Source organism: Candidatus Hodgkinia cicadicola, from assembly GCF_002774925.1.
The window spans coordinates 1-54,074 of record NZ_CM008780.1; the positions used below are offsets into that span (position 1 = coordinate 1).

Genomic DNA, 54,074 nt, shown 5'->3' on the forward strand with positions numbered 1-54,074 from the left:
AAAAAAAACATTGTGAAGTGATTGATTTCTAGTTGATAGGTTTTTTGTTATAGTTTAATAGTTTTTATGTTTAGATGATGAATCTGTGGTAGTAAGAATATATTATTAGTATCATGATGTAGTAGGTTTTAGATTTATGTTTATGATATTAATATTTGTTAATAACTAATAAAAGTATTTGTTTTTAAAGATAGAATTTAATCGATGAAAGTTGACTATGTGGGTATGTTGTATGACTTGGATTAATAAAATAGTTAGTTATTCATAATAACTCTTAATGATTAGTTGGCTATGTTATAAATCGATTACAATGTTCAAAGCATTGAGATTATTTCTTTATTTTAGTTCTATATTTTCATAGGTTAATTTAATTCTGTTTAACAATTACTAGTAACATGTTGGTTATAATTAAAGAGAATCGATTAAGACATCTCTTACATCTGAAAAATATCAATAATTAATATCTATGTTGTCTAATTGGATGTTGATTAATTATTTTGATACTATGTATAATGTTAATGGTTTTCTATTGATGGCTGATAACAAGATAACAACAAGTAATCAGTCTTAATTAAACATTTAATTTATATTACTTATTAATTACAATTTATTTAGTACATGGAAGAATTAAATTATATCGTGATGCTGGATTTTATTATTGACGATATAAATATATGTGTTTTATTAAGTTAAATATAACCGATAGGTTGTTGTATTATGCATTTGTTGCAATTAATAATTGATGGTCTATAATTATTCTTACATCTGATATATTTATACTATTGATTTAACTTGTTTGAAATTAAAACAACTTGATTAAGTAACAAAAATATAACAATATGTAATTAGATTTATAATATTTACATGGGTGTTTGGTTTTTAATGTTTAATTTTATCATTGGTAATAGCCGTTGTTCATTTCTATTAGTTAGTGTTTGATTTAGTACCGATGATGTCATGTGTTTTGGTTTATTATTAGTATTAGTTGGTGATTTAAGTGTAATTGGTTAATATATATAAGAATGATTATATAATTTCTTGTTTAATTAAATCTGGATTTGTTTTGTTGTTGTAATGATAGAATTTAAATGGAATTATTCTCTATATTATATCCTGTTTAATATAGGTTGTTTAGTTAATGCATGAAATAATATGCGTTTGAATTATGGTTTGTGTTGATATTAATAATGAGATTTTGTGATGTTTATGTTCGGTAAGTTGTATTATGGTTGATGGATTTTTTGATATATAAATGTAGATATTCATAAATGTAGATATTATTTAACTAATTCGTTATAAGTTATTTGTTTTAACATAGGTGGTTATAATAGTTGTTTTATGATTCGGTTAAACATCATGATGATGTATACAATCCAATGTATACTTACTTGATTTATAATTTGTAACTTGATTATTTACGATATATTTTAATAGTTCTATCTTGGCAATTGAATGTTGGTAACAACGTAAAAGATAGGATATATATATTTTATTCGATGTTATAGGTTGTTTTGTTTAGTATCTGTCTATAATAATACCAACGTTATGAGATTAAATGATTTTATCATGTTGTTCTTATTATGTATAGGATTACCTTTGTTGATGGTTTTATTGTTTAAAATGATTAATGACTAACATCGAGGATGTTGTGTTGTCGTTGTTTGATTTGGTTTAATTAATTTTATTTTTTATAAATTGGTAGTTTGAAGCGATTAATCATTTTATAATGATGCGAGTGTTTGACTATTAGTTCCGTTCATCATTGAACTAGTTATATCATTGAAGCTATAAATGTTTATATTAAATCGTTCGATAGTAGTTGTTATAATTCAATATTTGTGTTTAAATATAAAACAACAAGCATAATGTTGTCGTATAGAGTAATTTTTCTTGATTATAATTTCCTTGATCGTAATAAGATAGGGTAAATATAAATATTTTATTGGAGTTTTTATCAATGTTAATATCTGTTATTTGCTTTGTTTCAATATGTTTGAATTACAGTTATGTTTGATGTTGCTTGGTCGTTGTTTAACTAGGATGTTGAGGTTTGATGATAATTTATCAATGGTATGTTTTATTAACGTTTGTTTATATTGTCTGATAATAGTGGTACATGATGTGTTTGATTAGATCCAAAATGGAGATGTTATAACTAGAAATTGAAATATCTTTATTAATCGATGGTATTGGGATTGGGTATGAATAAAGAGGAAGGAGATGAAGGTTGTTTTCTATTGATGATTGGGATGTTGCGTTTGATAACAAAATGTTATTAATTTATTGATGTTGATTTATGGTTATGTTGTCATTATGAGTATATATATGTGTTGTGATTTATGATAAAATTGTGATAAGGATTCAATTAAATGAGAATAGATTTGTTTATGTTTAATGGAAATATTTGTATCAGGTCGTTTGGATGTTGATGTTGATAATTCCATTTAGATTGGTTTATAAATGATAGGGTATTAACGATATTGTATAATTTATATAAATATGGTAGTAATTATGTTACTTAAATGTTATGACATTAAAGATATCTTCGATATGAAGATCAAAGAAATAGATGATATTATTTGATTGTAAGATTAGTAAACTATTGGTAGTAATTATAGGCAAGTTAATAACATGTTGATTTATTTTTCGTATTTGAATTGAAAATGTGGGGATTAAAAGTACAACTGAAAAAAAAGGTTTCGATCCCTTATATATCATTTATAGACTTATGAAGTAGTTGACGGTTAGAGAAATTACCTTATAGACTCCTTAGAATGTTTGAAACGTTTGATGTTAATGTTATATCATATTTATTATTGGTTTGATTTTTTTAATTTTCATCGGTATTTATATTCTAAAGATTCATTGTTTTATATGGTTTTTTTATATTATTAGGTTATCAATATTGATGAGGTTGTTAATATAAAAATTATTCGTTTTTTTGATACTTCTTGACCTTTACTTGGGTTTAAGAAGAAACGGAGATCGACATGATCTTCTAAGCTTAGTTTTAAGCTAAAATTAAGTCATCTGAGTATCATATTAACAATAATATGGCTTATGATGAGAGAGAGTTTGATCCTGGCTCAGAACGAATGCTGGCGGCAGGCCTAACACATGCAAGTCGTGCGGATAACCTCATGCAGGTTGTTAGCGGCGAACGGGTGAGTAACACGTGAGAATCTACCTTGTTCAACGGGATAGCTTAAGGAAACTTAAAGTAATAACGTATGATTCCTGCAACAGGTAAAGAAATTTTATTTCGGAACAAGATGAGCTTGCGGTAGATTAGCTAGTTGGTGGGGTAAAAGCCTACCAAGGCCAAGATCTATAGCTGGTCTGGGAGGATGGACAGCCACATTGGGACTGAGACAAGGCCCAAACTTCTACGGAAGTCAGCAGTGAGGAATATTGGACAATGGGCGAAAGCCTGATCCAGCCATGCCGCATGAGTGATGAAGATCCTATAAAAAGGGATACAAAAAACATGTAATCTCGGATTGTAAAACTCTGTTTATTTAGCGATAATAATGATAGTAACTAAATAAAAGCTCCGGCCAACTTCGTGCCAGCAGCCGCGGTAATACGAGGGGAGCGAGTGTTGTTCAGTATTATTGGGCGTAAAGGGCATGTAGGCGGTTTTGTAAGTCGACAGTAAAATCTTGGAACTTAATTCCATAGCAGGTTGTTGATACTACATTACTATGAACTTAATAGGGGTGAACACAATTCCAAGTGTAGAGGTGAAATTCGTTGATATTTGGAGGAGTACCAGAGGCGAAGGCGGTTCACTGGGTTAAGTTGACGCTGAGGTGCGAAAGCGTGGGGAGCAAACAGGATTAGATACCCTGGTAGTCCACGCCCTAAACGATGAGTGCTAACAGTTTGGTATAAATAATACATTCTGAAGGGTATATCCTTGAATATATCATAGGGTTGTATATTCATATTTGATTGTATAGCTAACGCGTTAAGCACTCCGCCTGGGGACTACGACCGCAAGGTTAAAACTCAAAGGAATTGACGGAGACCCGCACAAGCGGTGGAGCATGTGGTTTAATTCGAATCTACACGAAGAACCTTACCAGCCCTTGACATTTTAGGTTAAACATATTAGAAATAATATGCTGCTTACAACAAAGTAAGAATACCTTGAACAGGTGTTGCATGGCTGTTGTCAGCTCGTGTCGTGAGATGTATGGTTAAGTCCTAAAACGAGCATAACCCTTATCTATAGTTGCCAAAAAAAAATAGGCTCTCTATGGAGACTGCTAACGAAAAAGTTAGAGGAAGGTGAGGATTACAACAAGTCATCATGGCCCTTATGGGCTGGGCCACACACGTGCTACAATGGCAACTACAAAGAGTCGCAATATCGTGAGATGGAGCTAATCTCAAAAAAGTTGTCTTAGTTCGGATTGTACTCTGCAACTCGAGTACATGAAGTAGGAATCGCTAGTAATCGTGGATCAGCATGCCACGGTGAATACGTTCTCGGGTCTTGTACACACTGCCCGTCACACCATGGGAGTCGATTTTATCCGAAGATTCTAGATTTAGAATCCAATGTAAAATTGGTGACCGAGGTGAAGTCGTAACAAGGTAGCTGTAGGGGAACCTGTGGCTGAAACATAACAAAGTGTAGTCTTTAGTTAAGATTACAACACTTCATAACAATGAAGTAATAAGACTATTTAATTTAGCACTAATTTAGTGCTATAGATTAATTATTAAATATATTGGTAACCCTATTCTTTACATATTTTCTTGTAGGGTGGTGATTGTTGATAAAAGAACAAAGCCTGTTGATGGTTACATCCATCTCTTAATCACCGTACTTCCAATCCATACAGATGAATCTCAATGTAACTAACAAATTAGTTTATACTTTTTTTCTTTTCGATCTAGTTTTAAATACTATTATTAATGAATATATTCTGATCTTTTTTAAAAAATCATCATCCAACACTCTGTTTTTTTCCTCAAAGTTAATAGAAAGAATATAATGTCTGAAAGCATCCGGTGGATGCCTTGGTATGCATAATAAATGACGGTAACATGGAGAAAATGAAATGTTATTATATCTCTTATCGAGATTGATCTTGGTTATTAATCAATGATGTCATAGACGCAGGGAACTGAAACATCTTAGTACCTGTAGGAAAATATATCCAGGATATTTTGTTAGTAGCGGCGAGTGAAACCAAATATTGGCTATTATTCGTAAATGCCGATAATAATTGTTTGGAAAAACAAGCAAGTAAAGGTGATAGCCCTTGTTTTGTTGGCATTAGAATTTTGATTAAAGTAGAACGAGACACAACGGATCTCGTTTGAAGATAGGAGGACCACCTTCTAAGCCAAAACATATATGCACAACCGATAGTGAATTAGTACCGTGAGGGAAAGGTGAAATAGATGTCCGAACAGGACAGTGAAACAGATCCTGAAACCGGATGCCAATAAGCAGTCGGAGGGTCCAAAGACCTGACGACGTACCTTTTGTATAATGGGTCAACGAGTTGCTGTTGCAAGCGAAGCTTTATAATCAAACAAAGCGAAACGAAAGTGAGTCCACAAAGGGCAATAAAAAAAGTTTGCAGCTTCAAACCCGAAACCGAGTGATCTAACCATGGACAGATTGAAGGTTGATGTTAATCGACTGAAGGATCGAACTCGTACGTGTTGCAAAACGTTGGGATGATCTGTGGTTAGGGGTGAAAGGCCAATCAAACTCGGAGATAGCTGGTTCTCTGCGAAACCTATGTAGGTAGGTTGTTAGTTGTACCCCAACAGGGGTAGAGCTCTGGATGAATGGTTAGAATGTAATAATTCTAATAAATTCAACCAAACTTCGAATACTGTTGTTGGATTTTAGCTAATAATCACACTGCGAGCGATAACGTCCGTAGTGGAAAGGGAAACAACCCAGATCCTCGATCAAGGTCCTTAAATCTGAACTAAGTGAGAAAGGTAATAAATGTTCGAAGACGATCAGGATGTAGGCTTAGAAGCAGTCATCATCTAAGGAAAGCGTAACAGCTCACTGATTAATGAATGTTTGTGCCGAAAATGTAACGGGACTAAGTTCAGTACCGAAGTCAGGAGTATTGCCAATTCGAGCAATACAGTAGCAGAGCATTCCGTAAGCCATGGAAGGCAACCCGTGAGGGTTGTTGGAGGTATCGGAAGCGAGAATGTTGACATGAGTAACGATAATTGAAAGTGAGAATCTTTCACACCGAAAGACTAAGGATTCCCATTCCAGGATGTTCCGAATGGGGTTAGCCGGTACCTTAGGCCAAGCGTAAGCGCATAACCGATGGCAATCACGTTAATATTCGTGAGCCTTCCGCAAGTGACTTAACTTAAACCTGTCAAATCTTATTGGATTGGTTTGGCTTATGTTTAATTGTTAACAAGAAACAGCTTGTGGATATAGACCGTACCAAAAACCAACACAGGTGGTTGGGTAGAGTATACTAAGGTGTATGAGATAATTGTGCTGAAGGAACTCGGCAAATTGTATGTGTAACTTCGGGAGAAACATAACCTGACTTTGGGTAACCAAGGTTGGGTATAATAGAAATGGAGGAAGCGACTGTTTATCAAAAACACAGGACTCTGCAAAATCGTAAGATGAAGTATAGAGTCTGACGTCTGCCCGGTACTGGCAAGTGAAGTCTTGATGTGAATAGCATTTAAGATGAAATCCCATGTAAACGGCGGCCGTAACTATAACGGTCCAAAGGTAGCGAAATTCCTTGTCGGGTAAGTTCCGACCAGCATGAATGACGTAACGACTTCCTCGCTGTCTCCAGCACAAGCTCAGTGAAATTGAAATCCCCGTGAAGATGCGGGGTACTCGCGGCAAGACGGAAAGACCCCGTGCACCTTTACTGCAACCTTGTATCGATATACTTTGGTCAATTGTGCAGTGTAGATGGTAAGCGATAACCGTTGAGCGTTAGCTCAGCGTGAGCTGTCAAATGAAACACCATCCTGTTGCCAAATAATATCTTCATCACTGAAAGTCAATCTTAATGTGAAACAATGCAAGGCGGGTAGTTTGACTGGGGCGGTCGCCTCCCAAAGAGTAACGGAGGCGTACATAAGGTAGGCTCATGACGGTTGGAAATCGTCAGTAGAGTACAATGGCATATGCCTGCTTAGACTGCGAGACAGACATGTCAAGCAGAGACGAAAGTCGGTCATAGTGATCCAACGAAGCTATGTGGAAGGGACGTTGCCAACGGATAAAAGGTACGCCGGGGATAACAGGCTAATAACCCCCAAGAGTTCTTATCGACGGGGTTGCTTGGCACCTCGATGTCGACTCATCGCATCCTGGGGCTGAACAAGGTCCCAAGGGTATGGCTGTTCGCCATTTAAAGCGGTACGTGAGTTGGGTTCAGAACGTCGCAAGACAGTTCGGTCCCTATCTGCCGTGAGTGTAAGAATGTTGATGGAACCTGTCTCTAGTACGAGAGGATCGAGATGGACATACCTCTGGTCTACCTGTTGTCGTTATCAAACGGCATGGCAGGATAGCTAAGTATGGAACAGATAACAGCTGAATGCATCTAAGCCGGAAGCTGACCCAAAAAAACATTCTATTAAGAGAAGTGACAGACTATCACATTGATAGGCCAGATGTGTAAGTATGGTAACATATTTCAGCTAACTGGTACTAATATCTCGAAAATTATAAACAAAGAAACTATTAACAATATAAGAATCAGTTATACCTATCAGTAGTTAAGTTTAAGAACAACAACGCATTACCATGTTAAACATGAATAGTTAAAATCTTAAACACCTTGTTGTCCATCAACAAAAACCACTGGATATTAGAGGTTCAGCTGGTAGGTAACATTATTGAATATGGTAGAAGAGAAATAATTCTCTATTAGATTTCATGATTAAAAAATTATCATGATTCTTACCATATTTCATCACTATATCCAATATCAACATTTATCTCTTTATCACTTTATATTAAAAATAACAAGTATCAAAGATCCATCATCGATCATCACACAATAACATAAATGCAGTTCGTCAAACATAATTATCTTGTTGTTAATTCAACGTTCAATTCATTGTCCTTAAACTAAAACTTATTGGTTTTTACATTAATGACTACTTAATTATAACCTAAAATACCATTAACTTGTTGGTTTATTAATTTTTCTTCATAAACATGTGTCAACGGATGTTGGCGATTGGATATTACTAATAGATGTCACTAACGGATGTTGTTATCGAATGATGTAATTGTAACTATTCTTAGTTATAAATATTATATTTTCTAACTTTACATACACACATATACACAATATCCTAACTTTTAAGTTCTAACAACATAGTATATCTTTCATCTGTATTTAATCCCTGTCTTTATATCTTGTCATAACCATATTAATTGTTCCATATTTACAACTCATCCCTATATTTAACATTAGAATATTATGAATCTCTGTTATTACAACATTTAATCTATAATTCGTAACTTCATTAATTTTTTAATCTCTGTTTTAAACAAAATCGAATGTTTCTTAGAATCTTGTTAACTTATATCTTCAAACAAATATGTTAATAGAGAAATTAATCTACTATAAACCTTATTGATAACTTCTTCGTTTTAACCAATTAAATCAAACTCCTAATCCAAAAAACCAACAGACTTATATTTCTTTATATACTACCTCAGTTCCAGTTAAATTTACAACGTAGTGATGTTACAAATTAATGTCTTTGTTATATATATCTAAAAATAAAATTAAAACACAAGATTAATATTAATTATTTCAAGCACTATAGCAACAAAATTTCCATGACTTTATATCTATCATAATTTTCAGAATTACTATATATGTTTATAATCGATTACACAAATATGGAATTACAATTGATCGCTGATCGATATTAGATCAAAGATATTAGAATTTATAAAATACTAAAGAAATTTACTCAAATTTAAACTACTAATTATAAGACTATAACATTTCTATGGTCATAGTTGATAATTACTTGTTGTTAATATATATTCATAAAAAAAATAATAACATCATATAAAGATTGATAGATTATTTTCATTAAAATAACATCAATATTAATCTCTTGAAGATATATTAAAAGCTATTTCATAATTATGGTTTTTTAATTTAAAAAATATTTTATATAAACCATTTAATATCTTACTTAAACATTGTATATCTATTCTTAATAAGAAATTTGATATCAAATCGAGTATAAACATTATCAAACATGGTAGTACTAATTGTTGATAGATTTTGATATATGATTTAAAAAACAAAATCCAGTAGTATTAATTTAAACAATCACAGATGTATATTGCTTCAAATATTATTTATTTCATACATTCTTGGAACTTAATCCGATTAAAGATCTAAGTAAGAAGTAATTCAATCAAAATCTGATCATCAGAAATCGATACAAAAAAACTTTATACAACCCGATATCTAAACATTAGTATCTAAATATTAACTCCTAAAGAAATAATCTAATAACCCAATCATAAAGTTATAAACAAAAGCCAAAGACACCGATGTTATAACATAATGATTTTAATAATTCATTCTTAATATAAAACAAAACTCATGGAATCGATTTAACTAAAGCCATATTGTTAAATATAAAACAAAAAAACTTCATTAGATAACTTTAAAAGTGAATCATTGGATTAAGTAATAAAGAAAACAACAACCTAACAGGTTAATAACAATTAATTTGTTTTAATAAAACCTAAACACAACAAGTTTATGTGTAATATTCATGACATTAACTATAAATGTTATTAACAATAATTTCAATCAAACGAACTACGGAAATACCACCGTGTCAATCTAATCACAATATTATTCAGTGATAAACATGATGTAATCATTAACATGATAATAAATCCATAAGATAAATTAATCAGAACAAAAAAACCGAACATCTACATCGACATCTAACTAAAATTAGCGTCGAAATCAACGCAGATATAACACATTTCTCGACTAACGATACATTGATTGTTAATTATATCAATATATCTTAATTTAATCTAATATCAAAGATTAAAATAAACCATATATAAACTGTCAAATAATAGCCATGCTAATCATAACAAAATAACATTAACTACTCGAATTATCATATTTTCTTTGGATTTTATAAAACAAACAAAAGAACCAGATTCATTACTTGTTTTTTTAAAAACATAAACCTAACGAACTAATCATTTATATCAATTTTATGTTTTATATTTCCAAATTAAGATATCCACACGTTTGTATAAGCATCTCATGATATCTTAATCATGTGAACATAATGATAACTTGATGTAGATCAAATAAATAAAAACATATTGATATGTTCAAATAGACGAGAACCGATTATTTCAAACATAAATAACATAAACTATCAACCAAATAGTATCTGTAACTATTAGTTTTAATAAGATTTACTCTTAATCAAGATATAATAACAATATATTGAATTAGTAATTCATTGAAGATATATCCTTTATTATATGTGTTCTCTAAAATAGAATTAGACTAGTTATTAAGAAATAATTCCGCTAGTAAAAAAAATAATGTTATTTGATAGAATTGATTATTAAAACAATCAATAAGCCGCATGCTTCATATTAAAACATAGAAAAATATAAATAACCTCAAATATCAATCAAATACATGTTTTTAAACCAACGAAGTCACAGTTATTATAATATAAAAGAACATCAATCGAACTAATCAAAACAAACGAGGTGAACATAAACATTTGACATCAAACAAACGGTTCGAACAACATGTCAATTAACATCGAGATGATCATGAAGGACTTAATCTAATAGAAGTACATGATGATGTTGATATTGATAGAAAAGAATTGATAAAAAATAATGGTGTTTAATTATTTATAAAACATAAGTTACTTATTGTTTGTGTTTACTATTTTATAAATCTGTGATTAATATATTTAAAAAAATAAAAAAAAGGATAGATATCAACCGATATTAAATAAGTAAACATTCAATTTAATTTTAGAATTATAGATATAATCGAACCAATTCATCTTAAATAAGAATACTGAAATAATAATCTATAGAGATAAAACAAAAATTAAAACAAAAATCAACCTGAATTAATATATCTTGTATCATTGAAAGATGATAACCTCTGTGTTGCTGATGTTCCAGATCAAAACCATCAACATTGAAATTATTAAAGATTTATAGAAATAGATTTGAATGTTAACATAAAAATCTAAGTCATTTGATCTATTAAAATTATCATCGGACGTTGAAGTTTCCATCTTGATATTCATTCATTTCGATATTCAGATAATTGAAATCAATATAAAATATTACAAGAATCTGTAAGATCTTTCGATCAAGATTAAATAGATTGTATTAATGATTTCTATTTACATAAACGAAGAAAACAGATCAAATTTAAAGCTCAAGACAGAAAAGTTATTTCGAGATATTAATTAACAACATGAAATTATGAACACAAACGTTGGAATATCTTATTTAAGATCTATTTATTGACAGATTATGTTGTTATCAGTATAGTTTAAAATTAATAATTAAAATGAACATTATGTTAATCACTTAATTAAATTAATCATTATTATAGCCAAAATATGACATCTATCAACAACGCAATATCGATGATAGATGGTGTGGTTGTTTTTTTTTGACATATATTGATTATGTTAAGAATTAAAACTTTGTTGATATAAATTATAACGAAATACAACGTTGTTAGGTGTTTAATCATTAATAGATAATTAAAATACTAGTTATTATCTTTAAGGTAACCAAATTATCAAATATTTGGTTCAATGTTTTGATAGTGTTAACCTAAAACACGGATTCAGTGATATAAACATTGGAGGTAGTATTGATGTAAAAAAGATAGTGAGTATATAACTACACTTAATGTTATATTAAGATAAATAAATGTGCCAACATGGTGTATCTCTGATTCACAGATCGTTTGATGTAACAAATCAAAAAAACAGTAACTGTGGTTTAAAGGCCTAAGAAAAAAGTATGTGGGTATGGAATGTGTGGTAATTAATTCAGGTAGTAGTAGTAATAAGTAATATTTATATTAGATGTTATTATTCATGATGATAAAACCAAAAAAAATTGTTATATCTATAACATGTTATGTTTCTTGCCAATGATAGTAATTGGTGTAATCATTTAAGATCTTAACACTTGATATCGATTAAATGTTATAACATGTAATTCAGATAAAACAAATCATGTTGGTACGTTGTAAGAATTAAGGTTAAAGTTAGATTGAGATATAGGAATAAAAGAAAATATGACAATAACAACATAGTAGTTGTCATGTATTAGAATTCAATATGTTGTATGTTTAAAGTGATAGTGTTAACATTAATGTAATAAAAGAAATAAATTGGTTTTTTAAAAAAACACAGATAGTTGGTATGATCAAGAAGTAGGCATGTTGGTTAGAAAGAAATAGGAGAAAGATGAAAGGATAATGTAAACATAATTGTTATTAATAAATGATTCAATTGATGTGTAAGCACTTAATTACATCGATATTAACCAGTACATAATTTTTATTGAAGAAATGAATAAATTATTACCAAACAAGTAGTTGGATAATAGATTAATAGTTCGATTACAGATATTTCAATCATAGATAAAATAACATGATAATAACTTCATTGGATTAAATGTTAGATTGATCAGTGATAAAATTTAATGAATTAAGATTAGTGGTTTACAAACAAAAAAAATATTAATCGATAACAAATTATTTAAATTAATGTTTTGATTGTAGGTGTGATGCTAACTATAGGTTTTAAACATTAAGAAACATATTAAATTTCAGTAAGTAAATGTTAATAGAAAGTGAAAACTATATGTAGTAACATGTAAATTATTAAATGATAACAATGTGGTAAGGATTACTATAAGATATGAGAGTAAGAAGTTAAAGTGTGAAGAAAAGAAAAATATCTCTGATTGTGAGAGAATTATCGATGAGGTCGTTGTTGTTGAGTTTTGAGAACAGAACTTGATTCTGATAAATTAATTTACATTGTTTATTTTTTAAAAAGTATGGAGATTTGATGTGGTGTTACTGTTATTGATGAAATCTAATTAGATATGAAGATAATTATGAGATTATCAATGAATTGAAGATGAGGATTGATAGTTAATCGCTATTATTTAATCTGTTAATGTTTGAGTTTGGTAATCAGAAGGATATTCATTTATACTCGAGGAGAGTATTAACCAAGTGTTAGTAGGTTGTTAATAGTAAGTTTTGTTAAAATTATAACAACATAGATGTTAATGGAACCTTGATTTAGTCTTTTTTTAAAAAAAAATGATCCCACATGGATATTGTATTTATGTGTTTATTCATAATAACTTCTAATAAGAAGTAATTTAAATGAAGTATATTTGCAGGTAGTATGACATGGTTAGTAATGTTTAGGAGAAAGAAGATAAATAATAGGAATGAAAGGGTAATATATCTTTTCGATTTATGTTTGGTGTTATAAACGAGATTTATGATCTATACAACACAGGAAGAGATTAGTATATATAATTCTACATTTGGTAGGAATTAGTATGGAATGAGGGTATAATAGTAGCGATAAGGTGATATTCAATTAACAGAAAAAAAAGATAATCTTTGGTGATATTAAGTATGTAATTATTAAAAGAAGAAGAACATATGTTATATGTTGTTAATCGAATGTTGGTTTATAGGTAGGAGGTTATTAGTTACGGAATGTGCGGTGTAGGAGAAATAGTCATTGATTCAGACATGGAGGAAGAAATAACAACGTCGAATTAGGAATAAAGTAATACTAAGCAACAAGTTATATCTTTATTTTAAATAAACAAATGATAATATATCTTAATGAGTATGTAGTCTAATATTATCGAGATATATGACTTATTTTAATAAGAAAGAAGGGGATAAATGGTAAGGGAATGTTGAAATTCATCGGTTCAATTGATGTTGTTAACATATAAACGAATGACTTCGGATGAAATACTTGAATTCCTCTTGGTTTAACAAAGCAAGGATAACAGGTAACACGTTGCGAGTTATCAGAATATTTGATATTCTTAATACTAATAAAGAAGTAGGTATATTGAAGTCATAGAAAAAAAATGGTTTAGGTTAATGGGTGTTGTTATGAATAATTATTGTAAAAATCTTTGTTTAATAATTGAATATAGAGTATTATATGTAATAGATGAAAAGATAAAAGAAATTATCTTGTTGGTTAAAGATAAAAATATGCATAAACATATACATGAAAATAATTGATACCCAGTAATAGACATATGGATAAGACAGATAATTTCAAATAGAAGAAAGGTATTGATATAATTGATCGGGGTAAATAGTAAGTCATTGAACGGTAAAATGTTGATGTAGTTAAGAACTTACGTAATATTAAAAGAGGAGAATATAGATGAAGGATTAGACATTATATGTTATTGGACGAGTTGATGGTAGAAAAAATAAAGAACACATTATTTGGTTCTGTTAATTAAAAAAAATTATATTGAAGAATAATGGTCCTAAAGAATAGGAAGGATTTGTTAATATCGGAAAAGGTAGTGCAAGATTAATGAATTAGGAGTTAAGAATGTTGAGATCAAATCGGAACATTTATGTTAAATCTAGTGACTTAAACTATTGAATACATTTTGTAGTAGATTAAAATAAATCAAATCAGTCAGATTTATGTTGTCAAACATATGGTATCCATTGAAGTGTAAACTTAATATCATCCAACATCAGTTAAACCTTTAAAGATGGTAACTGGTGTTTAGGTTATTTATGTTCTAGAAATTAATACATTATCTTTAATAGAAACTTGATATTAAACTCTTAGTATCATGATAAGATATTTTGATTATGATCAGTTAGATTTCATTTATGTTTTTATTAAAAATAAGAACATACATTTGATCTTAATATCATGATTAATCTATATAATATAAGTATTTAGTTAACAAACTAGTTAAAAAATATAAGAACTTGTTCCATTGATAATGATTTTAATTTAATATCAGAACATTATCCTCTATTGAACGTTGTTTATATTAGTGAATAATTAAACCGAAACGTTAATAACGGACCATTATCCAAATGTTTAACCGAGACTTTATGTTATTACCAAATGAAATAAGTTTTTGTAAAGTTTAACATGAGTATCATTCAATGACACTACAACGTTAATGTTAGATGAAATTTTATTGGTTTGTATTGGGATGTTGCTTGAATCCGAATCTTATTATAAACAAAATGTAATAAATAAATATAAATCTAATAAAAGTTTACGATATGTCTATGTTTAATAGAAAGAAATTATATACAACATCTATCATAAGCTATAATTAGGTCATAAACAGATAACTGCTACATCGTTTGATGTTAGAAATTTAGACATAAAATATCAACTATAAACATCGTAGTGGTAAACACAGAAAGTTAAATGGAGGTGTTAACGTAGTATGATTGACTATTTGTTAGTTTTTAAATAATCAAACATATTAACAGCTTTACATTTCAATCCCATGGATGTTGGAAACAACATGTTAAAGGTAGAACCATGACAGGATTGAGAGATCGTGAAAGAATTATAATAAAAGTTAAAAAAGTAGAAATAAGGGGATGATTTGGTTTTATTGTTTAGTTAGTTGTGATGGTATGATTACCAATAACATAATATGTAGAATTATAGTTCATGATATTAGCCCCCTGGAAGGGGGGGATTAATAATATATTATTAAATAGATAATATGTATATTCATAGTTATTTTGTTAGATTTGATATTATTATTACGCATTGTTAGAAGGGATTATTGGATACATTCATATTAACGTGATGTCGTATATAAAGCAATGTTGTATTTAGGATATAATAACAAAGAAGAAATTAAAACAAAAAAAAGATAAGCTTAATAAGGCTTCAATGAAAAATACAAATCCTTAATCACTATAAACGATATAAGAACCGTTAATACTTAAAGTAAAATTAAAATAACAACCGACGCAGAAATATCGATCTTTAGAAGTGTCTTTGTTAACGAAACCAAATATAGTTCAATTGTTTTTTAATTGGTAAATGAATTAGTTAATGTTGAAGTTTTGTATATTAGAACTGTTGATGTTATCTGGGTTTTTTTCCGATGAAAATAAACAAATTATAACAACATGGAGGTTGGTTTTCAAGTATATGTTATGACCAAAATTAATTCTTATTCGTTAACCAAAACAAGTATTCGTTGTTTATAGTATTAAATTGATCGTTTATAATAACTTAGAATTCGAGATGATAATTGATTATGAAAATAATTAAATTAATTAACAGAAGAATATGGTGTTAACATAATTATAAATCTTATTAAGATATATGGAATCAATCTATTAATACTAACATCAAAATAATATGTTAATCATTATGATGGAAATGATTGAAAGGATTATCTTGATATATATATATATATAAACTGAGAAATAGGAAGAAAAAATGTTGGATGGTCTGATTACGAAGAATGTCAATAGAAGGTTGTTATTAAGAAATCTTTAAGATAGAGTTGAATCTTAACATGGGTGCACAAACGTTGTAGAATAAAATGTTTTTTTGAAGAACAGAAGAAAATGTGATTGATTGTTATTGATAAATTGATTAATTAATGTTTGAAAGTTTAATTACATCCTCGAATGTTGATGTATCTTTCTGATAAAGGTAACATAATTGTTTATGCTACAAATACTGGTTCCAAATTGTGCACATTGATTAAGTTTAATCGGTTTTTCTATTAGTTGAAATATAATACATATTATTTATAGATTTAATAAATCTCTATAATAACTTAGACTTGAAACAACATTGTAACATATATGATTAAACGAGCATTATAAGAATGATATAAATTAATATAATCTTTATGTTATTAAAATGAATGAGATAGATATGTTTATAATTTTAATTTATTTTTAAAAATATGTTAATTGTTATTAGAACACACAATCTTGGAAGAACACTCCAAATACATAGGAAACAAAAAATGTACTAAGACATTTTTTTGATAATCGATTACAAAGAAATATTAATGGGATGTTGTTAGTGTGTTTACGTTAGAGTTCGACTCAAACATGGATATTAAATCGTTGCTTGGTTTAGATAAGCTGAAGTTTTGGTTGGTTGTTGTGGTTCGATTTAAAATCAAATAATTGGATTAGAATAATAAGATCAAAACAACGATGTTGTTAGCAATGAATGTGATCGGAATCAATAGTGAACTTGAACTGATTAACATACTGATACAGAGACTAGTCAATATAGAGTTATATTCATAATCAAGAAATAAACCACAACGATCAGTAGGTTGTTACTGATGGTTTTATTTAAGATTTAACACCAGAGTACTAAATAAAATTAGTTAAGTCTAAGAAATTCATTAAATTGATAGGATATAACAACTATTATACCAATATCTAAACAAAAGCCATTGTAATAAACGATGAAGTGACTTGAAATCAACATTGACTTAGGAATGGTAGAATTATTAATGAATGGATATAATGGAATCTAGTTATTTTATCTTTATGATGATAAGGTTAAGATAAGGATTAGTGAAAACAACATCCTATAGTATTAGAATAAACTGTAAACTAAAGGATGAAAACGAAACAACAGGCAGTTACGAATAACCTGTCGCAAGTATTATTGGTAGTCAATGTTAAAATTGATATTATTAGGTGTTTGATTAAAACTCATAGAAATGTTATTGTTAAGCTAACGTTGAAGTCGACAAAAAAACGTATATATGTCATTATAATTCATTGATAAAAACATTGAAAATAAATAATAAAATGATGTTGTTTATGAGTAAATTATTTTTTACAATTAGAACATGAAATGAATATAATTCTATTACTAATAGATCTATGTGTTCATGTTGTGTAATACCGACATCTTGATCAATAATGTCAGTTATAATTCTAATTAATATCAACTTTCTTAAAGGATATGTATTTTTACAAAGAAATTATATATCTATATGAATGTTATTGAACAAGTTAAAATGGTTATGTCTAGAAGACTAGATGTCTATGTTGTTAACTAATATTTTAAAATATATAGGTCTAAATAATGTGGAATTGAAGATTTCAGATCTCAGAGTTGTAATACTTTAACTAATTTAGTACCAATAAAGAAATACATGGAAGTTAACCTTTGGTTACTGCTTGGTAATGGAGCAATAACAATATCGGATTTAGTATAATGTTAGTATAATTGGATAAAAAGTTATTACCTATGGTAATCTGGTTGTTAACAACAACTAACCTAAAACAAAGATTATTTAAAATGTTTAATATCTATAAGATGAAAGTTACAGAATATGCTTAACAAGTGTGTTATAAGAAATATTGCTTGATTAAGACTAGGTATATATTGCTCGATTAAGATAGGTATAAAAACAAATATTCTGTAGAATAATCATGAAATCAGATAATATTCTATCCTTTATTTGTACATGATAAAACCTAGTATCAAATGATTTAATTATCTATGTTTAAGAAGTTCTTTTTATCAAATGTTGAAATTTTATTCAATACTCAAATGATTTATCTTACTATTTAGTTATAACGAATTATAAATTAACTAATAAAACAAATAAGTATACCAATGATAAGTAATGTGGTAATAAATAATTTAAGGCTCTAATTTAGAGGATAATATAGTAGGTTTTATACTTAAGATCTTAAGTAAAGATTAGACAACGCAGATGTTATACAAGTAAGTATGACATAGAGAAGGTAGAAATACCGTTGCAAATGTTCTTTATTAATATATCTTATCCTAACATAAGTACTATAAGTACTGAATTAGACATATATATATATATATAAGCAACTTGAATAAAGATGGTAAAAAAAAATGAATCAACTCAGAAAACTGATAAATAATCCTACTACTCGTTTGTATCAACAAGTGTGGAACTCATGGAACTATGGAAATAGTAATAGTTTAGACTAAGCATGTTTAATTTTAATCTGTTAGAGTTAATGGTTTTAACTTTATGGAAAATGATTGTGATGAGATTAATGAAAGGTTTTTCGTGGTATTTTGGTGATAATAGTGATGAATTGAAACCAAGGTTGTTAATACAAAATGATAATGAATTTAGATCTGTTCCATTAAGATCATAATTAATAAGATAATATTGAGATAAAATATTTCTTAGAAAGGATTGTTAATAGTGGTTCTTAAATCTGTTGGTCGCGGCTAAGGACCAATGTAAGTACTTGGATGTAACGTCTTAGTACCGACAAATTAGTTACGATTATCGTTAGAGATCTGTTGATAGCAACAGATAGGTATTGGATATTAGATGAAAACATGTAAGAGATATAGAAAGTATAACAACAAGAAAAAATATTCTAGTGTTAGATAAGAATAATGGATTCAGAACGGTGTTCAAATGTTTTAATTAGAATTATTTCCAATGTTCAAATATACATTGAAGCTCATTGTAAGTGATAATATAATAAGTTTTATGTAGATCTATTGTAGAATTTGAGAGTGGTTGTTTAAAATTAAATCTTATTAGCCTTATGTCTAAAATTTTTAGTATAACAAACACAGTATGTAGTAAATGGTGAACAGAATAATGAAATTTTTAGTAATTTGTGATGTACACAAAATCTGAATCGAACAAAACAACGTTGTTATCGTATTTATAGATTGGATGTATTAAGTTGATTCAATAAAGATTAGAGATATATAAGTTCAATGAAGGTTATGTTAATGTTTCTAGTGAAAAGTTTGAGTACTTGAAGATATCGAATTATTAGGTTATAAATTAAAAAAACTAGAAGTTATTAATCAAATGTGTATGTCATTAATCGATGAGATTATTTGATCTAATATTTGTAAGTGAACACAAAAAAAGATTTTAATTAAAGTAGAAAAGTTAAGAGATAATCTGTATAGTTAAACGAATATATAACCAAAGAGGTATAACCAAGGTTACTGATTGTTTGAGTCTTTAGCTTACTAAAGATGGTGATGATTGTTATTAATAAGAATAATTTGAAGTTAATTGAATTGAACTAATGTGTTAATGGGTTTTGATGGGTGGTGATAAGTATTTAATACCTGTAAATAAATCTGATACATATTTTGTTGATCAAAAGTTGTGTTTATACTATTACATAATTAATAAAATCATTCTATTTGAAGAAATTAACAACAAAACCAATGTTATTTATAACAATGTTGGAATTTTTGTCGTTTGTTAGTAACTGGATTTTAGAATAACAGTTTTAATTAACAGCTAAATTAGTAATATCATAATTTTGAATTTATCATAATACATTTAAATAATCAGATTAAAAGTTAAACTAATTTAAATGAAATTATATGACTTCTTGTATAAATCAACATATATAGTCACTAGATTAATAAAATAAAATATTGATAAATAATTTAAATGATTTTTATTTTTGTAATGATATTTCGTTGTAAATTCAGGATTGATGTTATTGGAATAATTGTTATGTGTTAATACTAATCTAATATGATTTTATATCAGTTTTTCATTGGTACATAAGTATTAATCTCATGTTGTTTATGCTTTACTGAAATAATATTGAACATATGTAAATGTTTAAGTCTGGAACAATAAATAAATATAAGAAAATCAACGACATGATAACAAAAATTATAAATTAATAAGATTAGATTTTTTTAAAAAATTGAATTCTTAGTTGGTATTAACAAAAAAAAACGAAAACTTTTTACTACCAGATTATTAATTAATTCTATTAAGAATAGTAAGTTTAGTTAGGATAAAGAACAGATGTGTTATCTTGAATAGATCTAAAGGTTATTATTGGTTCTTTAAAATTTCAAGAATAATAATTAAATAATTAGTTAACATAGGTTTATTACCAGGAATGATAAAATTATCTCGATAGGTTTGATTGTCAACATGTTGAAGCATGTTAAGAACTGTTTCAGAACAAGTAAATAAAAGGTTTTAATCTATATTCCATATTCTAAGTTTAAAATTTAACCTATTATTGGTATTTGAAAAATATAAATTTATTAAAAGAGTACTTCTATTAAGGTAAAGTATTAATAGATCTTGAAATATTAATAGAATTAGTATATAGTGAATCTTATAATATGATATAAGATATAGTTCAAGTAATGAAACTCGGTCAAAGGATATGTTAAAAAACAATTAATAGTTAAAAATTAGATTGGCATTTAATTTTATCAACAAGCAATGGTATTAAAATAAATCTAGATCTAACCTGTGTTGAAAGTGAAGTGATCTGTAATTTGTTTAAAAAATATTACTATATACTATTTCAAAGGATATAAAGATTTGTTTATATGGTTTCAACGTCCAAATGTTTGGACCGATTAGTAATAATAAGTTAAACATACATAGTTTTTATTATTAAATGTAATTGTTGTATCGTGGTTTGTTTTCATAATTTAAAATTTCGGTTATCTAAGTTAACAAATAATATTAAAGATATTGAACATAGCCATATTAGATTGATGATTATGATAGGTATTGGGTATAAAATATCGAAATGTTTAGATAATTTGGAGATTGAACTCGAATTCAGTCATATAATTTTGTTTCGTTTAAAAGAACTGACGGTCGATCTTATGGTTAATTGTAAATAAATTAAAGGTACTGAGGTTATAAGTTTAAATGAAGTTGTATCGGTTGTTAAGAAATTTAAAATATTAAGTAAAACAAATATTCATTAAAAGAATCAGAATAGTATATAGAGATCAAAGGTTTAAACTAAAAGTTAGAAACAGGTAATATAACAGAATTAAATATTTCGAAGCACATCGATACCATCCATGTTAAGATAATCAATGATGGGATTTATAACATAGTGAATGGAACTAATGGAAATTTGGTTATTAAGATAACACGTTGTTGTTTAGTTGTTGGCATCTATTTATCTTATGGATTTAAAAAAATATAAAGAGCAGGATAGTACAGGTTGTAAACACGTTAAGAACATTGGGTTTTATGTTATAGTTGAAAATATATCGAAATAAGTTTGATGATAAATATGTTCTTAACTTTATCAATAAAACCAGAAAAAAAGAACATAGCTGATGATATTGAGATTAGTAAATTTTTTTGATGGTAATATTCTATCATATGAAAAACTTATAAAGTTAACAAAGATATGCAGGATTGTTAAAGGGGGTAGAAAGTATAGATATTGGGCATTGGGTGTTGTTTGGAAATATATGTGGCAGTGTTAAATTCAGAATGGCTAAGGCAAACGAAGAATAGATGTTGTTATAAAGTTTGAACGTTGTGTCTAAGAATAGCATGTTAAAGGTTCCTTTCGGAAGGAACAAAATACTTATCTTTAATATTAGTGGAAGATATAATTCAACCAAAGTATTAGATGTGAAATAACAAAAAAAATTTGGTATAGGAATAAGAACAAGTAATACTATAAGATCCATCTTTGATGGATTGAGGATAAAATGTTGGTATAAAGATCATTGGATCAAGACATCCACATAATGTTATCAAAGTAATATTTACTGCATTAAAAGAATTAAATTTATGGTTTGGGTCGTTGAAAAATTATCATTAAATATATCGGATCTTTAATTTAAGAAAATTAGCATAGAAAACAGGATAGAGTTATGAGATTTTTCTAAAAATAACATGTAGTAAAGAAAAGGAGATGTCAACAAATGTAGATCTGATAACAAAAGATTATAATTATAAAGGAGAATAAGTTACCAAATATAACGAAATGATACAAAGAATATGGCCTGAAATATAGAAATAATGATGGTAGTCATATCACCTCCTAACTATAAGCTTAAATCTATTGAATAACAGGTTATCAAGTAATTGTAAATGTTCTAATTAGTAATTAATAGAGATATGTTTGGATATAAACAACCTTTGTTATGTTAAATTATTAGATGGTGAAGTATATGTTACTGGGTTGGGATTTTAATATAATTTAGCTTTGATAATGCTGTACTTAAAGCAACCATTGGAGGTTAGATTAACTAATTTGGATGTTATGTTGTATTTAAAATAATTAGATGCAGAGTTTATGGAATAAGAATATCTAAAAACAGGAATATATTCGTTACACTACAAATTTTATATGGTATTGATAAATCTTTTTTCTTGTTTTTTATCTTTAAGTCTATTATCATATTCAATTCTAAGAATCTTAGTAAGAACGTTGTTTGCCTTCCAAAGGTATAAGCTTATTCATTTTATAGAAACCAATCTCACATTAGAAATCATCTTGAGATATTAAGGTATTATCTGATGTAAATAATTTGAAACGTGTTAATTGTTATAGAGGATCTAAGACATAAAAATCGGATTACTAATAAGAGATCAACGGACTAGGACAAATGTTCATACTAGAAAGTATACAAAGTTGTGATAAATTTGATGTGTTTGATAAGGGATTAAATGGGGTATTACATATACAATTAACAGATAATAACGTTATTATATGCTGTTCTGATTGAAGAAGAAATGTGATATTATGGAGTTCTACAAGTGAGCAGAGATTTTAAAGAAAAGAAAAATCATTACTGTCACTATTCAAATGACAATAGAAACAATATTGAAAACATTAATAATAATGAACATTAAGAATATTCAGGTAGAAATAAAAGGTATTGAATCGAATCGAGATGTCATGTTAAGAATACTACAATCTTCGATCTTAAACATAATCTCTATTAGAGGTGTTACTACTAAATTCCATAATGGATGTAAAAAACTATAAAGGTTCGAAGGTATAATGTTATAAGAGTTAACTTCTATTGATATAATAGATTAAGATCAAGATGATATTAAAATGATAAAACTTGAACCGAACTATAAGAAACACATTGATGTGTCATTAATATCTGATATTATTGGTATGTATAGTAATTGGAATTAACATCGATGTTGGATACACCAAGGTTAACAAGATATATGGGTCAAGTGAAGTTATTATCGAGACGGTTAACAACATTTAGTAGTACAGATATCATATACCAAGAATAGAACAAATGTAATTGAAGTAATAATAATGTTTCTAAACAAGAATGAGGTGCTTACAATAATATTTAGCTGTTTGATTGTCTGTTAATGTTTAATTGTAATTAATATATAATGCGATTAAGAGATGGGAACTAGATTGAGATGTTATTTTGTTGTTATTTGTAGAAATAATATTAACAGTTTTAGATATCAAAATAAGATATAATTCATGTTTAGGTTGTTTGGCTTTATGATGTTGATTCCAATCTAATTAAGTAGTATTAGTTAGACCAACAAAGACGTGGTTCGATATATTTTCAATGAGAAGAAGAAGAAGATGAACTATGCTATTGAATCTAATTGATCTGTGGGTAATATTAAAGGATATGTTCGGATGTTGTATTTCTCAGAGATGGAAACTTATAATAGAATTAAAGGGTATTATTAGATTATTTAGGATTAATAGCAAAATAATTAAAACCATGAAGTTTATGATCTTAATAAGAAAGATTTATCAAAACATGATAGATTGATTTCTATCTTTGATTGGTTAGAGGTTATGTAGATTAACATTAGGAATATATTGGAAATAAAAAATATATTGAAACATGTAGTCTACGAGAAAACATTCAGGTTATTAGAAATCTAAGTTGAAATGTTACTAGAATTTGGTCCGTTAGTAATATACTTTTTTCTAAATTATGTTTATCAATGGTAGTTACACATAGGTTGATGAGATTATGATAAGGAGGTGGTGGTGATATGTTTACATCGACTTAATACCATTAAAACATTAACATAATACTAGCGAGTATTTTTCTATCGATTATATGTTGTTATTCAATGTTAATGGATATTACATCATCTGATGACACCTTTTTTTTAAAAACATGATTAAATCCATCAGAATCAATGTTTCCATGTCATTTAATTTAATTATAATTTTATAATAACATTTCGAATGTAATATCAAACAATTCTATTATCTTAGAATTATCTTGTTGGTATATGTTTTATTCGAATATTTACAAATATTATATTATTTCGATTGTTATATCTAAGTCATTGATTAATAATATAAATCTATCACATAGAGAGAACCGCATATAGATTATATATTAATTGAAATATATTTAGTTATTTCTGTTTTCCTATTTTAAACCTATACTTATAACAGAAATATCGATTGTTATCTACTCGATAATAATATGACTAAATCAAAACAACAAAATTATTTGTAAACTTAAATTATAAACAAATTTTTATTACAAAAAAAACACAATATGTCATCTGATCGTGGCAGCTTAAATAAAACTATTGATTAATTATATTTATAACTATTTTTTTTGATCTCTAATTTCTGACATGTTCAGTTTATTATTCAGAGTAAACAACATGTTCATGCATTAATTTATTAATAATTTAAAAAAACCATATATACATCTCTATGCTGTTTCTGACATTAGATTCGATCATTATCTACTTACTGTGGTCAAACACCCATAGTTAGTCATAGTTTTAATACAATTTGATATTCATATCATCTGATATTCACATCGAATAAGTAGTCATCGATTGTTATGTTCTTATCATAACTTATTAAGTTCTAAAATACATATCGGCAACCGATATGTTAAATTATTGATATGTTAATAATGTGTGGATGTTCAATATTGGCCAGTTATCATGATCTTTCTTTTATCATTATTAACTCGTAAGAAACAAAACATGTGTCTGAGACTTAGATCCGATTCACCATTATTTGATAAATTCATAGATGGAATAATAGCAGATCGAACATTGAACACCCAACATGTTGATGACCTGATTGATAGAATGGAAGAATTGATATCCAAATATTCAGATAAAGCATTAATGGCTTACAACAAACGATTAGATAATGTTACAAGCAGATTGTTGAGAATAAAGGTAGAACATGATGTTAGAGGTGTTGACCTGAGGGTGTTGTTTGAGATTAAAACTTTATACGATAGGATTTTGAGGTATCATAGTAGCCAATTAATTAGAGATATATTCTATGTTGATAAAGAAGGAGTAATATTAGGTTCTGTTTGGAAACCATTATCAAGTATTGGTATCTATGTTCCATGTGAAGAAACACCATGTATAAGTTCAATGTTTATGAGTGCAATACCTGCAAGATTGGCTGGAATAAAACATATATATGTTGCTACACCTTATCATAAGATTAAAGATAAACGTTTATTTATGGCTTGTGCAAGTATTTGTGGGGTAGAATGTATATACACCTTTGGTGGACCTCAAGCAATAATTGCAATGGCAATAGGTACTGAGACAGTAAAGAAAGTAGATAAGATTACTGGATCAGGTAACGTTTATATAATAGCCGCAAAAAAGAAAATGTTTGGAAGGGTTGGGATAGATGGTTTGGCAGGTCCTTCAGAGTCTGTAATTGTTGCCGATAAATCATCGGATACACAACAAGTCAGTGTCGATCTTGCTGCTCAATTGGAACGTGATAAATCTGCTCTTGCTGTTTTGATAACTAAAACTCCGAAGAAAGCATCTGCTGTTAGATCAAACATTAATGCTTTAATGAAATTGGTTCCATTAGATAGTAACATAAGACATAGTTGAAGTAATTATGGATTGACAATTGTTTGTAAGAGTAGTACATCTCTGTATAATACAGTTAAGAAGATATCACCTGAACATTTACATTTGAATACTTCAAATGCATTTGAAATGATGAAATGAATACATTTTGCTGGTTCAATTTTCATCGGAAGATATTCTCCAATAACTGTCGGAGATTATGCGGCTGGTTGTAACCATGTTTTTACAACAAATATAATTCCAAGGTCTCCGTCTGGTTTATCAGTTCTCGATTTCATGACAAGAAAATCAGTTACTTGTTTACCAACATTAGGATCCTTGAGATCAATAAGTACACCATGCATTGAACTTGCATTGAAAGCCAACATGGATCTGCATGCTTTATCAATAGGATGTAGGTTACATGCTGTAACCAATGTTGGACGTTAAATTAACCAATGTATATTTATGATAGGATTCATTAATTTTTATTAAATATGTTAACTTCAAATGTATATTAACAATAAAATCATAATTAAAACTACCAATATTGATACAATATAATTTTTTGTAGATAGAAAGGTTTATTAAATCAAAAGATTATAAGTAGAAAAACAACCGAAATAACAACGGTCAAGAATTATTGTAGTTTAGTAATATTAACACCTATCTTTTAATAATTAAAATTAAAAATTTATTACGATATACTCTTACATTATACTAATCTCAGTGAGATGCTTACGAATTTTAATTTAGTTCTATTTGTTTCTTTGGTTCGTTTGTGGCATTACAGTCTTTTATTAACTTAAACACAATGATTATTATATTTTAATTACGATACATGCAGCATATTATCTTTCAGGATTTGATCCATTTCCATGATTTTTACATCTGATCAGGATTTTAAACATACAGACAACTTATAATTAAATATTTTTTTCACCATAAATCACATCCAATGATTAATACTTTGTTATCCTCTGAGACAATATCTCTATTTTATAAAAAACAAGGATGTTTGGACGTTGTTTCGTTTAATAAGATAAATTGAGATATTCATGTATGATACCTAATTTAAGAATAACTAGATAAATGTGATTAATAAATTCTTTGGAATTAACATGAAATATCAGGATAAAAACGAACAATCTAATCAATAGTCATTCATGAAGGTTTTGTTGACGGTTTTGATAGTAAATAAAACATTATGATGTTGGATTATGTTGGTAATGGAAATATAAAATAGATGTCATGAAAGAAACAACAAAATTACTGAACATGGGATTAAACAAATCAAAAGATCTCATAGATGTCTTATCAAAGGATAATAATAAAAAGATACAAATCAGAAGAATATATCGAAATTAATATTAATAAGAAAGAACTTGTATTACTTATTGCTTAGAAGAAATGTTATAACATTTGAATACTAGACTCAATTTAACAATAATCTGGTTGACATAATACTACTAAATCATTGGTAGTTTATTTAAAAAAGGCTTTATAAGAATACATTATGAGGTTGTTATAACAACAGGTGAATGAAAAATATCGAAATTAGAATTAAACATCTGAGCGTTGCTTTTCGTGCATATTGAAAAAAAAATAAAACAAGTTATTTATTGAATATAATGTATTAGAGGTATAAATTATAATAAAAGAATTGGTATTGAATATTACTGGTTGTAATAGGTTAATTTGAATAATATATTTTAAGAAACTATTATCAATCGTTGGATTTGATATTATACCAAGATCGTTAACAATTACACAAAATAGAATTTAACATAAGACTCTTGATTATCAAGAATTATTAAACATATAGATTATATTTCTACATAGTAGGTTTATTCCATAAATTAATATCAATATCATATATTTATATTCTCTACCTTTAAACACCTATCGGTGTTACTGATATCATATATAATTTCTATTGATTACTGTGATTTATACATCCAATCTAAATCGTTGTTTATTACCAATAAAACTGTAACAACAACAAAAAAACGCTTCAGACACATATCTATACAACCGGTTAAAGACAACAAAAAACCATCAAAGATTTAGGTTAATTATTCTTGATGCTAAATATTTTGTATAATATTATTGAAAATATAAGGAACCGATTAATTAAATGTTAACGCATATGGAATATTTGTATTAACATTTCAATGTATGTAAATCATTGTATGTAACATGTGGGTTATATGAATGTTGGTTGTAGTTTTATTAAATTATTATATAATAGGTATTATTCATGGTTTAAAGATTAAGTTAACAATAAAAGCTAACGATTGTTATAAACAACATCCATTATAATAAAACCATTTACTATTACAATAAATTATCAGGTTAAATATATAAATCTACTCATATTTCCTTTCATATAAAGATATTTATAATTTATACTATACATTGAAGTTGGTTGACAACAAAATGTTATCATTGGATGGTTGGTTCTGATTTATATGTATTAAAACATTGAAGACTATATGATTCAGAGAGAAAATAAAAAACCAAAATCCAGATATAATTCTTAGATGTTTCGGGTTGTTCAAGGGTATTACAGAAATGTTCGATGAGAACCTGTTTAAAAATATTCGACATCAGTTTAATGTGTATGTTTATTATCAAACATAGAAAACATATAGAGTATATGAGTACGTTAACGTATAAAAATATATATAATTGATCGATACATACACAGACACAAAAACTCTACTATTTGTTGGGGTTAATTTGTGTTAAATATGTGAAATTTGTATCTACAATGAATAAATTCTGTTAACAATAATTTATAAATATGGTCAAGCTATTAAAATATATTATTTTATAGGTATATTTTTGGTTAATGAAACTACGAAATAACTTATCAAATATTATAGATGTTTTAGGATTATGGTATAACATGATAAAATAGTAAGAACCAATATAAATTGGTGTTTATTACATTTGGGTTGATAAATATCATAATCAATATCAAGAATTAATACCCATAATAACAAATTACAATATACAAATGTTGTATAACTCCGAACCAAACAAGTAGATATAATTATCAATCAATCAATATAGTTTAAATTTGATTTCTTAACATCAATTAGCTTATGTATAATAACAATATAAGATATTAATGTTATAATAAATGTCATCGGATCTATATGTTATAACAGAACTACGAAATGAAATTAAGAATTGATTAATACTTCCATCCTAAATTGTTATTTTGTATTTAAATTAATCATACTTGTTTCGTTACTTATTCAGATTTTATTATGTTGTTAAATGTGGTAACAAATTACCATCAGGATTTTGTGGTATTAATACCATATTAGTAATTAATAGTTTCAAACGTTGTTGCTAGATGTATATTTGTTTTTTAAAATTTAGTATTCTCATTAAGTATATTTATCAATTAATAAGTTGTTGCCATTTTGTCGTAACGATTTATCCAGATTGATTGATTTATACTGGTTTGGTAACATTTGATGTAACTTATTCAACTTGGTACTAAGAATTAACACTCACATTGAATTAGATTTGATATATCGAATTTGAATCTTAGTGTACACATTGGCAGTATTATGATGGTTCGACATGTAATAGTAATTTATGATAATAACATCCTAATATATCCGATTTACTTAATATAGTGATGGTTTTTTAAAAAAAGTTATACCCAATCAAAATTGATTCTATAATAGATTTGAAAAAAAACTATAACGAATCATGGATTGAAGTGATTAAGATATTATTAATGTTTACTTTAATTAGAATAATATTTATGAATATGTGATGTCTTGTTGTTACTAACAATTAAAATGATGTAAAGATTTGATAAAACCAATCTTCTGAATGTTGGAATTTGCTTCAATTCTTTAACAACGGTGATTAAATATTCCAAATACAAACGAGATTTTATTCATTTATATGAATATAACTTATATTACATATATATAAAAAATATGTACTAGTATGTATTTTAATTTGATGTTATATCTAGAAATGAAGTAACCAGGATATTTGTATCGGATAACAGATTAGTAACAATGATGTGATTATATTCTTGAAGTATATAGAACATCCGTGTACTGGTTGAAGATCAATCAAATCGATTAGTAAATACCATTTAATTCTAAATAATAACATCAGATGATATTAATCATAATGTATGAGTATTGGTCTTTAAAGAATTAAAGTTATTATAGTATTTGTGTTTGGAAAATAGTAAAAAAAAAGATGTTAGTGATTGTTGTTTCGTATAAAAAAATCATAACTGAGTAATAGTTTCATTAGGGTAAATATTAACGACTTTATTACCATGTTGTCACTTCGTTGTTCTTTATTGATTAAAACTCTGAATAATAAAACATGCATTATGTTGTAGATATTAAGAGATTAGTATGTATGTTTGATTGTTATAAGCAGTATTATGAATCGGTGTTAAAATATATAAGAAATAAACATAATGAAACATCGAAATGATCTTAATCTTGAATATTGAATACATTATATATTAACCAAGTTAATTTAAAACACACATGATAGATTTATCTTAAGAAGATTGAAATTGTTGCATTGAAATTGTTGGATAACAACCTATTGAATTAACAAATTGTTCAATAAGGATAAAGAATCAAAATCATGAATATAGAGTGATACATGTTTTTTTGTTGGTTTGATATCCTAAAATGGATATTGATTAATTTTTTGTTTCAATTAATATGGAATGCTTATCTGTAGCATTTTGTTTAATGATTTTTGTTTAATGATTTTCTTGTAGAATTTTATGTTAATATCGATATACCAGATATAACGAACTGTCGTGATCCTAAATATATATTAGATTAATAACACAGGTAAAAAACTATGGAACAGTGGTAATAATAATTGGTTTCGAGGTTTTGTTGTTAATTAATCAATGTTAAGTGTTGTTAGTATAATAAAAAAAGAATTATAAAGATTAATGGATTATTAAAACATAGTTATAAACAAGCAGATTATCAGTATTACCCCAATGGGATTACATGATGTCGTTAGTCTGATCAGCTTATAGTTCAATTTAAATGATGATTCCAATATAACATATCGTTAATCCTTTATTGGAAACTAATATCTTTTATGATCTTTAAAAAAAATAAAATAGAAGTAAGTACTTTCAATGACTCAAAATAATTTCATGATTAAAATATTAAAACAAACAAAAGATAGTTATAAAATGTTAGATATCTTGAATTTAACATCAATTGATAAAATTAACTTATATTCTAATGAATAAAATATTATCTGAATCAATAAACTCTGACTTTATATGTTTAATACTACAATGCGATAAAGTAATAGATAAGTGTTATATGTGTGTAACATCAAAAGTTAGATATTGATTTATTCTATAGATACTAAAATGATAGGAGAAAACAAAGACAACAATATGACAATAACTTTCGTTGGAAGTGGTATAGATGAGATGGTATTAATGCAAGTTTTATTATTAATTAAGGATTTATTGTCAACTTATATTGATATTTTATTGGTTGAATAAACCATTTCATCAGTTGATAACAAGGCAATTAACTATACTTGAGAAGTATTCAATTATGATAATTTTAAAGTCAATAGGAAATAATGTTGGAGAACATATGCAAATTAATATCAATATGATATGAAAGCGAGTTTGTTACCACATGGTAGATAAGGATAGAATGAATGATGGTTGTGATATGCTATTGGCTAAAGCTTATATCTCTAATTTGTTAACGGATTTGTTAATATCCCCAGAAGAAGAAAAGAATTCAAACGTGGTATTACATCCGATAGTCGAAAGAAATAGTATTCTTGAAATATTATCTGTCTTCGATATTACATGTAATGAACAGATACGTCTAATGGTTAAACCACTTATTCTTAAACAAAATATTACTACTTATTTAAATTGACTATTGAATAATAATTACGTGACTAATATAACAAAGAATAAAACAACAAAAATGGTTAAGTTTATCTTTAAAAAGGGAGATGTTATTCAAGTACTCATTATTTACTTTATATTTCTTACGTAGAAAAAATGGAGAATATTAGAATTAATATCAGAAAAGGATCTTGAAGATCCTGTAATTGTTCAGGTCTGTACAGGTTAGCAAATTTAGTATGTATTAAATCACAAATATTGTTAGATCAAACTTTATGAACAACAAAATTGCTTACTACTAGACCAAGGTTTATCTTAAAAAGAATTAAAGAAGAACAAATGAAACTAATACTTGCAGTTAATTATAACGTTAATCGTGGAGTAGTAATGAAATCTGTTGACTTGATATTTCAAGTATTTCTTTTAGCAAGAAGTATAGGATTAAACATAAACAACATAATAAGATTAATTAATTATTGAAACATTGTAGCAATAACACAACATTATGATAAATGATCTAGCTTATTAAGAACAAACAAACTAAATTTCAACATGAATTATCAATTTTCAATAAATAATATACGAAGTAATAAACTCGATAATATTATATTAAATGGACTAAATAATTTAATATCAGACTTATTCAATGTTATTTTTAAGCTTGGACTAGATGGTTATCGGTATCATAATAAATTAATTACGTTGTTTTATAATATCTTACAAAATGTTATAGCTTTAATTTGTAATAGAGGTATTAAATGTTCGGTGATGTTTAATGAAGTTATTAACAAAAGAAGATAGAAATGTGATCCAAATGATGCGATAATGGTAATTGATAGAAAGGTTTTAAGGTATTAGCTTTGTAGTAATAATTGATGGAATTAGACAAATAAAAAACAATCACATGCGATAGCATGACAATAAATAAAACATCTATATGTTTTTGTTGTTAATATTTTCATCTATGTTTAGTTTCTTTTTGTTAGTATTATTATTAAAATAGATGTTCTAGTTTAAGCTGGTTGTTGAATTTAATTAAATATTAAATTGGATGAAGTTATTAGAACTTAATACTTATCTTTCAAGGATAAAAATTAAGATTTAACTTCACTATTCTGTTAGGTTTTTAATTTTCTACACGATTGTATAACAGTTTAATTGTTATTTTTTATTCGTTGATTTAAATAGGATGTTGTGTTGGTTTAGTTACTTCGATGTTTTAGAGTGTTGATAATGACATAAAAACTAGTCATGTGGTGATAAACCATATATAAATAAGTAAGAACCGATATTAGTTTATAACAAAGTATAATAAAGTTAATAAATTTTTAGATGAGAAAAAATTTCCAATGTTGGTATAAATTAATTCCAATCAACCATATTTTATATTCGAAGTCAATTTGAAATCTGTTTATCAACGTTTTTTTAAAAGCAATAATCATGAATGTCATTCATAGTTTCTAACCATGTAAGAGTTGTTAAAAGAAGTAATTAATAGATGTTTGATATTAAAATTGGGAGTATTAACTACAAGATCATTCATTGATTGGAAGTATGTGATTGTCATTGATATAAATTTGGAACATATAAATTGATTACAAGTAATAAACAAATAAGAGATCTTAGAAAATGAATAATTTTGATGGGAAAGTTATTTTTGTTCAACGCGTATAAGGTAATTAGAAATTTATTAAAAAATTAATATTACAGGAATACGGATCTCCATAATGGGCACATATACGAATTCTCAAAGAGACCGTTATAATTCTTAATGATCTAAATTTATTATGCACAACATTGGCATGTTCTAAAACAATTAAAATAAATACTATGGGCTAATAAATGATATAGATAATAGATGGTATTCATGGTATAAATAAAATAGAGATAAGATACATATTTTATATCAATATTTTATAACAACAATGACCCAAACAAAGTGTTTTGAATGGTTTTTCATTGGTAGATTTTTTTAAAAAAGCAGACGATCAAAGTTTATAACTAATATCCGTTATTACATATTTATAATTTATCGACTAGTAATGATTTGTTTAATAATTAAGATTATATGTGAAGCAGGAAAATGTTCGGATTTTGTTGTTTAAAAGTTATTGACTGATTTCATCAGATTTATTATAATTCTTATATTATATGGTCTACATTATTAGCATATTAATATATTATTACTAACCTTTGAAGAAGTAAGTTATGTATACTCTATTTTTCTATGAGTAAATAAATAAGTGGAGATCAAAACGAAATAAAATGGCCAAAGTATTTACTAATTTTGTTTGATTAATATTAATAATAACGTTTTATTATTCATTAACCAAAGATATCATAGTTGTTTAATAAGCTTATTAACATGTTATTAAATGATTAGTTTTTAGTTAGGTTTATTTAGTTAGGATTTAACTGATTATTTCTGTATATTTATTGAATATGTTTACAGATCATGGTATAAATTTATTTAATAGTATTAGTAATAAAAACTGATATATTAACGACGAATGATAATACTTTATATTATTTAATATTAATTTTAATGACATTTGTGGTAATAATTATCTGTTAAATCTATTTAATTAAATACCAATAACGTTGTCAACCTCCAAGGTTTTTATTATAAATTTATATGCGTTGTAATTATTAAATGGTAATTTGATTAAATGATTGAAGATCCGTTCGATCTTTAGGTTTATCATTAGGATATTTCATTATAAATCAGTAAGATTAATTCCATACACTTCGTGTGTATAATGGATTCATGTTTTACTTGGAAATAAAAATTCATCAATCAATAAATCACTAAGCAAATATATTTAAGCATTTAATCTGTTATTCGATTTAATTTAAAACTACAACCGAATGATCGAGAAGATGAAGTTTAAGTCATTAACATTATTTTCTTAAAAGAACAAAAAGAGAATAGTAGATATCTTAGATAGAAAAAAAATTGTGTTTAATTGGTTTGTTATCAAGATCTACGATTTATTCTATTAATCATTCAATGGATAAAATGTACTAATCATAGTAAGAAAAACAAACAGATATTAGTTTAACTGAACTAGGAACGAACAAATAATCTCAAGTGTCAATACATTATTATTTTTATGCTATTTATTAAATAATGGTGAAAGGTATTTCAATGTATGTTTGGGTTGTCATTCTATTAAGGTAGGTAAAGCTCATAAATTTGGTCCGAATTTTTTGGAATGTTGAGTTAGAATTGATTAATAGCATGTTGTTTAAATTATAATTATTCTTTGTTATTGACTAATATTATTAAATATTTAAAATGATGTTTAATTGATTAAATAAATTCATTGAATGCTCATTATAGATTATTAATGGAACGTACATGATTTTTTTTGAATATAAAGATTAGAATGAAAGAATAGTATATTGAGATACTTAAACTATAAATCATTCAAATCACTATCACTTACACAGATTTAACTTTAATTAAGTGGTAGATACTTATAACAATTAAATAACCTGTTATTTTAAAACAAAAACCAACGAAGTAACATGTTATGGTTTTTATTAAAATATACAATTGCATTACCAATTCTATCGGATATAGGGATATAACAACTATTGTTGAAATTGAGAACAGATATCTAAGACTAACGTTTTTAGTAAAATAAATGATAACGTTGATAAAATGTATCTTCAAATATGGAATAAGAAATGGATGTAGATAAAGCGTTTAGAATGTTGATAACCTGTTGAATATAAATCATAGAATTTTGGTTACTTAGTAGGTATTAAATAGTGTTTAGAGAGATTTATTAAAACAAAATATATTTAATTAAGTTATAACAAGAATATGATAATAAGATAACAATATTGGATGTATTGGTACAACGTTGATCAATCTTTAGGGTTATGTTCGATCCTATTGTGTATGTAATTTATTAAAATAATATCAACAAATTAACAGAATAATACTATGTTTATAACAAATCAAATAATGTTTGATAATAGATTACTACGTGATTTAACTTAGAAATTTTGTTAGATTTTTAGATATCTCAGTTCATTAAGATGAAATATTTTTATGTTTTAAAAAACCAACATAGTATTCTTGAACTTAATTTAAGTATTAAATTGGGTCTATGTATCTAAACAAAATCTTTGGGATTAAATTAAACCATAAGAGTGTAAGTACTCCGATGTTATTAACAACTCAATCGATGCTATAATCGGTTAAATAATATAAATATTTCTAATTCTATAAAACTATAAGCAACAAGTTAAACTAAACGAACATACGAAGATGATAGGTTTGTTAATACAAGGATGTGTTTAAGTATTAATGTTACTGGTTATAAAAGTTATAATGTAGTCTAATGATATTCCTGAGTTGGGCTAACAATGTGTTTATATTTTATATAAAAAATTTCTATTAACGTTGTATCCGATAATCATAGAGTTATTATCTTATCTTGTTTAGATTATTATTGGAATATAGATAGTTAATAATAATTCAAATTTATATTATACAAATTTTACATCATATTTTATGTTATGTTGATAACACTATCAACCGATATGTTATCTTCGGCACTAATGATGTTACAGAGTACAACGTTTAAACAATATTGGTACATGAATTGAAAAATATTTAAGTATACCAACTTCAAGTATCTAAATCTATAATTAATGTTTTCTTTGATAGTTGTATCCAAACATTCTCTTATCTTTGATAACAAATAAATAATTGTGAGTAATTATATTTGATTTCGAAGATTAAGATAATAAACTTAACATCAATAACATTGTATTGAAATCATTTATTTATTCAAGAAAAATTTTGATTTAATGATCATGTGGTTTAGATTACTGAAGTTAACAGTATAGAGTATAGTTACTAACATAGAGAAAGATTTTAGTACATTAGAATATTTTAAGACTTTGGATGTTGGTTTTTCTTTTGAAGGATTGATGTTGTTATTCGAACAATCCGAGATACTATTGAATTTTGTGTATGCATTTCATCAGAGTTTTAACCAGAAGTAATTATTAAGTTATATCATCTGAATTTTATACCATATTTAGTACATCAAGATCTGATTGAGCATATGTGGGTATAAGATTTATTAAAATCAATTGTTGTTGTTAATATCGACAAGAGTAATTCTAAGTTTTATTTTTCAATTACATTATAACATCGGGTATGTATAAAGTTATTAATGGAGATGATGGATTGGTAACAAAAAAAATAATCAGAAATACTGATTTCTTAATGAATAAGATCAATAACCATTATTTGATAAGTTAATTGTGGTTTTTAATTTTTTGGCCTATGTTGGTATTTTTAAAAAATTATTTCATACAATCAATGTATATCATCATTAACAACGAGAATTTCTGATGAGAGGTTTTTTCCATATTAATTACTACATTAACCACAGAGATTATTAATATCTTTACATTTTATAATTATGGTTGTTATGTAGTTTGTTATATAATTTCAAGTATATGTTAAATGAATATTATTGATGAACTAAATCAATCTACTTAATGTTTAGACCAAATGAAACAACATAGATGTTCTTCTGATATGAAGAAACAATTTGAAATCAACGTTAAAATTTGAAATGATCTTATGATTAATAACAATTCCATTTTAACAACAATGAGATAATGAAGTGTTGGGTTAATTTATTATAGTTACAACTATGTGGTGTTTATGATAGTAATTTAAAGAAGTTGAGTGTTGTTATTAGTGATTTAATTTTATTAATAAAAGTTATTTCGTTTGGATTTATCAGAATTAATGTTACCACATTAGATGTGTTACGTTACATCAAGTAAATTTGTTAATTGTTATAATAATGACTGTAAGTATTAAAAGTAGAATATATATATATGTTTAACATAAATATTATAATCCTCATTATTTTGATATGAATTCTGTTGGTTCAATAACATAGATAACATGAGTGTTTTTAATTCATGTGTTAATAAATAATAATTGATTAATCCATATACTTAAAATTATAATTTTCTTCGATTAATATAACTTGGAGCTTAATGGTTCAATTATATGATAGTGGAACTCCTATTGAGAAATTATGAATTCAATGGTTGTAACATATTTTGATGATTATTAGAATTATACAACTAAAGTATTAAATATAATTTTAAGAACTATAATTAATTCATCACAATAACATCCATCAAATTAATATCAACAACCTTTAGATGTTTAAGTTTTAGTAAGTGGAATTAAGTTTATGTTTGTTATTTGTTATCAGACTATCTATATTTAATATTCAGTTAATAATAAGTAAAATATTTATATAACCATTGTATTCTAATATAAGTAGATGTTAATTAAATTAATGTTATATTAAGTTATCAATTGGATGTTTCATATAAAACCAAAGAAGTAGTATGTTGTTAGGATTTTTGTTTAAATGGAATTAACAGTTGATTAAATATAACCATATAGGTTATCATAAAGAGATTTAATTGAGACAAATAGTCTGATATGTGAGAACATATCCAATTCCAATGATCGCCATAAATGATTAAGATGAAATTATATTTTTCATTGAGTTTCGGTTTTAGAACTTAATTGTTATTATTAATGAATTCTTTGGATCAAAGAAACGTTTGTTATTTTAGAGATTATTAAGTAAAATTATTGATTGTTAAGAGATATAATAAAGGTCAGAGACCAATATTATTAATTTTCTTATCTTAAAGATATAAATGAAAGTTGCAATTAAAACATACAACATCCACCGACAATTACGAGATGGTAGGATAAAAGATAAAATTATGTTGGAACTGATGTTGCCAGTTTTAAATATAGATTATAAATAAATTAAAGAAAGAATAATGAAAGAAGAACTAATTGTTGTCAAAAAAAAAATAATTCATATAAGGAGGGTAATATAAGAAGAATGAAGAAAAGTAATATATCAATTTCAAATAGTACTTTCTTAAGAAGTGAGATTAATATTAGTATCTATATAATAACACCACAGAAATCATATCTTATATTAATGCAAGTAATTAAAGTGAATTTATATAATGACAACAAGATAGTAACATACATACCAAGGATGATATATAATATACAAGAACATTTGGTAATGGTTTCCCTTTTAGGGGCATGTGTGAAGGATTTATCTAGGAGTGATAACATTTGGTTTGATGGTTTGTTGGATTCAAAATGTATTGGAAGAATGATGAATCTTGGATTAGAACATAGATCAAAAAATTTGGTAATATCTAGTAAGCACCAGAAATATTGGATATCAAAACTACAATCCATTAATAAATTTTGTATTGATCATTTATTGTTTATTAATTTAAAGTGTTAAATATATTCAAACCTCACTTCATTGAATGTGATTTGGTTGTAATTATAACAAAACATAATACTGTTGCCAGTAAATAAAATTCTTAATAAAAAATTGTCAATTATTAATACCTGTAAGGGTTACATTCAATCAATGAACAACATTATTAAACGAATGTGAAAGCGGCTCTTAACTATAATACCTTCGAAGAAACAACAAGAAAATACTAATGTTATCACAACAATTCAACAATGCGAGAAAAATTTATCGACACATGATACACATGATGTCCTAGTTAAATCGATATTAGAAAACGAATTAAATAGACAAACAACAAGTTTAAATCTGATAACTTCAGAGAATTTGGTTTCAAAAGCTGTTTTTAAAATTAATAGTAATATTTTTATCAATAAATGTACAGTAGGTTATCCTGGAGGTAGGTATTATGGAGGTTGTGAATTCGTTGATGAGTTAGAAAAAGAAGCAATAAATCGAGCAAAATGTTTATTTAAATGTAAATATGCCAACGTTCAACCACATTCTGGTAGTCAAATGAATCAAGCAGTAATGTTGGCACTTCTGTCATCAGGTGATACAATCATGGGAATGGATCAAAAATATGGTGGACGTTTCACGCATGGATCGGTAGTACATATATCTGGAATGTGATTAAAATATATATCATATGGTATAGATCTTAAAACTGGTTTAATTGATATGAATGAAGTTCTAAATGTTGCTGTAAAATACAGACCTAGATTTATAATTGCTGGTTCCAGTTCATATCCGAGAACAATAGATTGAAAGGCATTTAAACAGGTAGCTGATGAATCTGATTCATTCTTATTTGCTGATATTTCACATATTGCTGGCTTGATTGTTACTGGATTGCATCCTTCACCAATCGAATATTGCGATGTTGTTACGACCACAACACATAGGTCCCTAAGAGGACCGCATGGCGGTTTGATATTATCGAATAATCAAGAATTATTTGATCGTATATCATGTTCTTTGTTTCCGGAGATACAAAGTGGACCGATGATAAGTGTTATTGCTGCTAAAGCAATGGCATTTTTTGAAGCTCAACAAGATGATTATAAAACATTAACAAAATCTGTGATTGAAAATGCTAAAACAATGGTTGAAAGATTAAAGATTAAAGGAATAAATGTTATTTCTAATGGTACTGATAATCACTTAGTCATAATAGATTTAAAGGCTCTTGGAATAGTTGATGAACAAGTAGCTTCTTGATTTAATCGTTGTCGCATCATAGTGAATAAAAACACCACTTCAAAGGATAAATCATTAACTAATTCATCAGCCAATATTATTTCTGTTTTAAGGTTAAGTACATGTGCATGTACATCGAGGGGATTAAAGAAGGAGGATTTTGAGAAGATAGCCGATATGATAGCTGATGGTTTGTTAGAGATAAAAGATAAAGGTAAATTATCACCATTGCTTGAAACAACCATAAAAACACAGGTGTTAAACATTACTAATAAGTACCCAATAGATTATAATGTCTAGATCAAGACAGAATTATAAGCTATTCATTCAAACATAATTAAAACATTTAAACATAATTAAAAGTTTATCCAATTCTATAAAAGGTTTCATCAATAATTAGAAATCTTCAGTGGTCAATTTTTTATTAAAAATTAAAAGGATACCTTTTGATATTATAAATTCATTGTATATAAGAACCATTATAGTTTTTAGAAAGATATAAGATAATCGTTTTTTAATAATACAAACGAGGTAAATATTTCAGAAGATTAATATATATATTTTGATATTGGTTAAGATTTATATTACAATAGTGAATATTGTTACTATTATTAAATAATATCAGATATTTATATTTACATTTAATTAATAGATCGGATGTTGTTGTTTTTAAAATGAATTATGTTTGACCGTTAGTAATAAATAAGATATATATTTATGAGATCAAAGCTTGAAGCACAAGCTTATGTTTGTCTGATTAGTAGAATCACAAGTAGTTTGATATGGTTGATTTAGAAGAATTAATTATATTGACCACAATTGTTATATGGCAATAAACAAGATAGTTTTTAACTAAGTATGTTGCAACTATTGGTAAAACATATTGTTTGTGAGAAAGTATTATCTTGGCGGTTGGTTATTCGAAATAAATAAATTCAAGATAAATGTTTAATTGAGTTCTATCAGTTTCGGTTGTGATATTAAATTATAAGATTCAGTAAAAGATACTTGACATATGTTGATTAGATATACTTAAAATGTTATTTCCATAATATATCATACTAAACATATTGACTAAATGTTACAATATCAAGGTGATGGTTAAATCTAATAATAAATTTATTACATAATACCAATAAAAAAACAGTAGGAATTTGATATTTAGTTTGGTTGTTGTTTTATCAAGTTGTTAATAAATTGTAGATGTTAATATTTTAAATTTATGATTTATTAGCAATGTATTTAATTATTTGTTACAACAATAATTAAGATAATAAAAACGAAATATAATACCGCCATATGATGATGGAGTTAATACCGATGATTGATAAATTTATTGAAGATAACGAAAAACGTAATGGACATGATGTAATGATGGTAATTTTATAGCTACATTAATATACATCAAAATGACAACGATTAGATGTTTAGATTTACAGATAGGATAACAGATTGAGTAATAGAAGCGATTATCAAAGAAGTTGTATATGAATTGATCTAAAGGCTTAATCAAGTAGGTATTAATACAACTAGAACAATTTTAGTAAATGATGAAATCAGAAATTATATTAATATTAAATAATATTTTTAGTATGTCTATGATGTATATGTGTTAATGACTAATTTATTTGAAAAAAAAACATAGTTCTGATATTAACAAATAACACGAGATCTGATAGTTGATCTTGGAATCATATTTCTATTCGTAATTTTTGGTTAGTAATTTTCTGTTTAAATGTTTTGTCGTTGCCATTGATGTTAACAACTTCGAGATAAACAACAAGTTAGTAATTCTTGAGTTGTTCTAAGTTGTAGTAAACCATGGGGTGATAAATGGTGATAAATGGTCTTCTTTATTTACGTCTGTTGTAATGTACTATTAAAATTAGATATTAACACTTATCATTCGGTTCAAAATCAAAACATTATACTATTGATTAACTATTATACAAGTTACTTATTCTCATTTTTATAATTATTTGTTAAAATTAATATATTTCATTAACATTTAAACTATGATTATAGATATTCATGAAATGGTTAGAAGAATAAAGGATCTTAATACTGGTTTCATTTTAAAGATGATAAACATAAGCTTGGATGAAAAGGTGAAGTAATAAATTGTTGTAGTTTTGTGTTGTTAATTGGTTGTTAATGTTGGTAGTTAGTCATGTGATAACAAACGTTTAGTTAACTTGGTGGTATGCATTATCCTATTAATTTACTATCATGATTAAATTGTTGATTTATTAAAAATGTCATGATTTTGATAATGAGTTTATTAATCCGATAATTCTGGTCTAATCGTTGGATACAACAAATATCTTCAGATATTATTGTTTTTTATAATCTTTTTTTAAAATGTATGAAATATATGAAATATATGAAATATATGAAATATATGAAATATATGAAATATATTATTCATTTAGATGATGATTGATTTATATTTTTAATGAGTATCATAACATATGGAAATATATGATAATAATATTATGGAACGATATCTATTGAATTAAGGTTTGGTTAATAACATTGTGTTGATAAATGTTATAGATTGGGGTAATATGAATAGACTTTGTCTTGGAAGTTGTTAACTTAATATGAATTATGATTCGATGAACGTTGACATTTTTAAATGACTTAGAATAGCCAAAATGGATAGGTTTTGAAGTTAATTGGTAATAAGAGTTCAATTTTATTGTTTGGAGATTGATGTTGGAATGTTAAAATTAAATCAATTACATATGGCTGGCTATGTAACTGTGGATCGGATTAGATGATATTGGTGTATTAGTAATTAATTTAGATAATGGTTTTTGTTTATAATTGATCTATCACATGAATTTAATACTGCTATCATTATTCAATGAAACAATGAACATGGATTTGAAATAAGATCGGAATAAATTAATAAAATTCAAATAGTTATGATTAAATTTTAGTCGTTATGTTATACATAAATGGTTGATTTGCAGTAAACAACATACAAAATTTATGTTAAGTCTGTGTCAGATTATTTTTTCTTTGAATAAATTATTCAATGTACTTGTTAGTTGTGTCGATAAATTTTACAACGGTTACATTCTTAATATTATTGGCATCAACATATGATTATTAAATTTTGAATTGAACCAATTTAAACACAACAAACACCATTTAAACATGAGTTATTATCGGTTGTTATTAATCTCTATTCTTAATAGTGAATAAACTTTGATACTAATTAACAACTAATTTCTAATACAAATTAATTCAGTTTTTGGTTAGACGTATGTTAGTAAACGTATCCATTTCTTAATGTTTTAGAATAGTAACTATATTATAATATTACAAATAAAACTAACAAGAAACAACAACGTTAAGTTCAATTAGTATACTCATATTGGCCATATATATATATATATATATTTTGTTGCATTTAATTGATAGTATTAAAATTTTATAAATTAAAATCAACCACTATTATTTCAAACGTTTTATTATTTTAATGTAATAAAACAAGTCATATCCAATTTTCTGATATCTGTCAGCATAAAAATACGTTACCATGTTGGTTCGGTGGCTAAATGAGCTTGATGTTATAGTATAAAATCATCGAAATCAGTACAATGCAATAGAAAAATACTAAATATATCTGACATTATTGGAATTTTATTCGTGGTATTGAGTGTTTCAAATATTTATAATAAAAAAGATGTATTCGTAATTATAAAAGTTATAATATTACTTGATAGAATGTTTGGCAATAAACATAGACAGTCTGTTAATAGAAATCGAAAACTATCCATCAGATTAATCTCAATAGAGTATAAAACAAATAAAATAATATCTTTAGGATCTTAAGAGTTATTACATTACACAGGTATATTGTTCAATTTTATGATCGAGAGATTGATAATACTTAAGTTTATATCCGATGGATATGTAACGATGGGTTTAGTAATCAGAGTAATTAAAGTAATCAGAGATAAATTAGTATTCAGAGATTATTATAGTATGTAATCCAAACGTGTTGTTAACAGGTTAAAATTTATTTAATGGTAACACTGAATGATTTGTTTATATTTTTCCTTAAAAATTATCATTAATAATTCAATCATAATTAAGAAGAAATATCAGGATATTTGATAATTGAAATGTTGGATTAGGAAGAACATTTATTTTTTTTGTTATGCATGGACGTTGAAATTGTAAGTGTTATTAGTATAATACTTGGATACAGAAAGCATATGTTAAGTTTAACGAAGCCATAATGGTTATAAATTATAAATATGTTTGAGTATTTCGATATTTTAGTAGATAAGCTAAAACAACTAGGATAAGCACCGCAGGTTAAGCCATATGCAAGTAGTCAAATTGAGAATTTATTTTAATGTAACACATAAATCATATCTACATTCTGGTTAATAAACATGACTAATAAAATATGGAGTGCTTATAACTAATTTAAGAACATTTAGTTTTTAAAAAAGATGGATAGATCTATGGTATACAGATTAAAAAACCGACATTAAATATTATAAATTTATTAAAAATGTCATATTATGACGAAAGAGATGTATGTTATCTAAGTGATTTTGTATATTCAAAGACTATTCGTTAATCAAACGTTTTAATTTATTTCGGAGCTTAGTTGTTTATAAAATGGTCAAAGATTGATCATTCGAACGAATGTACTCGAATGTACTAATTACTATTAAGTTTTTATTGTTCGGTATTCCCATTGATTGTTATCTACAATCGGTTATTAATACATGTATTAGTCTTGTTGAAGATAAACGTTTAATCCATCAAGTATCTTATCATCTCGTAAGATAACATCTTCGATAAATTACAAACAAATAAATCATTATATATTTCGTTACTAATACATAAATTATTTAATATCCACGAACGTTGTGAACGATTCATTAGTATAGTTCGTTATTCGTTGAACTATTTAATCATATCTAAGTTACGAATATAACATTTAAGAGTATAACACTTAGAATATTTATGGTTAAAATATTTATAATACAAATAAATAGAATTTAATTAATGTTAAGAATAATTGTTGTCAACCGGCTAACATATGGTTTTTTTATTCACTACCATTCTTGTTTTGCTAAATCAAACGTTTGATGTTTCTGGTTATTTAATTGATAATTACAGTTAAGTTGGTATTAATGGTGTTTCGTTGTCATAGTTCCAATACTTCATATTCAACGTTTATAGCGATTATTTGTTGCAGACGATACAAAACCTGTATGTAATCTACTTATAAGATAAATATAAACAATTCAACATATATCGATACTTATCAGTATGAAGGTAATTCAATCTAAACATCCTTAGTGTTGACATAATTCGAGATATCCTATTTATAATCGCAAACTATTACCGTATTTTTGTTATGTTGGAATAATTAAAACATTTCAATTACATCTTGTGGTATGTTCATAAGTACTACATCAAGTTGTTAACCGGATTAATCAATTTTTTTAATCAATTGCATTACTTCAATATATGATAAATGATTAATTTATTTGATTATCGATTAATTTACTTGATTATCTGTTTAAATATGGCATGGACGTTTGGACTAAATTGGTTGTTATAAATTATAATTTCGATGGTAATTATAACAATCGGAATTAACTATATCACATTTAACATCGAATGTTTATGTTTCTTAGGATTTAGAAACAATGATACTGATCTTTTAAAATTTTAGTTAAGGTTTTTTTCATTTATATATATAACTATTAATCGTTATTATTTATTGATTTATTAATTAATTTATCGATCTGTTTGATTAATAGATTTATCATTATATATTATATCTAAAGATAAGATGAGGTTAATGAGTCTTTATTCGGATAATGCTGTGGTTGTCCCAACGTTCGAATTATTATTAGAATATCAAAGATAGTTAATGAATTGTTAATACCATCAATTTTATTACTTACAGTGTTTAAATTAATACCAATTAGAGTGTTCATATTGATAGCTGTATTAGTTCTGAATTATATTTATTTTATTAATAACATGAATATTACTAGTTGTTTAATTGTTTCTAATAGTTAACAAAATATGATTTTTAATCGATATTAAACATAGATAACAATTGTTTGGTTTTTATATACAAATGCCATTACAATAATATTAAACTGCTATGAAGTTAACATATAATTTTTATTTTAAGTTGATAAATACTATTATGAATAATATTGGGATGTTATATAAATGGTCTTGATTTTTAATAATGAAATATAATGTTAGCTATAAAAGATAGAAATAACAACCTGGTAACAACCCATGATAAAATTATAGAAGTATTGTAACTGAAGGAATAAATTTGATTACTTTAAAAATAAGGGCTGATAGTAAGAAATACTGAACGTTTGATCAAACAATGAGCAATAGGTTTACCATGTTATTCAAATATGTAGTATAGAGTTATTTGTTAGTTGCTTGCTAATTTTGGTGTGTATTAATTAGTTTAATAAATGATGGTATTTTGATGCTTGATTTTGATGCTTGGTTTTATTGATCTGAATTTAAAATGAAAGATTGATTATTATTGATATTAAAACTAAAAACAAAAATTTAACACTTGTTAATTCATTTTATCATCGAGGATAATTGTTAACAAATTATTAAACAATATACTATTGGTATTTTTCATACGATCACATGAATTTAAATTAACTAAAAATAGTTATCTCTTAATTGACAAAAAAACACGTAATTATATGTGACTATGATTGTTATTTTTATACTAAGTTGATAGAAATAATAAGGATGGTATTAATGGTTTTAGTTTTTGAATCATATGACATTATTACAAGTGATTTAGATTTAAAAATCGAGATGTAAGATATGTAATTTTAAAATAATATTTGCCATGAAGTTTAAAAGGTTATAGCTCTAAAATTCAAAGTAAAACTAACTGTAACATTGATTAGATTATTACTAATGGTTTTGTTAACAACGCAGTTATTTGTAGTTAATAACATCCTGTTGTCAAAAGTTTTATGTTTTAATCATGGAAAGTTCTCAAATAAACAACTGTATGTTTAATCAAAAAAACAGATGTTTATATGATATTATTAAAATCGAATAGGAATCAAAGATTATTACTTGATGGTACGATGAATACTCAGATATAGAAGTTATAGAAGTTTAAATTAAGGTATAGGCATTATAATATTAAATAAAACTAGAAGTAATGGTAATAAATTTTAATAAAATTCAATCAAGTATAATCGAGAAGATATATTTATAATTATTTTGGAAGCGATGTAGATATAATTGTAACAAATAGCTCTTGATTTAAATCAAATTTCATAAATAGATCATAATAATAGTTACTCTTACATTGAAATGTTAATAAATGAATAGTATTGATAGCGAGAACTAAAAGTTAAAGTGTTCAGTTTGCAATAAATGTTTATGTCTTCGTTTTAAGTTTAGTTGGTTCAATGAATAAGAGTTTAATCGTTATTACTTATATTTATTGAAGTCAATATATCGAGATATTTCATTTAATGATAATAGTATACAAGTCTATAAACGAGAAGTTAATACATTACTAAGTACGGATGTAGATATATTATTAATAGAAAACTAATTTTAATAAATGTAGATGTCAGAACTGGGTTGTTTTTTTAGAGGTATACAAATAGAAATTAAAGGTTAATACATGTTTTAATAATATTGGTGATAACAAGTTGTGGTTTTTTTGAAAGAATTTATTTGATTTAAACTTAAGTAAGAATTTTGATATTCATGATATTCAATTAGTTATATCGATCTATATATAGGTGTTGGAATAAATTGTATTATTTGATTGAGAAAATTTGAATTGGAATATTTCTGAATTATCAAACATTTTTTAAAATCAATATGAATATATCCGAACGTAAGTTTACTAAATAATAAGGAAGGTATACTCGAAGTATCATATAACTTAATTAAATAGATTAAAACATTAATGTACATGTATACGTGTTATGGTGGTTGTTGTTGTATCAATTTTTGAACCTATATTTTAAGTTGTTAAATTTAACTTATCTAATGAACCTGCCAAGGTTGTAGATGTTAATACTGAATCTAATTGTTTGTTTTTGAATGGATTAAAATCAATAAGAATTAACAGAAATAGATTTAATGAAATTGATGAACCAATAAATATATTGAGATCAAGTGAATTTAAATATATGGTAATTTTAATTTTAGGTAATTATATCAAAGTCTTGAATATTATAATAACAACAAATGATATATGGAATATAAAAATATAGATATAAATATGAATGATGAATTGTTAGATCTAAGAATAGAAATCATAAAATTCTTAACCTTGATTAAAACCTAACCTATCTTTATCAACATTTCAATTATGATTAAATTTAATAAATGAAGTACACTTTTGATCGGTATAAAACATATATAAAGTAGAGATTATCGGATTTTGTTGTTAAATGTCAAATCTTTTACAACATTTAAACTAAACAAAATTTTAACTTATTTATCGGATATAAAGAAAGATCAATTAAAATCTGTGATTAGTTTTGTTGATAACTTGAAATCATTAATGACTGATCGTTTGTTAGTGGCGAATAATGGTTCTATCGATTATTAATTGGTTCATTAACAATATCCAACCATCATAAACTTATCAAAAGTATACAAAATGGTTGCAACTCTGAATTAGACACCGTTGTCTTATAATCAATCAGTATATGTTTATTGGTTTAAATAAAACTCTTACTATATTGGTTAATATATCGTTATTATCGAATAATATTAAACCTTATATAATATCGAAAATAGAACTAAAAATTAAAAAAAAAACTAATGAACAAAACAGATATACATTCGATCGTTGTTGAATCAAACACACACGATCCCGAAGTTTGAAGTGGATGTTGAGCGTTGGTTCGGGTTAATACAATTACAACGATCCATCATGTTAAAGCTAAATACAATAATCGTCGTTCTCTACAACATTATATATTAATGTTATGAATGATAATCATAAGACCGTTGCAATTATCGAGTAAACATATAGAATATGGAAATGGTATTTATCTTGGTAAGAAAACGTGATCATGAATGGTCAATGGGACAATTGTTCAAAGTTCTATCAATTAGATGGAACTATTATAACAACAAGGTATAATCGAAGTTAGAAACAGTTAACTAACATGATAAACTAATAAATAGATATCACATCTAGACATTACGATAACAAATGTTAATTCTATTTTAAGATCAATAATTATATAATGTTAATGTTAAAGAAGTATACAGGATTGATTGTAAACTTGGTTTTAATGTTTCTTTATCTGTTAAGAGATCGTAGATGGTTTATGTTTTATCTTATAATTTTATTATTGATATTACTAAACATTCATAAGAATGATGGTAAGGATATTGTTAATAACAACATAATCAAGAATGATGGAAAATAGAGGAAAAAGTAATAAAGATGAATGTAATGAGGAAGAGAAGATAAAAGATATCGATGATAATAACGATTCTGATGATAACTGATGATAACTGATGATGATAGAACTATCAAAAGGATGTGGACGTTGGTAACATGTATTAGTTCTATGGGATAAATCAGCGACAATGGGTGCTGAAGTTCTAACAATAAAGAGATTAATTTGAATATTAGTGGTAAACAACAAGAAGTCAGGATACAGATATTAAGATGGAAATACTAAAGAGTATGTTAATGCAACTAGAATGATTTCAATGAAGAAGAGATCGGAATTTATTTATATGAGTAATGCTTTAAACATAATTTATAACAACCTTTGGTAAAGAACTTGAATATCTCAAACCAAAACATCATCTAATATTACCATGATCAAAAAATTTGATAGCCAACATTGGGTATTTTTCGTTGATTTATAATTTAACACAACAATTTATTAATTTAGAATATTTCGATAGCATAATATTAACAAACTCAAGATTAGTAACACCGTTGACGGTTTTGTAGTTACTTAATTTCGGTGATTACAGGTTGATAACTGATTTAGTTTATTTATCCTTTGAAAGGATTCCATAATGTGCTATTGAAGTTAAACATAAATGTAGATATATTTCAATCTTAGAAATAAATATAGTTAAAAAAATCATTAACTCAAAATAAATATTAAGTTAATCCATTTAGGATCATCATGTTTGGATACATTCAAGGTATTAAATATCAGTAAAATCTATAAATATATTAAGCAACGGTCTGATAAATGTATTATATCAATGGGTAATTCATGAGTAACCTTTCATGGTTTATAAGTCGCTGATATAATGGAACGGATGTATTGATTTGTGGTTTAATATAATATTGATAAAATAACTGAGTACAACCTAACATTAATACCAACGACCAAGGTCCTATTACTATAAGTTTATAAAAATTTAATAATCTTGTTGATTTAACATGGGATAACAATGATATTTTCTAATATCAATTATTAACAATTTATATTTTTGTTCGTTGGTTAGTTTATTGTCACACTCTGTTCATAGAGTTTTGTTGGTATCTATAATGTTGTAGATGTTATGTTGTGCAGTCTGTTCAGTATTATAGTGTTTATCTGATCATAAATTTTGGTTATATAAATTATATTCATCGAAATAATATAACATCAATTAAACTAAACAAAATTCGATTAATACCTACATGTTAGGTTATCAACAATTCAGTTATCATAGGAATATGAAATTGTTCAATGATGTAACAATAAATTAGTTTTATTGTCTGTTATTAAATATTAGTGTATTTAGAACAAACAAACCTTATCAAATTATAAGATTTATGATATTAGTTTTGATGATGTTAATGATTTAATAATTGATCTAGATGGTAATAATATTTATAACCAAGTAATCGAATAACTTTAATATTTATAATCTTATTATCACTCTAACATGTATGGACTGAAATGGGATCTGTAATGAATTGGAATGGGATCGGGATAATTTAATAAAATCCAAACAATTATGTAAAATCCAAACAATTATGAATTATGTTTTTTTTCTGATTGTAGTGTTTAAATCACTTTATTCACTTCTATTGGTATATTTTTAGTTACTCAATGATAATTTTAACGAGTAATAGTTAACAATTTCTTTTGTTTATTTAATATATTTATAAATAATTATTGATATAGATTATCGGTAATTTTAATATGTTTTGAACATAATATATTAATTTAGTTGTTATATTTATATTTATATATATATTTGCTTGTAATTAGTGTTTAACAACAGAACAATAGTATAATTTTTAACCTTACTACAACATTCACAGCACTTAATAAGTGATTTTAATTAATTATAAAATGTTGTATTTGTAGATACAAAGGAATACATTGGGTTTTTTATAACAGTAGTTAATAATCTATAGTTTTATTTTAAAAAAAGTGTTCGTTTAGTCATCAAAACGTTGTCTGTTTTGTATTTGTATATGTTATATTAATGTTTAAAATTCTGTTATAATATTGATAGAGATTTAAATACTTTGTTTGTTAATGAGATGATAGATATAGAGAGGTAGGATTTTTATTATCTCGGTTATTATTTTTTAATAGAAGGTAATAGATTAATAGAAGATAATAGGTGGTTAAGATCTGAGTATTCTGACATCCTGTTTATAGGTCATATTATAGTATATATTGAACAAAAATATAATTTAATAAATTTATACTAACTACTTATTAATCTTAACATTACAAACAACCCATTGGTAATTATATTTTAACATTGTATTAGCTTATTATAAATGGTTCAAATGTTCAGACCAATTTATGGTTTAGCATGTTGATTAGTTTTTAAGAAAATAGTTGTTATATTAAACGTTAGTGCAATTAAAAAAATATATATATATTAATTAACATGTTGATAAATTGTTTGATAATTTTATTGTATGTTATGGTAATGATAATTCGATATCATCCAAGATGTTGGTAAGATTTTTATATATTGTTTTATAATCTTAATTATTGATGGTGATTATGATTATTTGGTTATTAATAAACAAAATTAATGGTTGATTATTTTAGAATATTTTATATTAAAGTTATTAAAAATATAAATGAATCATATGTAATAATTGGATATATCTATATATTTATCAGATAATTAATCAATGATAACACTTAATTAATAAATATAATTTACATTAAAAAACAACAAGATAACAAGATACAAGTTTGAACGTTGTTCTGTTTTTTTGGTTGTTTCATCGGAGTTTTAAACAACCGAATTTATAGGTTTTTGTATCAAAAAAAAAATTGATAGACTAATAGTTATATGTGAAGTTATAAAAGTAATTATTTTTAGTATGATGGTTAAATATTAACATGATTATTATAGTTATATTTATAATAATATATTATTAATAATTTTAATTAAATTGAATCTATTTCACATGAAATTCTCTATTATTTATAATAACTTATCGTAGTAAATATGATTGATAAAATCACTTGATCCATTATTATAAGTTGTAGTTATAGATATATATATAGATATATAATTTTGTGATTTATTATTTATGTTCTACTTGGTTATTAATTATCAATTATTAATACAACATCCATGATCGATATTTGATGTTAGTAATGTGTATACATGTTGTTAATGTGTTTGGATAGATCAACACAAGTTTTTACTTGGTATGTTTAATTAGGTTTATCAGTTGTAGTAATTGTTATAATTAAATTAATTTCAGTTATTGAATTTTACTCATCAACATATTAATCATTGATTCTAATTTATTAGAAGTATATCATTAATTTGTTTATTTTTTATTGTGGACAATATATTCATTAACAACGTTATGATGTTGGGGTGATTACCATCATGGTTAATTTATTGATTGATTTACATATAATTTATGGTTAAG

General features: G+C 25.9%; 13 protein-coding genes and 2 rRNA genes. All 15 read left to right on the plus strand.

Annotated features, from left to right (window positions below):
* Positions 1–864: 864 nt before the first annotated feature.
* Positions 865–1,011 (plus strand): hypothetical protein, encoded by a 147-nt coding sequence (locus MAGTDC_RS04230; RefSeq protein ID WP_192572953.1) that lies wholly within the window; start codon positions 865–867, stop codon positions 1,009–1,011.
* Positions 1,012–2,010: 999 nt separating this feature from the next.
* Entirely contained in the window at positions 2,011–2,133 is a 123-nt protein-coding gene (locus MAGTDC_RS05230; protein WP_278046864.1) for a hypothetical protein, read from the plus strand.
* Between the two features lie 930 nt (positions 2,134–3,063).
* Positions 3,064–4,640 (plus strand): 16S ribosomal RNA (locus tag MAGTDC_RS00730).
* 359 nt (positions 4,641–4,999) lie between these two features.
* A 23S ribosomal RNA gene (locus tag MAGTDC_RS00735) occupies positions 5,000–7,714 on the plus strand.
* The 16S and 23S rRNA genes sit together here, the layout of an rRNA operon.
* 5,242 nt (positions 7,715–12,956) lie before the next feature.
* Positions 12,957–13,094 (plus strand): hypothetical protein, encoded by a 138-nt coding sequence (locus MAGTDC_RS04235; RefSeq protein ID WP_192572954.1) that lies wholly within the window; start codon positions 12,957–12,959, stop codon positions 13,092–13,094.
* Positions 13,095–20,897: 7,803 nt separating this feature from the next.
* The gene (locus MAGTDC_RS05805; RefSeq protein WP_414173049.1) at positions 20,898–20,978 is read left to right on the plus strand and encodes a hypothetical protein; all 81 of its coding nucleotides are present in this window, start codon (positions 20,898–20,900) and stop codon (positions 20,976–20,978) included.
* 1,617 nt (positions 20,979–22,595) lie between these two features.
* On the plus strand, positions 22,596–22,700 hold the full coding sequence (locus MAGTDC_RS05810) for a hypothetical protein (protein WP_146656621.1): 105 nt from the start codon (positions 22,596–22,598) through the stop codon (positions 22,698–22,700).
* Between the two features lie 894 nt (positions 22,701–23,594).
* Positions 23,595–23,873 (plus strand): 30S ribosomal protein S11, encoded by a 279-nt coding sequence (gene rpsK, locus MAGTDC_RS00755; protein ID WP_146656612.1) that lies wholly within the window; start codon positions 23,595–23,597, stop codon positions 23,871–23,873.
* A 543-nt stretch (positions 23,874–24,416) separates the two neighbouring features.
* Positions 24,417–24,563: a hypothetical protein gene (locus MAGTDC_RS04240; protein ID WP_192572955.1), complete on the plus strand. Its 147-nt coding sequence runs from the start codon at positions 24,417–24,419 to the stop codon at positions 24,561–24,563.
* 1,280 nt (positions 24,564–25,843) lie between these two features.
* Entirely contained in the window at positions 25,844–27,142 is a 1,299-nt protein-coding gene (hisD, locus tag MAGTDC_RS00765) for a histidinol dehydrogenase (protein WP_192572956.1), read from the plus strand.
* Between the two features lie 4,957 nt (positions 27,143–32,099).
* Entirely contained in the window at positions 32,100–32,237 is a 138-nt protein-coding gene (locus MAGTDC_RS05235; RefSeq protein WP_278046862.1) for a hypothetical protein, read from the plus strand.
* 142 nt (positions 32,238–32,379) lie between these two features.
* Entirely contained in the window at positions 32,380–32,754 is a 375-nt protein-coding gene (locus MAGTDC_RS00770; RefSeq protein WP_146656615.1) for a hypothetical protein, read from the plus strand.
* 5 nt (positions 32,755–32,759) lie between these two features.
* Positions 32,760–33,404 carry a hypothetical protein gene (locus tag MAGTDC_RS00775; RefSeq protein ID WP_146656616.1) on the plus strand — a complete coding sequence of 215 codons (645 nt, stop codon included), beginning with the start codon at positions 32,760–32,762 and terminating at the stop codon, positions 33,402–33,404.
* A 6,119-nt stretch (positions 33,405–39,523) separates the two neighbouring features.
* Positions 39,524–39,946, plus strand: coding sequence for an uS12 family ribosomal protein (locus tag MAGTDC_RS00780; protein WP_146656617.1), 423 nt, complete (start codon positions 39,524–39,526; stop codon positions 39,944–39,946).
* Between the two features lie 153 nt (positions 39,947–40,099).
* Entirely contained in the window at positions 40,100–41,461 is a 1,362-nt protein-coding gene (gene glyA / locus MAGTDC_RS00785) for a serine hydroxymethyltransferase (RefSeq protein ID WP_278046863.1), read from the plus strand.
* Positions 41,462–54,074: the final 12,613 nt, after the last annotated feature.